The 57,671-nt window shown below is 28.7% G+C and carries 54 protein-coding genes and 1 tRNA gene (2 of these 55 cut by a window edge); 36 read left to right on the top strand and 19 right to left on the bottom strand.

Features of this window, described 5'->3' with window-relative positions; genetic code table 11:
• Together Q0731_RS04075 and Q0731_RS04070 are read left to right on the top strand one after the other, a co-directional pair.
• A protein-coding gene (locus Q0731_RS04075) for a carbohydrate kinase (protein ID WP_299060233.1) crosses the window boundary here: on the top strand, positions 1-882 show its 3' portion. 57 nt of this gene lie to the left of the window's left edge; only the last 882 of its 939 coding nucleotides appear in the window; its start codon lies off the left edge, out of view; it ends in the stop codon at positions 880-882.
• Between the two features lie 18 nt (positions 883-900).
• Positions 901-2,640, top strand: coding sequence for a glycosidase (locus Q0731_RS04070; protein WP_299060231.1), 1,740 nt, complete (start codon positions 901-903; stop codon positions 2,638-2,640).
• 268 nt (positions 2,641-2,908) lie between these two features.
• On the opposite strand, the gene Q0731_RS04065 is transcribed toward Q0731_RS04070, so the two are convergent.
• Complete coding sequence (locus Q0731_RS04065; RefSeq protein ID WP_299060228.1) at positions 2,909-3,118, bottom strand: hypothetical protein; 210 nt, start codon at positions 3,116-3,118, stop codon at positions 2,909-2,911.
• 19 nt (positions 3,119-3,137) lie between these two features.
• Entirely contained in the window at positions 3,138-4,712 is a 1,575-nt protein-coding gene (locus Q0731_RS04060; protein ID WP_299060225.1) for a family 16 glycosylhydrolase, read from the bottom strand.
• A 121-nt stretch (positions 4,713-4,833) separates the two neighbouring features.
• On the opposite strand from Q0731_RS04060, the gene Q0731_RS04055 reads away from it, so the two are divergent.
• The 5 genes from Q0731_RS04055 (at position 4,834) to Q0731_RS04035 (ending at position 8,374) form a co-directional block, all read left to right on the top strand.
• Positions 4,834-5,556 carry a methyltransferase gene (locus Q0731_RS04055; RefSeq protein WP_299060222.1) on the top strand — a complete coding sequence of 241 codons (723 nt, stop codon included), beginning with the start codon at positions 4,834-4,836 and terminating at the stop codon, positions 5,554-5,556.
• A 124-nt stretch (positions 5,557-5,680) separates the two neighbouring features.
• Positions 5,681-6,064 (top strand): DUF423 domain-containing protein, encoded by a 384-nt coding sequence (locus Q0731_RS04050; RefSeq protein WP_299060219.1) that lies wholly within the window; start codon positions 5,681-5,683, stop codon positions 6,062-6,064.
• Positions 6,065-6,074: 10 nt separating this feature from the next.
• A complete protein-coding gene (gene pxpA / locus Q0731_RS04045) occupies positions 6,075-6,806 on the top strand; it encodes a 5-oxoprolinase subunit PxpA (protein ID WP_299060217.1) in 732 nt (243 codons plus the stop codon).
• Complete coding sequence (pxpB, locus tag Q0731_RS04040; protein ID WP_299060215.1) at positions 6,799-7,530, top strand: 5-oxoprolinase subunit PxpB; 732 nt, start codon at positions 6,799-6,801, stop codon at positions 7,528-7,530. Before pxpA ends, pxpB begins: the two co-directional genes overlap by 8 nt.
• Positions 7,523-8,374, top strand: coding sequence for a biotin-dependent carboxyltransferase family protein (locus Q0731_RS04035; protein ID WP_299060212.1), 852 nt, complete (start codon positions 7,523-7,525; stop codon positions 8,372-8,374). Before pxpB ends, Q0731_RS04035 begins: the two co-directional genes overlap by 8 nt.
• 58 nt (positions 8,375-8,432) lie before the next feature.
• Here Q0731_RS04035 and Q0731_RS04030 read toward each other — a convergent pair whose 3' ends face one another.
• From Q0731_RS04030 to Q0731_RS04015, 4 genes are all read right to left on the bottom strand, one after another.
• Entirely contained in the window at positions 8,433-10,799 is a 2,367-nt protein-coding gene (locus tag Q0731_RS04030; protein ID WP_299060209.1) for a sodium-translocating pyrophosphatase, read from the bottom strand.
• A gap of 288 nt (positions 10,800-11,087) precedes the next feature.
• Positions 11,088-11,621 (bottom strand): inorganic diphosphatase, encoded by a 534-nt coding sequence (locus Q0731_RS04025; protein WP_299060206.1) that lies wholly within the window; start codon positions 11,619-11,621, stop codon positions 11,088-11,090.
• A 121-nt stretch (positions 11,622-11,742) separates the two neighbouring features.
• A complete protein-coding gene (locus Q0731_RS04020; protein WP_299060203.1) occupies positions 11,743-14,244 on the bottom strand; it encodes a DUF5686 family protein in 2,502 nt (833 codons plus the stop codon).
• A gap of 69 nt (positions 14,245-14,313) precedes the next feature.
• Entirely contained in the window at positions 14,314-15,294 is a 981-nt protein-coding gene (locus Q0731_RS04015) for a pyruvate dehydrogenase complex E1 component subunit beta (RefSeq protein WP_299060200.1), read from the bottom strand.
• Positions 15,295-15,491: 197 nt separating this feature from the next.
• Here Q0731_RS04015 and Q0731_RS04010 point away from each other — a divergent pair, with 197 nt between their 5' ends.
• The 4 genes from Q0731_RS04010 (at position 15,492) to Q0731_RS03995 (ending at position 19,378) form a co-directional block, all read left to right on the top strand.
• Positions 15,492-16,238, top strand: coding sequence for an electron transfer flavoprotein subunit beta/FixA family protein (locus Q0731_RS04010; protein ID WP_299060198.1), 747 nt, complete (start codon positions 15,492-15,494; stop codon positions 16,236-16,238).
• A 182-nt stretch (positions 16,239-16,420) separates the two neighbouring features.
• Positions 16,421-17,377, top strand: a complete 957-nt coding sequence (locus Q0731_RS04005) for an electron transfer flavoprotein subunit alpha/FixB family protein (protein WP_299060195.1) — start codon at positions 16,421-16,423, stop codon at positions 17,375-17,377.
• A gap of 466 nt (positions 17,378-17,843) precedes the next feature.
• Entirely contained in the window at positions 17,844-18,452 is a 609-nt protein-coding gene (locus Q0731_RS04000; RefSeq protein ID WP_299060188.1) for a bifunctional nuclease family protein, read from the top strand.
• Between the two features lie 101 nt (positions 18,453-18,553).
• Positions 18,554-19,378: a thymidylate synthase gene (locus Q0731_RS03995; protein ID WP_299060186.1), complete on the top strand. Its 825-nt coding sequence runs from the start codon at positions 18,554-18,556 to the stop codon at positions 19,376-19,378.
• Positions 19,379-19,446: 68 nt separating this feature from the next.
• Here the strand turns inward: Q0731_RS03995 and Q0731_RS03990 are convergent, their stop codons facing one another.
• The gene (locus Q0731_RS03990) at positions 19,447-19,743 is read right to left on the bottom strand and encodes an isoamylase early set domain-containing protein (RefSeq protein WP_299060184.1); all 297 of its coding nucleotides are present in this window, start codon (positions 19,741-19,743) and stop codon (positions 19,447-19,449) included.
• Between the two features lie 298 nt (positions 19,744-20,041).
• On the opposite strand from Q0731_RS03990, the gene Q0731_RS03985 reads away from it, so the two are divergent.
• On the top strand, positions 20,042-20,536 hold the full coding sequence (locus Q0731_RS03985) for a dihydrofolate reductase (protein WP_299060182.1): 495 nt from the start codon (positions 20,042-20,044) through the stop codon (positions 20,534-20,536).
• Here the strand turns inward: Q0731_RS03985 and Q0731_RS03980 are convergent.
• Positions 20,529-20,963 (bottom strand): DUF6146 family protein, encoded by a 435-nt coding sequence (locus Q0731_RS03980; RefSeq protein ID WP_299060180.1) that lies wholly within the window; start codon positions 20,961-20,963, stop codon positions 20,529-20,531. The genes Q0731_RS03985 and Q0731_RS03980 overlap by 8 nt on opposite strands.
• A 404-nt stretch (positions 20,964-21,367) precedes the next feature.
• Between Q0731_RS03980 and Q0731_RS03975 the strand changes: the two genes are divergently transcribed.
• The 4 genes from Q0731_RS03975 to Q0731_RS03960 are packed head-to-tail and all read left to right on the top strand — an operon-like array spanning position 21,368 to position 23,622.
• Positions 21,368-21,925, top strand: coding sequence for a DNA-3-methyladenine glycosylase I (locus tag Q0731_RS03975; RefSeq protein WP_299060177.1), 558 nt, complete (start codon positions 21,368-21,370; stop codon positions 21,923-21,925).
• Positions 21,925-22,695, top strand: a complete 771-nt coding sequence (locus tag Q0731_RS03970) for a hypothetical protein (RefSeq protein WP_299060175.1) — start codon at positions 21,925-21,927, stop codon at positions 22,693-22,695. Before Q0731_RS03975 ends, Q0731_RS03970 begins: the two co-directional genes overlap by 1 nt.
• A gap of 10 nt (positions 22,696-22,705) precedes the next feature.
• The gene (locus Q0731_RS03965; RefSeq protein ID WP_299060172.1) at positions 22,706-23,326 is read left to right on the top strand and encodes an ion channel; all 621 of its coding nucleotides are present in this window, start codon (positions 22,706-22,708) and stop codon (positions 23,324-23,326) included.
• Between the two features lie 20 nt (positions 23,327-23,346).
• Entirely contained in the window at positions 23,347-23,622 is a 276-nt protein-coding gene (locus Q0731_RS03960) for a hypothetical protein (protein ID WP_299060169.1), read from the top strand.
• Between the two features lie 4 nt (positions 23,623-23,626).
• On the opposite strand, the gene Q0731_RS03955 is transcribed toward Q0731_RS03960, so the two are convergent.
• Positions 23,627-23,833: a hypothetical protein gene (locus Q0731_RS03955; protein ID WP_299060166.1), complete on the bottom strand. Its 207-nt coding sequence runs from the start codon at positions 23,831-23,833 to the stop codon at positions 23,627-23,629.
• Between the two features lie 190 nt (positions 23,834-24,023).
• Between Q0731_RS03955 and Q0731_RS03950 the strand changes: the two genes are divergently transcribed.
• Positions 24,024-24,410 (top strand): nucleoside triphosphate pyrophosphohydrolase family protein, encoded by a 387-nt coding sequence (locus Q0731_RS03950; RefSeq protein WP_299060165.1) that lies wholly within the window; start codon positions 24,024-24,026, stop codon positions 24,408-24,410.
• 201 nt (positions 24,411-24,611) lie between these two features.
• On the opposite strand, the gene Q0731_RS03945 is transcribed toward Q0731_RS03950, so the two are convergent.
• Positions 24,612-25,094 (bottom strand): ABC transporter ATPase, encoded by a 483-nt coding sequence (locus Q0731_RS03945; protein ID WP_299060163.1) that lies wholly within the window; start codon positions 25,092-25,094, stop codon positions 24,612-24,614.
• A gap of 91 nt (positions 25,095-25,185) precedes the next feature.
• Positions 25,186-25,797 carry a thioredoxin family protein gene (locus Q0731_RS03940; protein WP_299060161.1) on the bottom strand — a complete coding sequence of 204 codons (612 nt, stop codon included), beginning with the start codon at positions 25,795-25,797 and terminating at the stop codon, positions 25,186-25,188.
• A 222-nt stretch (positions 25,798-26,019) separates the two neighbouring features.
• Between Q0731_RS03940 and Q0731_RS03935 the strand changes: the two genes are divergently transcribed.
• A complete protein-coding gene (locus Q0731_RS03935) occupies positions 26,020-26,625 on the top strand; it encodes a hypothetical protein (protein ID WP_299060159.1) in 606 nt (201 codons plus the stop codon).
• A gap of 121 nt (positions 26,626-26,746) precedes the next feature.
• Here the strand turns inward: Q0731_RS03935 and Q0731_RS03930 are convergent, their stop codons facing one another.
• From Q0731_RS03930 to Q0731_RS03910, 5 genes are all read right to left on the bottom strand, one after another.
• On the bottom strand, positions 26,747-27,226 hold the full coding sequence (locus tag Q0731_RS03930) for a regulatory protein RecX (protein ID WP_299060155.1): 480 nt from the start codon (positions 27,224-27,226) through the stop codon (positions 26,747-26,749).
• Between the two features lie 85 nt (positions 27,227-27,311).
• Positions 27,312-30,803, bottom strand: coding sequence for an efflux RND transporter permease subunit (locus Q0731_RS03925; RefSeq protein WP_299060153.1), 3,492 nt, complete (start codon positions 30,801-30,803; stop codon positions 27,312-27,314).
• Between the two features lie 35 nt (positions 30,804-30,838).
• Complete coding sequence (locus Q0731_RS03920) at positions 30,839-32,005, bottom strand: efflux RND transporter periplasmic adaptor subunit (protein WP_299060151.1); 1,167 nt, start codon at positions 32,003-32,005, stop codon at positions 30,839-30,841.
• Between the two features lie 6 nt (positions 32,006-32,011).
• Positions 32,012-33,421 carry a TolC family protein gene (locus Q0731_RS03915; RefSeq protein WP_299060149.1) on the bottom strand — a complete coding sequence of 470 codons (1,410 nt, stop codon included), beginning with the start codon at positions 33,419-33,421 and terminating at the stop codon, positions 32,012-32,014.
• Positions 33,422-33,428: 7 nt separating this feature from the next.
• Entirely contained in the window at positions 33,429-34,028 is a 600-nt protein-coding gene (locus Q0731_RS03910; protein ID WP_299060147.1) for a TetR/AcrR family transcriptional regulator, read from the bottom strand.
• 214 nt (positions 34,029-34,242) lie between these two features.
• On the opposite strand from Q0731_RS03910, the gene Q0731_RS03905 reads away from it, so the two are divergent.
• The 9 genes from Q0731_RS03905 to Q0731_RS03865 all read left to right on the top strand — a co-directional run bounded on the left by Q0731_RS03905 (position 34,243) and on the right by Q0731_RS03865 (position 40,793).
• A complete protein-coding gene (locus Q0731_RS03905; RefSeq protein WP_299060146.1) occupies positions 34,243-35,214 on the top strand; it encodes a polyprenyl synthetase family protein in 972 nt (323 codons plus the stop codon).
• A gap of 61 nt (positions 35,215-35,275) precedes the next feature.
• Positions 35,276-35,349: transfer RNA gene (locus tag Q0731_RS03900), tRNA-Ile, on the top strand.
• Positions 35,350-35,469: 120 nt separating this feature from the next.
• On the top strand, positions 35,470-36,135 hold the full coding sequence (locus Q0731_RS03895) for a hypothetical protein (RefSeq protein WP_299060145.1): 666 nt from the start codon (positions 35,470-35,472) through the stop codon (positions 36,133-36,135).
• Positions 36,136-36,266: 131 nt separating this feature from the next.
• Complete coding sequence (locus tag Q0731_RS03890) at positions 36,267-36,560, top strand: DNA-binding protein (protein WP_299060143.1); 294 nt, start codon at positions 36,267-36,269, stop codon at positions 36,558-36,560.
• A 120-nt stretch (positions 36,561-36,680) separates the two neighbouring features.
• Positions 36,681-37,886, top strand: a complete 1,206-nt coding sequence (locus tag Q0731_RS03885) for a primase-helicase family protein (RefSeq protein ID WP_299060140.1) — start codon at positions 36,681-36,683, stop codon at positions 37,884-37,886.
• Positions 37,887-38,104: 218 nt separating this feature from the next.
• A complete protein-coding gene (locus Q0731_RS03880; protein ID WP_299060134.1) occupies positions 38,105-38,956 on the top strand; it encodes a toprim domain-containing protein in 852 nt (283 codons plus the stop codon).
• Between the two features lie 132 nt (positions 38,957-39,088).
• A complete protein-coding gene (mobC, locus tag Q0731_RS03875) occupies positions 39,089-39,430 on the top strand; it encodes a plasmid mobilization relaxosome protein MobC (RefSeq protein WP_299060131.1) in 342 nt (113 codons plus the stop codon).
• A 9-nt stretch (positions 39,431-39,439) separates the two neighbouring features.
• Positions 39,440-40,054, top strand: coding sequence for a hypothetical protein (locus Q0731_RS03870; protein WP_299060128.1), 615 nt, complete (start codon positions 39,440-39,442; stop codon positions 40,052-40,054).
• The gene (locus tag Q0731_RS03865) at positions 40,044-40,793 is read left to right on the top strand and encodes a relaxase/mobilization nuclease domain-containing protein (RefSeq protein WP_299060126.1); all 750 of its coding nucleotides are present in this window, start codon (positions 40,044-40,046) and stop codon (positions 40,791-40,793) included. Before Q0731_RS03870 ends, Q0731_RS03865 begins: the two co-directional genes overlap by 11 nt.
• A gap of 214 nt (positions 40,794-41,007) precedes the next feature.
• On the opposite strand, the gene Q0731_RS03860 is transcribed toward Q0731_RS03865, so the two are convergent.
• The 3 genes from Q0731_RS03860 to Q0731_RS03850 all read right to left on the bottom strand — a co-directional run bounded on the left by Q0731_RS03860 (position 41,008) and on the right by Q0731_RS03850 (position 44,573).
• Positions 41,008-42,357 (bottom strand): AAA family ATPase, encoded by a 1,350-nt coding sequence (locus Q0731_RS03860; protein WP_299060124.1) that lies wholly within the window; start codon positions 42,355-42,357, stop codon positions 41,008-41,010.
• Between the two features lie 61 nt (positions 42,358-42,418).
• Complete coding sequence (locus tag Q0731_RS03855; RefSeq protein ID WP_299060122.1) at positions 42,419-43,201, bottom strand: hypothetical protein; 783 nt, start codon at positions 43,199-43,201, stop codon at positions 42,419-42,421.
• A gap of 1 nt (position 43,202) precedes the next feature.
• A complete protein-coding gene (locus tag Q0731_RS03850; RefSeq protein WP_299060120.1) occupies positions 43,203-44,573 on the bottom strand; it encodes a reverse transcriptase domain-containing protein in 1,371 nt (456 codons plus the stop codon).
• A 515-nt stretch (positions 44,574-45,088) separates the two neighbouring features.
• On the opposite strand from Q0731_RS03850, the gene Q0731_RS03845 reads away from it, so the two are divergent.
• From Q0731_RS03845 to Q0731_RS03805, 9 genes are all read left to right on the top strand, one after another.
• A complete protein-coding gene (locus tag Q0731_RS03845) occupies positions 45,089-46,114 on the top strand; it encodes a WYL domain-containing protein (RefSeq protein ID WP_299060118.1) in 1,026 nt (341 codons plus the stop codon).
• Between the two features lie 6 nt (positions 46,115-46,120).
• On the top strand, positions 46,121-47,812 hold the full coding sequence (locus tag Q0731_RS03840; RefSeq protein ID WP_299060116.1) for an AAA family ATPase: 1,692 nt from the start codon (positions 46,121-46,123) through the stop codon (positions 47,810-47,812).
• Positions 47,813-47,814: 2 nt separating this feature from the next.
• Entirely contained in the window at positions 47,815-48,789 is a 975-nt protein-coding gene (locus Q0731_RS03835) for a hypothetical protein (protein WP_299060113.1), read from the top strand.
• Between the two features lie 68 nt (positions 48,790-48,857).
• Positions 48,858-50,642, top strand: coding sequence for a class I SAM-dependent DNA methyltransferase (locus tag Q0731_RS03830; protein ID WP_299060110.1), 1,785 nt, complete (start codon positions 48,858-48,860; stop codon positions 50,640-50,642).
• Complete coding sequence (locus Q0731_RS03825; RefSeq protein WP_299060106.1) at positions 50,642-51,940, top strand: restriction endonuclease subunit S; 1,299 nt, start codon at positions 50,642-50,644, stop codon at positions 51,938-51,940. The genes Q0731_RS03830 and Q0731_RS03825 overlap by 1 nt, the downstream gene beginning before the upstream one ends.
• 6 nt (positions 51,941-51,946) lie before the next feature.
• Positions 51,947-52,420 carry a hypothetical protein gene (locus Q0731_RS03820; protein ID WP_299060103.1) on the top strand — a complete coding sequence of 158 codons (474 nt, stop codon included), beginning with the start codon at positions 51,947-51,949 and terminating at the stop codon, positions 52,418-52,420.
• A gap of 27 nt (positions 52,421-52,447) precedes the next feature.
• A complete protein-coding gene (locus tag Q0731_RS03815; protein WP_299060100.1) occupies positions 52,448-55,429 on the top strand; it encodes a type I restriction endonuclease in 2,982 nt (993 codons plus the stop codon).
• A gap of 49 nt (positions 55,430-55,478) precedes the next feature.
• On the top strand, positions 55,479-56,762 hold the full coding sequence (locus Q0731_RS03810) for a hypothetical protein (protein ID WP_299060097.1): 1,284 nt from the start codon (positions 55,479-55,481) through the stop codon (positions 56,760-56,762).
• On the top strand, positions 56,752-57,671 hold the 5' portion of the coding sequence (locus tag Q0731_RS03805) for a DNA-processing protein DprA (RefSeq protein WP_299060094.1). The gene runs 19 nt beyond the window's last position; 920 of the gene's 939 nt are visible here — the first part of the coding sequence; it begins with the start codon at positions 56,752-56,754; the stop codon falls past the right edge of the window. Before Q0731_RS03810 ends, Q0731_RS03805 begins: the two co-directional genes overlap by 11 nt.

Raw genomic sequence — 57,671 nt, 5'->3', positions numbered from 1 at the left:
TTCATTGGCCATCAATCTAATGTCTTAATCAACAATACTAGAGATTATCACAGGTATTTAGGAGGTTCTCCAACAAATGTAGCAATGAATGCTGCTAGATTAGGGTTAAATTCTATGATGGTGGCAACAGTGGGTAATGATGGTTTTGGGGAATATATTTTTGATAGATTAAATACTGTAGGTGTTAATACTAACAATGTTAAGAAATTAGCAGATAAACCAACAAGTGTGATTTTTGTTTCAAGATCTCAAGGAACTCCAGATTTTATACCTTTTAGAGTGGCAGATTCTTTTATATCAGAAGATCAAATATCTACAGAAATATTAAACAAAACTAAAATATTTCACACCACTTGTTTTGCTTTAAGCAAAGGTCCAGCTCAAACAACAATATTAAGCAAAGCAAAAGAAGCTTATGGTTTAGGTTGTAAATTAAGTATCGATATCAACTATGCTAAAAAACTGTGGAAAAGTCAAGAAGAGGCATTAAATGTAATAAAAACTTATTGCAGTTTTAATCCGCTAATCAAGATTAGTGAAGATGATATGTTAAGACTTTTTGAAAAAGAAGTACCACATCAAGAAATTTTTACATTCTTTCATAATTTAGGGGCAGATACCGTTTGCTTAACATTAGGAGAAAAAGGTGTAAAACTATCTCAAATAGACAAAAAAATAATTGAATTACCTGCCATTAAAGTAGAAGAAGTAATGGATACAACTGGTGCAGGAGATGCTTTTTGGTCTGGTTTTTTATTTGCTTTTATTAAAGAAAAACCAATTGAGGAATGTTTGCAAATAGCTTTAAAATTAGCCGCATTAAAACTTCAAAATGTGGGTAGATTACCAGACAATATCAATATTCTATCAAAACTTTTATAAACTATTCTTATAGATATTATGAGCCCGAAAAAATCACAAACTATTGCTAATGGTGTAATGCTAAATACATATCCAGATAGTATTGGTCATAAATTAAGCGATACTATTAAAATGTTGCAATTACCAGAATTTAAAGATGTTTTTTCTTTATTTTATGTGTTGCCTACTTTTTTTAATAGCGATTTAGATAGAGGGTTTTCTATTATTGATTACAACTTGAATGAAGAGCTCGTTTCTAAAAAAGATTTAAAAGCTTTAGAGAATTTAAACATTATGTTGAAATTCGATATTGTTCTGAATCACTTATCAGTAAATTCTCTTCAATTTAAAGATCTATTAGAGAACGGAGAAAATTCTAAGTACAAAGATTTCTTTATCAATTGGAACACTTTTTGGCAAGGCAATGGAACTAGAAATGATGATAACATCTTAATTCCAAAGAAAGAATTTTTAGAGAAGTTATTTATGCGCAAATCAGGACTTCCAATTTTAAAAGTTCCTTTTCCTGATGGCTCTGAAAAACCATATTGGAATACTTTTTATCAAAGTATAACAAATAATAAAATCAAAGTAGATGATTTAATTCGTATTAAAGGATTAAGTAGAGAAAATGCCATTTTAATTTGTGAAAAAGTAAACTTTGCAATCGATAATAATTTAGATTTAAAAACTTTTAGTTTTAATGAATTAGCACAGTATAAAGAAGAAGTTCTTAAAATAGTCTATAGAAAAAGTTCTTTTTTAGGCCAGATGGATGTCAACGCAAAATCTGAACTAGTTTGGGAGTTTTATGAAGAAACTTTAGCTAAAGTTAAAAGCTTTGGATGTAAAATTTTACGTTTAGATGCCTTTGCTTATTTGCATAAAGAAATAGGACAAACCAACTTTTTTAACAAACCTGGTACTTGGCATTATTTAGAAAGAATTAATCAAATTGCAAAAAAAAATGATTTAATTCTATTGCCAGAAATTCACGCAGAATATGGTTTAAACTTACACCACGAAGTTGCAAAAGAAAACTATCAAATATATGATTTTTTCTTACCAGGTTTAATGATTCATACACTTGAAACCAATAATAATAAAGCCCTTTTAACGTGGATAAATGAAATCATAAGCAAAGGTTATAAGACTGTAAATATGCTAGGTTGTCATGATGGTATTCCTGTTTTAGATTTAAAAGGAAAAGAAGTAAATGGTACTTATAATAAAGGTTTATTAGAAGATAGCCAAATAGAATCTATTATGAATACAATTATGAATCGTGGAGGAAGAGTAAAAAACTTATACGATCCATCAGGTAAAAAAATATCTTATTATCAAGTAAATGCTACTTTTTTTAGTGCTTTAGGAGAAAATGAACAAAAGTTATTATTGGCAAGAGCTATACAAATGTTTATGCCTGGTATTCCACAAGTTTGGTATTTAGATATTTTTGCGGGCAAAAACAACTATAAAGCTGCAGATAAAGGTGGTAGTGGAGGTCATAAAGAAATTAATAGAACCACCCTTTCTAAAGAAGATGTTGCCAAAGGATTAAAAAAGGATATTGTTTTAAATCAACTTAAAATAATGCGTTTGAGAAATACCTTAAAAGCATTTTCTGGAGATATAAGTATTAAAAACGTTACTGAGGATAAATTAAGTATTTTATTTACAAACATAGATTCGTATGCACATCTAGAAGCAGACTTAAAAACATTCAATTTCTCTATTTCTTATACGATAAATAATGATGAAAATAAATTAGTTTTTTGATTTTATAAGTTTCAGAAATTAATACATATAGGATAAACTCTTGTGAATTAAGTTAGATGTTAAGAGTTATTTATATATTAAGAAAACATTTTAGATAAGAAGGGTTTAAACTTTGTATTAGTTAACAGTTCTCTGCAATTTTAAAGTTAAGAAATTTAATCTCTGATTTTAAATTTATATCGTAGTTGAATTTAATTTCAGCATATTGACCATTTTTACCTCTTGCAGTTTCATCAATTACTAATTCATCATCAACATAAATCTTTACTTAAATTTCTTCAGTATCAGGATTGTTTCTGTAAACTTCTCCGTTAATATATCTAAAATCGTAATTTTCAAATGTTAAAACAAAAGGTATAGGTTTTCCAGAGGAATCATAAGTGAAATTATGTACAACCACAGGGTAAGTATTTGTGAGATAATCAAAATAACTAACCCTTATTTCATCAAGAGTTAATTGTGTAGTGTTAAATTCCATTTTCACAACTCTATCTTCATTATTTAATTAAGATTTTTTGAGTAGCAACTTTATTATTTGCATAAATTTTCATCAAGTATAATCCTGATTGTAAATTATTAATATTTAAATTTTTTGTAATTTTTTCTTCCTTTAAAACTAACTGCCCTATACAAGAGTAGATTTCAATTTTATCAATAAAATTTTTAGATTTTATTGAAATGAAATTTGATGCCGGATTTGGATAAACTAAAAACTGAGCACTAAAAAAATCATCAGTACTAGCAGTGTTATTTTGATAGACTCTTACATAGTCGATTACCATAGCACTTTCTGTAAAATTAGTGTCAGGTGTACCAGCAAAACCACCCATAGCAACATTTAACAATATAAATTGGTCTAAATCAAAAGGCCAAGTACTAGTGTTTTTTGAAGAAGGATTGTAGGTATAATAACCAACACCATCGATCATAAAGGTTATTTGATTTGGGGACCAATTCATTGAATAAATATGAAAATTTTCTGCTACGTTTGGTAAAGCTTTTGTAGATGTATTTTCTGTATTACCAGAACTTGAAGGTGTGTGTATTGCACTAGAAACTACATTTTTTGTGTGTAAACCATGTTCCATAATATCTATTTCCCCACAAGCAGGCCAATTTGTAGTTCCAAAACCTTTTGTTTGAAAGTATGCGCCAGTTTCGTTTACATTTTTCCCTAAAGTCCATATTGCAGGCCAAGTTCCATTACCTTTAGGTAATTTTGCACGTACATCTACTCTTCCATGAGTAAATGCGTATTTAGAATTTAATCTTGCAGAGGTGTAGTCTAAAGTAATTCCATTTTGATTTTTAGTTTCTTTTTTAGCAACAATAAATAAGTTGCCATTAGTAACAAAAGAATTAGCATTACTGTCTGTATAATGTTGTAGCTCACCATTAAACCATCTACCTGCATTGGGACCAAAAGTTTGATGATGCCATTTGTTAGGGTCAATTTTTGTACCATTAAATTCATCAAACCAAACTAAATTATTATAAATAACATCTAAAGTATTTGGATCTGTGACAGTAGAACCGTCGTTAATATCATCTATATGAAAACTTGCTGGAGGTTTATTAGCTACTCCTTTGTCTATAAAAATTGTTAACCTATTGTAATTTCCAGTTGCATTAATAGTAGCGTTAGAAAAGTTAAATTCAATATTATTTGACCAACTACTAGGGCTTCCAGAAACTGTTGCTGAAACTTCTATATCTGGATTAGAACCACCTTGTTCTAGCTTAACTGTTATTGTATGAGAATCTCCATCATATTTAAAAAAATCTAATGTGATTATTTTATTGGTATCTAGATTTATTGATTTTGACAAATCGATATAAAACCCTTGAGAATCACTAGGGTTATTAGCATCTATAAAAAAACGCCCCACTTTATCAGAATTATCTTGTTCGTTATTAAAAATATCAAATTTGTTAGGTGGATTAACATTTGTATTTTCATTAAATACAGTAAATGAATGAGAATTGTCAGAAAAATCTATAGGCATTTGCTGTGAAAATAGTGATGTTGAATACATTAAAAATGTACAAACTAATGAGTAAATTACTTTCATATATGATTATTAATTGTTGTAGGTCAAATTTAGTTTTTATTGTATAAAACTCTAAAATCATTGCCTATACAAAAACCATACAGAATAATTATTTAACAAAATTTTGAAGTACTTTTGAGGTATGAATAAACCTTTTCAATTCAAAGAATTTAATATCCAACAAGATAAAACTGCCATGAAAGTTGGTACAGATGGTGTTTTGTTGGGTGCTTGGTGTACTATTGATAATTATCCTGATACTATTTTAGATATTGGTGCTGGCACAGGTTTAATTTCATTAATGCTGGCACAACGTTCTGATGCAATGACAATTGATGCTGTTGAGGTTGATGAAAACGCCTATGAACAAACTGTAGAAAATTTTGAACAGTCTGATTGGGCAGATAGATTGTATTGTTATAATGCTAGTTTTAATGAATTTGCTGATGAAATTGCAGAAGAGGAAGAAACTTATGATTTAGTAGTTTCGAATCCGCCATTTTATAATGATGAATTTGAAACTGAAAATAAAAGTAGAAACAAAGCACGTTTTACGTCTGCACTTTCTTTTGAAGATTTGCTAAATGGTATTTCTAGAATTTTATCTAAAACTGGAATTTTCTCTGTAATTATTCCGCATAAAGAAGAAAAGAGTTTTATCAATTTAGCAAAGGCTAACAATTTGTTTTTAAATAAACTTTGTAGAGTTCAAGGAAATGAAACTACAGAAGTTAAAAGAAGTTTATTAGAATTTTCTTTTGATGAAACTAAAGTTGAAGAGGAAAGTTTAATTATAGAAACTGAGCGACATAAATACACGCAAGATTATATCAATTTAACGAAAGATTTTTATTTGAAGATGTAGATTGTTTTTGTCATAGCTAGGTACGAAGTAATCTGTTTATTATAAATATTTCTGTCTTACCTTGTAATAACAAATTTTCACTAATTTAAAAGAATAAACTACTTTTGCTTTAAATCATCTTATAATGATAAAAAATTTAGCAATTACGTGTTTTTTAGGCTTATTAACCATTGTTTTAGGTGCTTTTGGTGCTCATGGTTTAAAAGATGTTTTGTCAGTTACAGAAATCTCTAGCTTTAATACAGGAGTTCGTTATCAAATGTATCACGTAATTGTATTGTTATTTGTCAATATATATGATGGATTTACAAACTCTCAAAAAAACAAAATTTCTTATTTATTCTTTTTAGGTATTTTACTTTTTTCAGGTTCTATTTATGCAATTCATTTAACTACAATTACAGCTAAATCTATTTGGTTTGTAACTCCTTTGGGAGGATTGATTTTAATAATTGGTTGGTTTTTAATGACGTTGATCTTCATCAAAAAGTATAAAGAGAAAAAATAATTTTATACAAATGAAGATTGATCTTAATTGTGATGTTGGAGAAGGAATGATAAATGAACATTTGCTATTGCCATATATATCTTCTTGTAACATTGCTTGTGGTGGTCATTTTGGGGATGAAAAATCGATAGACAAAACAATTCAATTAGCGATTAAAAATAATGTTTTAATAGGAGCCCATCCTTCTTTTCCTGATCCAATAAATTTTGGTAGAAAGATAATGGATGTCACTAAAGAAGAATTGCATAAAAGTATTCAAAGTCAGTTAGATTTATTTTTAGAGAGAATGTCTAAATTCAATCAAAAACTACATCACATAAAACCTCATGGAGCATTGTATAATTTAATAGCTGTTGATGAAAATGCTGCTATTAATTTTATAAAATCTATTAAAAAATATACAAAAGATGTTTTTTTATATGTGCCTTATGCTTCTGCTGTTGAAAGAATTGCTGTTCAAAATGATATCAATATAAAGTATGAAGCTTTTGCAGATAGAAATTATAATAATGATGTAACATTGGTTGCTAGAAGTAATGAAAATGCTATAATTGCTGATGCAGAAGAGGTTTTAAATCATATTTGTAGCATTGTTTTTAATAAAACAGTAAAAACTATTTTTAAGGTTGATAAAAAAATTAAAGCAGATACTTTTTGCATTCATGGAGACCATGATAATACTCTAAAAATTCTTAAGTTTTTATCTAAACAACTTTCTAAAAAAGGAATTGAAATTGGGTAAAGAAATTACATACAAACCTTTTGGAAAGCAAGCTATTTTGATAGAATGGAATGCTGTAATTAGTGAAGTTGTTTTAAATGATATTTTAAGTTTTAAATATAAAATTGAAAATCAAAAAAAGCAAAGTTATACTGATTTAATAGTTGGTTACCATTCTTTAACAATAAAATTTAAAGATGAAATTATTGACTTTAAAGCAACTGTAAAAGAGTTGAAATCAATTTATTTAAGTGTAAATTTTACTATCAAAAAAGATAATTTCATTTGGGAAATTCCTGTTTGTTATCATCCTCAATTTGGAATTGATTTACAAGAAATTGCTAAAAAATCTGAACTTTCTATTGATGAAATTATTGAATTACATTCTAAAACAACCTATACAGTCTACTTTATTGGCTTTTTGCCTGGGTTTTTATATTTAGGAGGATTGGAAGCCCAACTATTTTTCGATAGAAAACCAAATCCGCGTTTACAAGTATCAAAAGGATCAGTTGCAATAGGAGGGAAGCAAACAGGTATATATCCATCAAATTCAGCTGGAGGTTGGAATATTATTGGGAAAACACCTATTAATTTTTTTGATGTACGAAATGAAAATCCTTGTTTTGCAAAATCTGGAGATAAAATAAAGTTTACACCCGTATCTTTAGGTGAATTTTATCAATTAGAACAAGAGATAGAAAAAAAGAACTATTCAATTTCTAAAACTTTACGAAATGATTAAAGTTTTAAAAGCAGGTTTTTATGCTTCTATTCAAGATAATGGAAGAGTTGGTTTTGCTTCAAAAGGAATCCCTATTTCTGGAGTTATGGATTCATATTCAGCAAATATTGCAAATAGTATTGTTGATAATTCTTTAGAAGAAGCTGTTTTAGAAATTACTTTTGGAGGTGTTAAATTACAATTTTTAGCAGATACTTTTATCTGTATTTCTGGGGGTAATTTTTCTCCAAAAATAAATAATCTTCCAGTTTTAATGAATTCAAGAATTAGAATTTTAAAAAATGATATTTTAACTTTTGGGAAGATACATTTTGGAGTAAGATGTTATTTAGCAGTTAAGGATGGTTTTCAGTCAGAAAAAATTTTAAAAAGTAGAAGTTTTTATCAAAATATAACGGATACTTCTGTGATTCAAAAGAATAGTTTTTTATCAATAAATAAAATAGATGCTACTTTAAAATCGACTAATACTTATATTAAAGTATTAAAATCTCATTTTGAAACAAACCAAATAAGATGTTATAAAGGTCCTGAGTTTGAGTTATTAAATAAAAATCATCAGCAACAACTTTTTGAAAAATTATTTACCATTTCAAATGACAACAATAGAATGGGGTATCGTTTAAATGAAGCTATTGAAAATAATTTGCCATCCATTTTAACATCGGCAGTTTTGCCAGGAACTGTGCAATTGACATCTTCAGGTAAATTGATTGTTTTAATGAGGGATTGCCAAGTTACAGGAGGTTATCCTAGAATTTTACAACTTTCAGAGAATGCAATAAACCAACTTTCTCAAAAAACAACCAACTCAGATTTTAAATTTGTTTTAGAAAGTTTGTAAAATGAAAAAAGCACCCAAAAATTTTGGATGCTTTTTATTTTCATTGAAAAAATGATTATTACTTTTCTTCAAGTTCTTTGTTAGTCTCTAAATGAGTTGTCTTATTTTTACTTTCAATATTTTTAATAGCTAGTTTAACATTGTCATGAGTTCCCTCAATAATATCTTTATAGACTACTTCTTTACCGTTTATTATTTCTGGAGTTATAATTTTAGACATTGCTAATTCTCCAGTAGTTTTTACCATTTCAATTTTTACTTCGTTCTTAGTGTTATTGTAATCAGAAACAGCAGCACTATTCATAGCAATACTTGGTGCAATTACCAAAGCCACAACAGACATTAATTTTAAAAGAATATTTAAAGAAGGTCCAGAAGTATCTTTAAAAGGATCTCCAACAGTATCACCTACAACAGCAGCTTTGTGTTCTTCAGTTCCTTTTCTGCCTTGCTCTTCAATAGTTTTCTTTGCGTTATCCCAAGCTCCACCAGCGTTAGATTGAAAGATAGCCATTAAAACTCCACAAGTAGTAACACCTGCTAAAACGCCACCTAACATTTCTGCACCACCAATAAAACCAACAGCAACAGGTACAGCAATAGCTAATAAGCCTGGGAAAACCATTTCTTTAATAGATGCTTTAGTAGAAATATCAACACATTTGTCATATTCAGCAACACCATCAGCAGCATCAAAAATAGCTCTTTGTGCTGTAGTTGCTTTTGTCATATCAGAATCTACAGCTCTCATCACTTCAAGCGCAGCTTTTAACTGAGGAATATCTCTAAATTGTCTACGAACTTCTTCAATCATAGCCATTGCTGCTCTTCCAACAGCATTCATTGATAGTGCAGAAAATACAAATGGTAACATACCACCAATGAGTAAACCAGCCATAATTTTAGGTTGAGAAACATCAATTGCAGTAACACCTGCTGTTTTCATAAAAGCAGCAAATAAAGCCAATGCTGTTAATGCAGCAGAAGCAATTGCAAAACCTTTACCAACAGCTGCAGTTGTGTTACCAACAGCATCTAATTTATCGGTACGCTCTCTAACTTCACTTGGTAATTCTGCCATTTCAGCAATTCCTCCAGCGTTATCACAAATTGGTCCATAAGCATCAACTGCTAATTGAATTCCTGTATTTGCTAACATACCTACAGCTGCAATTGCAATACCATATAAGCCAGCAAAATGATGAGATACTATAATTGCTGCTGCAATTAAAAGAATAGGAATAGCAGTAGACATCATACCAACACCTAAACCAGCAATAATATTTGTAGCTGCTCCTGTTTTAGATTGTTCAACAATAGACATTACAGGTTTTTTACCTGTGGCAGTATAATATTCAGTTACTTTACCAACTGCTAAACCAGCAATTAAACCAGCAATAGTTGCCCAGAATACTCCCATAGCACCAAAAGGTAAACCTACTACAGATTCTGGTATTAAAGCATTGATAATAAAATAAGAAGCAACCACCATTAAACCAGCAGAACCAAATTCACCAATATTTAATGCAGTTTGTGGGTTTCCTCCATCTTTTACTTTTACAAAAAATGTACCTAAAATAGACATTAAAATTCCAACTGCACCAAGTACTAAAGGCAAGTAAACTGCTCCTAAACCACCAACAATACCATCTGTAAAAATGAATGCACCAAGTACCATTGTACCAATAATAGAGCCAACATAAGATTCAAACAAATCTGCTCCCATACCAGCAACATCACCAACATTATCACCAACATTATCTGCAATTGTTGCAGGATTTAAAGGATGGTCTTCTGGGATACCAGCTTCTACTTTACCCACTAAATCTGCACCAACATCTGCTGCTTTTGTATAAATACCTCCACCAACTCTTGCAAATAATGCAATTGATGAAGCACCTAAAGAAAAACCAGAAAGTACGTTTAACACTAGAGTTAAGTTTTCTGCACCAGACCATATATTTTGATAGACCATAAATAAAGTGCTAAGTCCTAAAATACCCAAACCTACTACTCCTAGTCCCATTACTGCTCCACCAGCAAAAGCAACTTCTAATGCTCTACCTAAAGATGTTCTCGCAGCTTCTGTAGTTCTAACATTTGCTTTTGTGGCAACTTTCATTCCAATAAATCCTGCTAAAGCAGAACAAATTGCACCGATAATAAAAGAGATGGCTACCATACCACTAGATCCTGCTTCTGCAGATCCTTTAAAATATAGTAAGATTGCTACAGCAACCACAAAAATTGCTAAGACTTTATATTCAGCTTTTAAAAACGACATTGCACCTTCAGCAATATTCTTGGCAATACGAGCCATTTTTTCATTACCGACTTCTTGTTTAGATACCCATCCGCTTTTTAGAAAAACGAAAATTAAAGCTAAGACCCCAAAAAGAGGTAAAAATTTCACGATTAATTCCATAATTTAGTTAGTTGATTTTAAATTAATTAATTTTTAACGATGCTAAATGTAGTAAAATTAAATTGATAAAAAAAGCATACCTAAATTAAAGATAATGTATTTTAAGCACCTTTAATTTATGTTTTCTATACTATGATTTTTGTCAGTTTTTTTTGAATTATCAATTAACTTTTGATATTGTAAACAGTATTTTTATAATTATAACTTATTTAAAAAGTAAAAACAATACTTAATAGGCAAAAAAAAACACCTTAAAAGTAAGGCGTTTTTCTATTTATGGTTATTTACTTATATGGTAAATGTTCTTTTTTTCTTATGTTCACTATCATCATAACGTTTTACGCATTCGTGATAGATTTTTATAGCTTCTGCTGCATTTCCCCAACCTCCAGTATCTACTTTTTTCTTTTCTAAATCTTTATATACTTGAAAAAAGTGTTCTATTTCTTTTAATCTATGAGGATTTAAATCTGCAATATCTGATTTATTACTCCATATTGGATCAGAAACAGGTACACAAATTATTTTTTCATCAGGTCCTTTTTCATCTGTCATATAAAAAACCCCAATAGGTCTAACTTCCATAACAACCATTGGGTAAGTAGGTTGATGTCCTAAAACAAGAACATCTAAAGGATCTGAATCTAAAGCTAAAGTTTCTGGTATAAAACCATAATCTCCTGGGTACATCATAGAAGAAAATAACATTCTATCAAAACGTATTTTATGTAATGTAAAATCGTATTCATATTTGTTTCTACTTCCTTTAGGAATCTCTATTAAAACGTCAAAAGTTAATGTATCTTTTATTTCTTTACTCATGTTCTCTTTTATGTTTGATTTATAAACAAAAATAGTGATTAATTAAGTTTTATTCTAGGTTTTACTTATAATTTACGCAATGCTTTTCGAATCAAAAGAGTAGCATATTTTTTCTATTTATTTACAAATCTAGTTTAATACCTACTCTTACTGCAAATTTTGGAGTTGTTAAATAACTAAAATTTTGATGGACTGATCGCCATATAAAATCTACACGAAGTGGATGAATATTTCCAATACCAATATTTTCTACTCCAAACCCATATTCATAGTAAAGATTATCAGTAGGAGCAACGTATATTATGTTTGATCTATTAATAGCTCTATTTGCATCAGAAATAGTACCATAGACAGTTTTAAAGTTGATGAGGCCTCTTAAATTTAGTTTTTTTATTAATGGAATTTTATTAAAAATCAAACCATTAAAATGATGCTCAAAATGTCCTGAAATATAAGTATCTGAAACAAAATCATAATAATTAATTAGAGAAAAAGTTCCATTTGTAATCCAGAATGTTTGGTTGGCTGGTATTGGATTTAGTAAAGAAATTGGCACATTTCCAAATGTTTTACCTCCGTCTAAAGTAGTTATTAAAAGTCCTAATTTTCCTAATAAAATAGGGTGGTTGTAATTAATTTGAAGTTTATCATAATTATGAGTCCCATTTAAGATACCTTTATATCCTCTTCTATAATTGATAATAAAAGCAGGAAATAAATTTTTTCCCATTCTTTGCTCAATTCCATAACCATATTCAAATCTTCCAGGAGTATAAATAACATAAAGATCAGAACTTACATCGGTAACATTCGTATTTATATTACCCTCTTTATTTAAGTAGTTAATTGTAAAATCTTTAGGTGAAGCACTTCTAATTTTATTGTGTGCAACAGAAAGCCCCACATTTAGATTCTTTTTTAATTCGATATTAAATTTTATGGCTGTTTTTTTTACTGCTGATAAAAAGAAATTATCTCCTCTAGCAAATAATGCATTGGCATCAAATATATTAGCATTTAACCCATTTGTGTTTAGTAGTTTTGCTCCTAATTGTTCTGTATCATCAAGATAAGCTGCTGCAACTCCTATTCTTGGTTTGTAAGAAAGTAAGTATTTTGCTTCTGTGCCAAATTTGTACTTTTTATCTCTAGTTCCATAAGCTAAAAAGCCAGTTAAACGAAATCGATCATCTACAGTTTTAAAAGTTCTAAAGCCTGCTTTTAACTTTATGCCTTCAACACTATTTCGTGTTATTGTGTTCCAATATTGCCCTATTTGAAAACTTGGTGTAACGTTTATATAACCAGAAGATAATGTATTTAAAACACCAGTAAGTTTCTTTATTTTTTTATTGTTACGAACACTTTTAATTAAGGCAGAAGTTTTTTTAATGTCTTTGTTTTTTCGTTGAAATTTCCAATAATCATCATCTTTTTTAAATTGATCTGGTCTAAATTTCACAATTTTAGTTGTGTAGAAATCATCCGTTTTTGGAAGATTAAATTTGTAATCAGAAAAGTTATTTATTTTAGTAATTGATAAACCTTTGTTTTCATCACCTTTACCAGAAAAAGTTAAATCTGCCTTGTAAATATCTTTTATTGGTAGATATGTGCTATCATTTTTAATTAAATATTCTTTTTCAAAGGATAATTTTCTTACAAAATTAAGATTGATATCTTTTCGAACTCTCATCTTAACTTTAGTAATACAGAAGTTTTTGTCTGCAATCCAAACACTACCCTCAAAAGCTAAATCTGCATCTCTTCTTGGAAAAAAGTAGATAGAATATGTTTTTTTATTATTTACGATTACACTGTCTTGTAAAACATAATCATAGGTTTCAAAACCTGTAGTTGAAATAGGGCTTACAAAAGACTTTCTAAAAATAGTGATGTTGTTTTTATATACATCTATTTCATTAAAAGCATCTGTTATTTTTTGAAAAGCAAATCCGTTTTGTTGAACACCACTTGTCTTTTCAGCTTCAATATCTTGTCTTTCTGTATTGGTTTTGTTGTTTCCATATACATTTGTGATGACTTCTTTTAAGTAAATGGGGATATAAGAATTGACTCCATCTTGACTAACGGGGAATTTTTTCTTGTAAAAATTGTAGTTTTCTTTAAAGACTCTTTTTAAAGAAACAGAGTCTAAGTTATTTAAACCTATTTCAGTTGAAAATGATTTTTTGTACTCGTAGCTATCAAAAATGTTTAAACCGTTTTTCTTTTTATGCTTCCAAACCTCTTTTAAAATTCTGTATGCAGGATTTTCTTTTTTACGAAGCCTTTTTTTAGGTCTGCTAACAATAATAACTTCATTTAGTTGGGAGGTTTCCTCTTTTAAAATTATTTTTAAGAACCCTGTTTTCTTTGTAACTTTTTCTATTTTTGATCCAAAGCCTAATAAAGAAAATTCTATTTTACCATTATTTTTTTTTAATGTAATTGAAAATTTACCCTCAAAATCAGTAGTTGTTCCTAAAGTTGTTTTTTTTACAATTATATTTACAAAAGGTAGTGGTTCGTTTTTTTCATCAAAAACCTTTCCTTTTATGGTTAGCTGTGCATTTACAATAGTTGCAAATAATAGTAAAAATAAGGTTAAAAGCGCCTTCATATTTCAAAGCAAAATCCTTTTTCTACAGATGTAAAAAAAGGATTTTTATTTTTTTTTTAAAGCTACGTATTATTTTTTATACATTACTTCTTTAACAGCATCAATTACATTCTGAGCATTTGGAATCCATTTTTCAAAAAGAACAGGAGAGTAAGGTGCAGGAGTGTCTGAAGTTGTAATTCTTTTAATTGGTGCATCTAAATAATCAAATGCTTCATCTTGTATTCTGTAAGTTATTTCTGAAGAAACACTTGCAAATGGCCAAGCTTCTTCTAGAATAACCAATCTATTTGTTTTTTTAACCGATGTAATAATGGCATCATGATCCATTGGACGAACAGTCCTTAAATCAACAATTTCAACAGAAATTCCTTCTTTAGCCAATTCATCAGCAGCTTTGTAAGCTTCTTTGATAATTTTTCCAAAAGAAACAACAGTTACATCAGTTCCTTCTCTTTTAATATCTGCAACACCAATAGGTATAATGTATTCTCCTTCAGGAACTTCCATTTTATCACCATACATTTGTTCAGATTCCATAAAAATTACTGGATCATCATCTCTTATGGCAGCTTTTAATAAACCTTTTGCATCATAAGGGTTTGAAGGTACAATTACCTTTAAACCAGGTGTATTTGCAAACCAGTTTTCAAAAGCCTGTGAGTGTGTTGCCCCTAATTGACCTGCAGAAGCTGTTGGCCCTCTGAAAACAATAGGACAATTAAACTGACCACCAGACATTTGTCTGATTTTTGCAGCATTGTTTATAATTTGATCAATTCCTACTAAAGAGAAGTTGAATGTCATATATTCAACAATTGGTCTTAGACCATTCATTGCAGATCCAACTGCAACACCAGCAAAGCCAAGCTCAGCAATAGGTGTATCAATTACACGCTTTTCACCAAACTCATCTAACATACCTTTAGATGCTTTGTAAGCACCATTATATTCTGCAACTTCTTCACCCATTAAGTAAATGCTTTCATCTCTTCGCATTTCTTCAGTCATGGCTTCACAAATTGCTTCTCTAAATTGAATTGTTTTCATCTAGTTTAAATTATTATTGATATTACTGCTACAAAAGTAAGGAATTAATTGTCAATTTTTAATTACAATTGTACAAACTAATCGTTTTTTTATCTTTTTTTTAATAATTGTTAAATAAATTAAAAAATACTATGCATGCATAGTATTTTTTAAAAAAAAGACGTAATTTCGCAAAGCACAAAATTAAAATAAATTTTATGAAAATATTAGTTTGTATTAGTCACGTTCCTGATACCACATCTAAAATTAATTTCACAGAAAGCGATACAAAGTTCGATACAAATGGGGTACAATTTGTAATAAACCCTTATGATGAGTTTTGTTTAACAAGAGCAATGTGGTTTAAAGAAAAGCAAGGAGCTACAGTTACTATTGTAAATGTTGGAGGAGCAGAAACAGAACCTACATTACGTAAAGCATTGGCAATTGGTGCAGATAATGCAATTCGTGTAAATGCAAGTCCTACAGATGGATTACAAGTGGCAAAAGAATTGGCAGCAGTTGTTAAAACTGGCGAATATGATTTGGTATTAGCAGGTAAGGAGTCTGCAGATTATAATGGTCAAATGGTTCCTGGAATGTTGGCAGCTTTGACCGATTTTAATTTTATAAACGGTTGTGTTGGTATTGAAGTTGATGGAACAACGGTTTCTGCAACCAGAGAAATAGATGGTGGTAATGAAACTTTATCATCGAGTTTACCAATAGTTATTGGTGGTCAAAAAGGTATTGTTGAAGAGAAAGATTTACGTATTCCAAACATGCGTGGCATTATGATGGCTCGTAAAAAACCTTTAAATGTTATTGAACCTGTTGCAGCAGAGATAGCAACAAATATAGAGTCTTTTCAAAAACCAGCACCAAAAGGAGCTGTAAAATTAGTAGCTGCTGATAATATTGATGAGCTAATTAGCTTATTACATAATGAGGCCAAAGTAATATAAATATTTTGTATTGGTTTATGTGTCATTTTTAAGTAACTGTAAAAACAATTACTTAAAATTGTCACAGTTTTACAATGAAACGATTAAACAATTACACTTTTACACAATTAAACAAAATAAAAAATAATTTTGTTAGTACAGTCCACTAAAAACAACTTACTAACAACTAAAAACTATATAATATGTCTGTTTTAGTTTTTGCCGATTCATCGGAAGGAAAATTTAAGAAAACTGCTTTAGAAGTAGTTTCTTATGGAAAAAAAGTTGCAGAACAATTAGGTACTAATGTTGTAGCACTTACAGTAAACGCTGCTGATTCATCAGAATTGTATACTTATGGAGCAGAAAAAGTCATCGCAGTTTCTAACGATGCTTTTAATACTTTTAATGCAAAACAATACGGAGCAATTGTTACAGAAGTAGCAAAAAAAGAAAACGCTACTGTTGTAGTTGTAGATTCTAGTATTGATGGTTTTTATTTAGCACCAATGATTGCTGTTCATTTAGAAGCTGGTTTTGCAACCAATGTTGTAGATGCTCCATCTAATACAAACCCTTTTACTGTAAAAAGAAAAGCCTTTTCTAACAAAGCATTTTCAAATACAGTAATTTCTACTGAAAACAAAGTAATTGGTTTGGCAAAGAATTCTTTCGGAATTCATGAAAACCCTGTTTCAGGAACTACAGAAAATTTCGAAGCTAGTATTATAGATTCAGGTGTAACATCAGAAAACATAGAAAAAGTTACAGGTAAAGTAACCATTGCAGATGCAGATGTTGTTGTTTCTGCTGGAAGAGGTTTAAAAGGTCCAGAAAACTGGGGTTTAATTGAAGATTTAGCAGACGTTTTAGGGGCTGCAACTGCTTGTTCTAAACCTGTTTCAGATTTAGGATGGCGTCCTCATGGTGAACATGTTGGGCAAACTGGTAAGCCTGTTGCCTCTAATTTATATATTGCTATTGGTATTTCTGGTGCAATTCAGCATTTGGCAGGTATCAATGCATCTAAAGTAAAAGTGGTCATCAATACAGATGCAGAAGCACCTTTTTTTAAAGCAGCAGATTATGGAATTGTAGGAGATGCTTTTGAAGTTGTGCCTAAATTAATCGAAAAATTGAAAGCATTTAAGGCTGCTTAGTAAAAAAACAATTTTTAAAGAATAAAATCTTTTTTTTGGGCATGCTCAAATTATTTTAAGTTTAGTTATTTTAATAAACCTATCAGAAGTATAACTTTTGATAGGTTTTTTTAAAAATTTTAGGCAACTTTAAATAATTTCGTTAGGCATTTAGCAATTGCTTTCCGCTAAAAATTGTGAGAGCTCTAATAAAAGCTTGTCTTGAGCTTGTAGAAAGGCTTTAATTCTTCAAGTAAGCAGAACTATAACAAATCTTCATATTTTAAAGAAATATTATTTACGAAGCTATTATTTTCATTAAATTGTGCCCTCAAAAGAATCTATCTTAAAAATTTACAATAAACCTGGTATCTTTAAGTCTAGTGCAAAGGTTTTGAGTTTTAAATGAATGATTTAGTTCTATATTTTGTTAGAACTAACATTGATTTACTTTTTAAATAGCATATTTTTTTACATAAATAAATTTATGAGTTTAATACAATTAACAATCAAAGGTATTTCATACAGTCAAACTCAAAGTGGTGCTTATGCATTGGTGTTGAGTGAAATGGAAGGCACAAGAACGCTACCTATAATTATTGGAGCTTTTGAAGCACAATCAATAGCCATTGCTTTAGAAAAAGAAATTAGACCTCCAAGACCACTTACACACGATTTATTTAAAACTTTTTCAGACCGCTTTTTAATCAAAGTAAAAGAAGTTTTAATACATAAATTAGTAGATGGTGTTTTCTTTTCTAGTTTGGTTTGTGAAAGAGAAGGCGTTGAAGAAGTAATAGATGCAAGAACATCTGATGCTATTGCAATTGCAGTGCGTTACCAAGCACCAATTTATACCTATGAAAATATTTTAGAAAAAGCAGGTGTTTTTCTTAAAATTGAAGAAGAATTTGGCATAGAAAATACGTCAAAAACAGAAGAAGTTTCATCAGAATTAGAAGCCTTAATTACCGATAATAAAAGTACTTTTTCTAATGTGTCTTTAAAAGAATTGCACGATCAATTAAATAACGCTGTTGCTGATGAAAATTATGAGTTGGCTGCAAAAATTAGAGATGAAATTAGCAAGCGTTAATTAAACGCTAAAAAAATAAAGAAATACAGATTGTGTTTTTTTATTAAAATAAAACATAAATTTTATTCAGTTTATTATCAATTAAACGATTACATACCAGAATGAAACAATACCATGATTTAGTAAAACACGTTTTAGAAAACGGAAACGAAAAAGGAGATAGAACAGGCACAGGTACAAAAAGTGTTTTTGGGCATCAAATGCGTTTTGATTTAAGTGAAGGTTTTCCAATGGTTACTACCAAAAAACTACACCTAAAATCTATTATTTATGAACTACTTTGGTTTATAAAAGGAGATACTAATATTAAATATTTACAAGAAAACGGCGTTAAAATTTGGAATTCTTGGGCAGATGAAAAAGGCGATTTAGGACCAGTTTATGGACATCAATGGCGTAACTGGAACAGTGATGAAGTAGATCAATTAAAAGAAGTAATTCACTCTTTAAAAACCAACCCAAATTCTAGACGAATGCTAGTTTCTGCTTGGAACCCTTCTGTATTGCCAGATACTTCAATTTCATTTTCAGAAAATGTTGCCAATGGTAAAGCAGCATTACCTCCTTGTCATGCTTTTTTTCAGTTTTATGTTGCAGATGGTAAATTATCTTGTCAGTTATACCAAAGAAGTGCAGATATATTTTTAGGAGTGCCTTTTAATATTGCTTCTTATGCACTATTTACAATGATGATTGCACAAGTTTGTGGTTATAAAGCAGGAGAGTTTATACATACTTTTGGCGATGCACATATTTATAATAATCACCAAGAACAATTAGAGTTACAATTGTCTAGAGAGATTAGACCGTTACCAAAAATGAAGATAAATCCATCTGTAAAAGATATCGAAAATTTTACTTTTGAAGATTTTGAGTTGTTAGATTACAATCCTCATCCAAATATTAAGGGTAAAGTTGCAGTTTAAAACTAATTTTATTCTCTTTAAAAAAAAAGAGCTTTTAATTTAATTAAAAGCTCTTTTTTATTTTAATATTATATATTTAATACGCTGTTTTCTGCACCTGCAAAATCATTCCAAACAAGTTCATCTGCCTGTTCTTCATTGATGTAAGCTCCATCAACTAAGTATCTAAATTCGTGAGATTTTCCAGATTCTAAATTAACAGTACCTTTAAAAGAACCATTTTTTAATTTCTTTAAAGGTGTTGCTTGTTCGTTCCATTCGTTAAAGCTTCCTACAACTGTTACTTTTTTAGCTTCTTCAGCAGCAACTGTAAAAGTTACTTTACAAACTGGTTTGCTTTTTAAAAATTGTTTTTTGATAGCCATAATTATTTTATTAAAAGTTTAAGTAAAAGTATGTAAGAACTAACATTGTACAAAGATTATTGTTTAATATTATTAAAGAATTATCAGTTTTGTAAAATGCCTTTACAAAATATTGGTAATCAAAAATAAAAGGGAAACAAAATTGTGTTTTATTTAAAATAGACAATCTCTTTTTGATTGATTTTCAGGCTTTTCACAAAAAAAATGTACTTATACGTCTAAAAAAACGACTTAAATTACGCTTAAAACGTCAAATCTTCAGAGAATTACTTTAATTTTGTTTAAAATATTAAATTTTATGATTACAATTATTGCCGCAATTGCAAAGAACAATGCTTTAGGAAAAGACAATGATTTAATTTGGCATTTGCCTGCAGATTTAAAGAGATTTAAAAATGTAACTACTGGTCATCCCATTTTAATGGGCAGAAATACTTTTGAATCTATTGGTAAACCATTGCCAAATAGAACAACCATTATAATTACTAGAAATAAAGAGTATTTTAAAGATGGTTGCTTAATAGCAAACAGTCTTGAAGAAGCTATTAAACTAGCAGAAAATAATGAAGATATTTTTATAATTGGTGGTGCACAAATTTATAAGGAAGCTATTGAAAAAGACTTAGTAGAGCAGTTAGATATTACACAGGTTCATAAAGAGTTTGAAGCTGATGTTTTTTTTCCTGAAATAGATTTAAATATTTGGAAAGAAACCAATAGAGAAGACTTTAAAGCAGATGAAAAAAATAAATTTGATTATAGTTTTGTGAGTTTTCAAAAGATAGCTAATTAGTTCTATTGGTTCTAAAACCACCACCTAAACTCATTTTATATTTTTTTTGTGCAAATAAAAAGTAGTTGAATAATTTATAATTTACTTCGTAACCATAATCTATATTGGGTTGATAATCAATGATATTTTCATAAATATTGGTGTTAAATTGATTTGGACTATTTGCTCTAATATTCCAAGAAATTACCCAAGCATTATTTCTAGCCTCTAAATAGTTTTGAGAATAAAAACCTTTGGGTTGTGCTACAGAATTTAAAAATTGATTAAAACCAATATCAAAAATAATAATTTGATATTCTAAACTATCATTTGCAATTACAACAGGTTGTTCTTTTATATTTGTATTGTTTTTAATTTTTGATGAACTACAAGACCAAAAAATAAGTGCGACAGAAAACAATAAGAGTATTTGTTTAAATATTTTCATAATAGTTAAAAGTATTAAAATTATATAAGATTTACAGGTTGATGCTGAATACTACCTATTTGACTTTATAAAGTTGATTCATAATTAAAAATATAGATTTCTTCCCGAGCTTGTCAAAGGATGTTTAAAGATTCACGCAAAAGTATTCAACAAGCTCAGGCTTATAAAACGTTAATTGAATTGTGATAGGTTAAAAATAATATTTTATCGGCTTTAAATAATTAAATTGGTATACTTTATCAATTTCTCGTTGTTCAAAAGTAGTTTTGTTGACTCATTTAAAAAAACGAGAATGAGTGAAAGTAAGTTTCTAAAGAGTAAACGTATTTTTTGAGTTCAAAATTTTTATAATATTGATTGCTATGAATGCTTTAAACACTACTTTTCAATTTTAAAATAAAAGAATGAAACATCGATGTTTTTGGGTAACAGATAGTGAAATTTATAAAGACTATCATGACAAAGAATGGGGAACACCTGTTTTTGATGATACAACGTTATTTGAGTTTTTAATTTTAGAAACCTTTCAGGCTGGTTTAAGTTGGATTACTATTTTAAATAAAAGAGAAAATTTTAGAAACGCTTTTGATCATTTTGATTACAAAAAAGTAGCCCTGTATGCAGAAAATAAAATCCAATCATTACTCCAAGATAAAGGCATTATAAGAAATAAACTAAAAATAAGAAGTGCTATTACAAATGCACAGTTATTTATAGAAGTTCAAAAAGAATTTGGCTCTTTTTCTAAATTTATTTGGAGTTATGTAAATAACCAACCAATTATAAATGTTTTTCATTCTAAAGAAGATGTACCTGCAACTACAGAATTATCTGATAAAATTTCTAAAGATTTAAAAAAACGTGGTTTTAAGTTTGTAGGATCTACAGTAATGTATGCATATATGCAAGCAATAGGAATGGTAAATGACCACACAACCAACTGCTTTAAATACCCTAATTAATGAATATTTTTGAAATACCTAAAGAAGATTTTAATAAAATAATAGCTGTTTTTAATAGAGAGATTGGTCGTTTTATTTTCTTTGTATTTGTGTTGTTTTTTGATAGTATTTATTTTGCTGAAAACGTTACAAATTCGCAAATATTAATCAATATTTTAATGTTAGCAGGTTTTTTTAAAATGTATTTTAGATCTACTCCAAGAGTAAAAGAACTCATGATTTATGCTGTTATTTTAGGTTTTGGAGGTGAATATTTATTTTCTAGAATTTTAGGAATGTATACTTATCGATTACAAAATGTACCTTTATATGTGCCAATTGGGCATGCAGCTTTATATGGCAGAATTTTTATGTTTAGCAAAGCTTCTGTAGTAAGAAAATACAACAAAGCTGTAGAACAATTATTTGCTATTTTTATTGCTGTTTTTGCCACTATTTATTTAGTGTTTTTTACAGATGTTTTTGGTTTTGTAATGACTCTTTGTGTGTTTTTATTGCTTTGGAAAAGACCAAAAGACAGACTCTTTTTCTATGCAATGTATATTTTAGTTGCTGTTTTAGAGATAGGAGGCACTGCTTTTGGATGTTGGAAATGGCCAAATATAGGCTTTGCAGTTTTTGAATTTTTACCAAGTAATAATCCTCCAAGTGGCATTAGTTTGTTTTACTTTTTATTAGATGTTAGTTGCTTTTTTATATACACACAAAAACATAAAATTGCTTGGTCTCGATTACAGGTCCTTAAAACAAGACAACGCATAAAAAGCTAAAAGATACAACATGGCAAAAAAAGTAAAAGATCCTGGTTTTGGATATAAATCTAGCAAAAATGCCCAAGATATTATTAATGATGATGGGAGCAGTAATGTTAATCATATCAACAGAAAAAAGAACATTGGCGATTTATATGCCTATTTTATAGACATTTCTTGGATTCACTTTTTTTTATTGATAATTTTTGCCTACACACTTTTAAATATTGTTTTTGGGTTGTTTTATGTTGGTATTGGTATTGAACAAATAACAAAACCTAAGGGAAGTTTTTTAGAAGATTTTTTAAACGGATTTTTCTTTAGTGCACAAACACTTACAACAGTTGGTTATGGAGGTATAGCACCCAAAGGAATCTCTGCAAATTTTATTGCAGCTTTTGAGGCAATGATTGGTTTGCTTAGTTTTTCATTTATAACAGGTTTGTTATATGGTCGTTTTTCTAAGCCAAAGGCAAGTATTAAATTTAGTAAAAATATTATTTTAAGAGATTTTAAAAATCAGCGAGCAATTATGTTTCGCTTAATGAATAGTAGAAAAACAGTAATGATAGAGCCAGAAATTAAGGTAACACTATCTATTACAAATAAGGATGAAAATGGCGTTTTTAAAAGAATTTTTTTACTTTAAATTTAGAAAGAAACAAAATAATGTATTTACCAACAATTTGGACAGTTGTACATGTTATTGATGAAAAAAGTCCTTTGTATAGATACACTAATAAAGAAATAAAAAATTTAGATGCTTTTTTATATCTTCTTTTAAATTATCACGAAGAATCTTTTGCTCAAAAAGTGTATCAAATTTATTCGTATGATTTTGATAACTTAGAATTAGATGTAAAATACGTGCCTTCAGCTAGTTTTGATGAAGAAGGTTTTACCATTTTAGACCATGATAAATTAAGTGAGGTAGAAAAAATGTAGTTTGCTAATTCCCAAACAAAAAACGAATTGCCACAAAAATTGCAATAATTAATCCACCATAAATAATTACTTTTTTTCCAGCACCTTTATAATAACGATCGTGGTTTTTAATATCTTTTCTGTAGCTATAAATCATTAAAGCTATAAAAGCAAAGATAAAAAAAATCATAAAAACAATTCTTCCTGTTGTAAAATAAGCACCTAAAAACATAGTTTGTGTTTTTTTAAAGTTGTTTGTGAATAGCAAAAGAGAAGCCTTTATTTTATCAATAAGTTTCTATATATTGTCTACCTAAAATCATCAAAATTTTGATTTTGTAAAATTACAAATTAAATAAAGAAAGGTATCGTTTTTATAATAACTTCTTGTATCATTATATCAGTCATAAAATTATTAATAAATGAAAAACAAAATAGCAGCAGTAACCGAATTTCATACTGCATTTAAATTAAATATGCATCAAAAACCAATTGTAAATATTGGAGAAGATAGAAAAAACCTTCGTTTTGAGCTGATGAAAGAAGAAAATGAAGAGTATTTAGAAGCAGCACAAAACAATGATTTGGTTGAGGTTGCAGATGCTTTAGGTGATATGTTGTATATTTTATGTGGCACAATTATAGAACATGGAATGCAAGATAAAATTGAAGAGGTTTTTAATGAAATTCAGCGAAGTAATATGAGTAAATTAGGCGAAGATGGCAAACCTATATACAGAGAAGATGGTAAAGTGTTAAAAGGGCCTAATTATTTTAAACCTAATATTGCTAGTATTTTAGAGAAGTAAAAGATATAATAGTTTATATAGTTGATGTGGAGAAAAACTATTTTTTGTTGTTTAATATTTCACAATTACACTAAGATTTTGTCAATCTGAGCTTGTTGAAGACTTTTTTTGTGAATACTTAAAATATCTTTCTACAAGCTCAGCAAGACAGTATTGTTTTTAAAATAGATTCAAGATAATAATCTTAAAATGTTTTTTAGCTTACAAATATCTATTATACCAGCTTTCCTCAAGAGGAATTTCCCAGTTATTATCAAAATCAATTTTAGAGGTAATTAGGTTGTCAAAAATGATGCTTTTTCCAGTAAGAGCTCTATTTTTTAGTAGTTTTTTAAAGTCTTTTAACTCTTTGTATTGTATATGTTCTCCTTGTTTAAAACAAGCATTCATTTTATCTAACAATTCTACTTTATATTCTTGCTGTAGTGCTAAAATAAATGAAACAGAACAATCAATGTCTGAGTTTGTTAAAGCTGTGTTTTCAGTATCGGCAAACAAAATAATAAAACGGTTGTATAGAAATTTGTATGAGGCTTTAAAGTTTTCATCATCCGTTTTCCAACTTTCAATAAAAGCTTTTACTTTGTTTTCAATACCTTCAATTTCATTCGGATAAAATTTTCTACTAGAAGGGTAAATCCAAACTTTTGCATCATCAGTAATTAAAGAATAATCTACAAGCATTTTTATATAATTTTTCGGTGTAAAGATACAGAAAAGAAAAACTGCAAATCCATTTATGAACTTGCAGTTTTAATTTTTATAATTTAAATAATTATGCTTCTTTTAATGCTGCTTTTTTTACTAATTCTACAAAATCATCTTGTACACTTTGTCCTTTATTTTTATTGTACCAAACTTGTAAATCTTGTTTAAAATTAGCATCTAAGGCACCATGTTTAGCTTTGTAATCAGCAACCATTTTTGTAGCAACTGTAGGTCTTGGTCCCCAAGTGTCTATTACATTGTTATCTGTGTCTAAAGCAATTAATTTTGGAATTGATTTCCCTCCATTTGTTAAAAATAAGTTCATCAAATCTTCATTATCATCACGTAAAACCAATTTTAGATGAATATTATTATTGGTTTCTGCAATTTTGTTAATTACAGGTAAGTTTTGAGCAGCATCACCACACCAACCTTCTGTAATTACTAACCAAGTTTGTGGTTCATTTACTTTTTTTATTTGAGTAACTGTTTCTTCAGAAATTTTAATCGTTTTATCTAAACGTTTCATTCTTTTATCATTTAACAAACTATAATTTGTTAAAGCATCAGATTGCTCATTACCTGTAGCTTTACCCTCTGCTAATAAATTGCTCACTAAATCTCTATATTCTTGATATTGATATGTGTTTTCTAAACTTTTTTCTATAATTTTTTTCATCACTTATTATTTTAGGTAAAGGTATAGCTATCGTTTTTTTTTAATAGTAACCTTTGTTACAAATAGCTCTTATTTTTGTTTTTTAAGTAGACGAAATAAAACAGAAACCTTACAAAGTTTATTTTGATTGATAATTTAAATATTATTGATTGTTACAATTTATATAAATTAAGATTTTGATGCTGCTAAAATGTGTATTTTTGTAATTAAGAATTATATGAAGTGAAACAAATAACCATCTTACTTTTAGCAATACTCATCTTTTCTTGTAAAAGTAATAAGAAAGAAATTGTAGAAACAATTCAAGAAATTCCTGAGAAAAGTACCGCAAAAAAACACGCTTCTGCTATAGATGTAAATGCTGATTTTGAAGATGTAATAGCAGATTGGAAAGAGTTAAACACTGTAAAACACTTTTTAAAGAAATTTGAAAAAGTATCACCAAATGAAGCTTTAAGTAATGCTTTAGAATTAAGAGATTTAGTAAAGAGTTTAAAAGACAGTATAAAACCTGCAATTTTTGATATTCCGTCTTTTAAAGCAAGAGTAAATGTTTTAGAAAATGAAACTTTACGTTTGGCAGATTTAACTTTAATACCTGCAATTACCCCAACTGAAATTAATAGTCAAGTAAATAAAACGATTGGTGCTTTTTCTGCTGTAAACTCTAAAATAAATAGTATACTTTCTAAAAAACGTTTTGAAGACGAAATCGATATTAAAGTAGATTTTATTGGTATAGATTCTACGATGATTGATAGTACTACTAGAAAATCTATCAATCTTAAAAATAAAGAGGAATTAGAAAAAAAGAAAAATAAGCAGTAGTATTAGAAGCTATTTCCTGCTTTCCACTATATCTTTTTGCAGAAAAAGCAAAAAGGATGCCGTTTCAATCAGGGCTAAGCTTGTTTGCCAATTCATAGATTTATTTTTATTACTTTTAAATCTAAGAAACAACCTCACCAACAACTTTAAAAATCAACTCATTTTCAAACCCCTTTCTCATTAAAAAATCAGTAAGCTTTTTCTTTCTTTTATAAATATTTGGTTCAGAAATTACGTTATTTCTGTTTTCTGTAATTCTGTAAATAGTTTTTATGTATTCAGTTTCATCAATTTCTTTTAAAGCTGTTTTAATGTTGTAAGCAGAAATATCTCTAAATTTTAATTCTCTAACAATACGTGGTTTTCCCCAACTTTTAATTCTGAATTTTCCACGAGCATAACTTTTAGCAAAACGTTCTTCGTTTAAAAAGTTATCTTTCATCAGGCTTAAAAGAATCATTTCTTTTGCTTCTGGTATCAACTGATAATCCCACATTTTTTCTTCTATTTCTTTGTGACATCTATCTTGGTAAACACAGTAGTTTTCTAACTTTCGTTTAATTTCATCAACCGTAAAAGATTTTTTTTCTTTTTTTAACATGTTCTCGAAATTACAAAAAAGAGGTTAAAATCAAATTGATTTTAACCTCTTTTTTTAAGTATGATGATATAAAGTATAATAATGATTAACCTATTTGGTCAATTTGATTTTCTAATTTTAATTGTCCTTTAATTCTCATTTTAAACTTTGTAATTAAAAAGAATAAAATAGGCACAACTACCAATGTTAAAAAAGTAGCAATTAGTAAACCATAAATAACAGTCCAAGCTAAAGGTCCCCAGAAAACAACATTATCTCCACCCATATAAATATTAGCGTCAAACTCGCCAAATAAAGTAAAAAAGTTAATATTTAAGCCAATTGCTAAAGGAATCAATCCTAAAATAGTAGTAATTGCAGTTAACAATACAGGTCTTAAACGTGCTTTACCTGCTTTTACTACACTTAAAAACAATTCATCAATTGGTAGAAAATCTTTTTCATCAATATTTAAATCCTCTTTTCTTCTATCAATTAAAAGTTGTGCGTAATCTAGTAGAACAACTCCGTTGTTTACTACAATTCCTGCGAGTGAAATAATTCCCATCATTGTCATCATAATTACAAAAGAACTTCCTGTAAGTACAATACCACCAAAAACCCCAATAAAACTTAAAAAGATGGCAATCATAATAATTGCTGGCTTAGAAACCGAATTAAATTGAAAAATTAAGATAAAGAAAATTAAAGCCAAACCTTTAAAAAACGCACCACCTAAAAAGGCTTGTTGCTTATTTTGCTCTTCAATTTGCCCAGTATAATCGATTCTAATATTATTAGAAATACCATTATAACTTTTCATTTCTTCTTTAATTTGATTAACAACAGCACCAGCATCTACATAACCAGGTGCTAATTGAGAATATACAGTAACTACACGTTTTGTATCTCTGTGTTTTATAGCACTAAAACCAGAAGTATTACTTTGTGTAGCCACAGCAGAAACAGGTATCGATTTTATCTGGCCAGTATTGTCTCTAAATGTAATTTTTTGATTAAAAAGTGCACTTTTATTGTATCTGATATCTTTGTTAAAACGCACATTGATATCATAATCATCTCCATCTTCTTTATAGATACCTGCTTTTGCACCAAAAATAGCGTTACGTAATTGTTGGCCAACTTGCCCAGTTGAAACGCCTAACTCTCCTGCTTTTTCTCTATCTACAAGTACCTTCATAGAAGGCTTGTCTTTGTTTACATCAATTTTTAACTCATCTACACCTGGTACGTTTCTAGAATTTACAAAAACCCTCATTTTTTCTGCTGCAGCAATTAATTCTTCATAATCATCACCTTCTAGTTCTATGTTAATTGGTGCGCCAGTTGGTGGTCCATTTGCATCTTTTTCTACAGAAATTAAAACTCCAGGATAAATACCTGTTAAGGCTTCTTGTACTTTTTGTCTTAAAACCTCACTGTCTTGTCCGCGTCTGTATTTGTACTGACGCATAGAAGCTGTAATTTTACCTTTATGAGGCATTTCTGCTGCAGACCCTCCATCTGTTTGGGGGTTTCCAGCACCTTCACCCACTTGAGAAACAGCACTTTCTACCATAAAATTGTAGCCATTATCCATGTAGATATTTTCATTTAAAATACTAGCTACTTTTTGCTCAATTTCTTTGGTAATTGTATTGGTTCTTTCTATATCTGTACCTTGAGGATATTCAATATAAACCACAACTTGATTTGGTTTATTATCAGGAAAAAATTCAATTTTAGTTCTTTGAGTTCCTACAGACCATCCAAAACCAGCAAAAGCGATAAATAATAGAACAAAAGTACCAATAGTAATTGCATAAGGTTTCCAATTAGAAAGAGCACTTTTTAAAGTTTTTTCATAAAAATTCTCTAAAGAAACTAAGGTGTTTTTCTGAAAATAATTAGCAGCTTTTCTTAAGAATAATCTGTACACCCACAACATAATTGCTGTAAATATCATTACAGAACCTAAGCCTCTATATTCGCCACCAAAAATTAAAATTAGCAAACCAATTAGACCAACAATTAAAGAGATCGTAATTAATTTTTTAACAGGCATGTCTTTGTCTTCTGTTGTCATAAACTGAGAAACTAAAACAGAATTAAAGAAAATAGCAACAAATAAAGACGATCCTAAAACAACAGAAAGTGTTATTGGGAAGTAAATCATAAACTGACCAAAAAGTCCAGGCCACAAACCTAAAGGAACAAATGCAGCTACTGTTGTTATAGTAGAAATAATAATAGGAAATGCAATTTCTCCAATCCCTTTTTTAGCAGCTTCCACTCTAGAGAGGCCTTCCTCATCCATTAAACGATATACGTTTTCTACAACCACAATACCATTATCTACCAACATACCTAGTCCCATAATTAATCCAAAAAGAATCATGGTATTTAGTGTGTAACCCATTGCACCTAGTATCATTAAAGACATAAACATAGACATTGGTATGGCAAAACCTACAAATAAGGCATTTTTAAAGCCTAAAAAGAACATTAAAACAGTTACAACTAATATAATTCCAAAAATAATGTTGTTAACCAAATCATCTACTTGACCAATGGTTTTGTCTGATAAATCGTTGGTAATTGTTACATTTAAATTAGAAGGGAAAAATTCTGCTTTTGCTTTTTCTACAATTATTTTTACTTGATCTGCAGCAGCAACCATATTTTTTCCTGCACGTTTTTTAACATCTAACATTACTACTTGTTTGCCATCTTTTCTGGCATAGGTAGTTTTGTCTTTTTCTCTAAAACGAACAGTTGCTACGTCTTTAAGGTAAATAGGACTTCCTTTTTCTGATTTGATTACAAAATTGTTTAAGTCTGTTGGTGTATCTATTTCTCCTAAAATTCTAACGGTTCTTCTTTGGCCACTTGCAATTAAATTTCCAGCAGAAGAGGTTACGTTACCTCTTTGTATAGCAGCAGTAATATCATCAAAACTAACTTGCATTGCCATCATTTTGTATATGTCTACAGCAATTTCTACTTCTCTGTCTTGTACACCTCTAATGTCTGCCTGTTTAACTTCTGTTAAATCTTCAATATCATCTTGTAAATATTCTGCAAATTCTTTTAATTTTTGAAGTGGAAAATCACCAGAAATATTGATATTTAAAAAAGGTACTTCTTCAGAAATATTTAAATCAAAAGCATTTGGATCTACTTTTGCACCATTAAAAGTAGGCCAATCTTCAGACGCTTTTTCGGTATCTAACTTGTCTTTGACACGTTGTTTGGCAACTTCAACATCCATATCGTCATCAAATTCTACTATAATCATAGAATAATCTTCTTGAGATGTTGAGGTAATTTCTACAATACCACTAATTCCTTTTAATTGGTCCTCTAAAGGATCTGTAATTAGTTTTTCTATATCTTCAGCAGTATTTCCAGGATATAAGGTACTGATGTAAATTTTAGTTTCTTTAATTTCTGGAAAATCTTCTCTTGGCATATTGAAATATGCAGACATCCCTAAGCCTAAGATTAGAATTATTAAAACATACATGGTAGTTTTGTTAGAAATTGCCCACGATGAAAGTTTAAATTCTTTATCTGTTTTTTTCTTATTTTTAGTCATTAGTTGTTCGTTTTTAGACGTTCGTAAATTGTAGTCTATTCACTAATTTTAATTTCTTGTCCGTCTTTTACAGTTCTTGCACCAGCTTGTATCAAAATATCTCCTTCAGCAACACCTTTTAAAACTTCTATAATATCTCCTTGGGTTTTACCAGTTGTAACAACCACTTGTTTTGCGGTTCCTATATTATTGTTGATATTTTTAATTACATATACATATTGTTGTCCTTCCGCATTTTCTGATAAAATACTTTGTGGAATTAAGATAGCTTCTGTGTTTGTATAGTCGTTAATTTTTAGTTTAGCAGTAAGATTTGGTTTTATACTTCTATCTTTATTTGGTACTGCAATTTCTACTTTAAAGGTTCTGTTAGCAGGGTCTATAAAATTACCAGTTTGCCTAATTTTTGTGTTTAAAGAGCTTCCTAAAACAGGAAACATAATTTCTACAGCCTTACCAGTTCTAATATCAGAAATATAATTTTCTGGAACTGAAGCCTCAATATACATATTATTAAGGTTTACAATTCTAAAAACTTCAGAACCCATGCCAGGAGCAACAATAGTACCTTGGTTTTTAATAACATCATCAATAATACCAGAAAAAGGAGCTCTAATTGTAGCTTTTTCTAACTGTTTTTTTAGTTGAGCTAAAGTGTTTTTTTGAGCAGTAAATTGTGTTTCTGTTTGTAGGAATTGAATTTCTGATCCTATTTTTTGATCCCAAAGTCTTTTTTGACGTTCAAAAGTAGTTTTAGCCAATGCTGTTGTAGCCTCTAATTGTGCTACTTGTTGTGCCATTCCTCCATCATCAATTTTTGCTAAAATTTGTCCTTTAGAAACTTTTTGACCTTCTTTTACAAAAACACGCTCTAAAGTACCTGGCATTTCAGGATATATTAGAACATTTTGTTTGGTTTGTACATTTCCTTGCAATTCTAAATAATGGTTAAAAACTTGTTTTTTTAACTGAATGGCAGTAACTAAAGGTACTCTCTTTAAGGTGTCTAATGTTTCTATTTCTGTTATTAATTGTTTAATTTTTGCAGAAATTTCTTGTACCTGTTTGTCTAATTCAGATTTTTTAGTTCTAATTTGTTTGATGTCTTTTGTAGCAATAACTTCTGCAATGGTTTGTTCTTTTTTTTCTCCACAAGAAACAATTAGAACAGAAATTGCAAGTAATAAATATATTTTTTTCATGGTTTTTTATTTTTTGATTGGTAAGTTTAATGCGTTTTCTAAAGTTGCTTTTTTAGCAATAACATCTAACATAGATTGTATATAGGTTTGTTGCTGTGTGTATAATTGGTTTTGAGCTTGTAATAAATCAAAACTAGAAGAAATTCCTTCAAAAAATTTAACACGTTGTTTTTTTTCTATTCGTTCTGCCAAACCAACATTTCTTTTGTTTGTTTGGTAGTTTTCTATACTTAATTGATACTCGCTTTTTGCTTTTTTAGCTAATAAATTTAAGCGTTGTTTAGTTTCTTCTAATCTTAAGTCAGCGTTTTCTAGAGCTATTTTAGCTTGTGCTGTTTTGGATTTTCTACCAAAACTGCTAAAAATTGGTACATTTAGGCTAACACCTACTAAAGATTGTTGAAACCATTGTTGGTTTCTATCTAAAAAACTAAAAGATTCTGAGAATGCTTGAGTACCATAATTTACAAAAGCAGACAAACTTGGTAGTGCTTTACTTTGCTCTAACTTCATCATTAATCTTTTTGTTTCTTTATCGTTTTCAGAAATTCTAAAATCTATGTGATTGTTTACATTAAAATTTTCAGTAATCAATGCTAGGCTAATGTTATCTTCTGCCAAACCATCTAAAGTATCTGTTAAAGTAAGTTTTGTTTCAATAGCATTTCCTAAAGAAAGATTTAGCATTTGATATGCAATTGCCTTCATTCTTATGACACTATTTAGTTGATTTTTAAGGTTTCCTAAGGTAATTTCTAATTGTTCAACATCTTCTTCCTCATTCAATCCGTTTTCATAAATCTTTTTAGCATCATTGTAATTTTTATCTAAAATTTTGATGTTTTTTTTAATGATAGCAATGCTTTTTTCTGTTATTAAAACATTTCCATAAGCATTTATAATTGCTTCTCTAGTTAGCATTTCTGTTTTTTCTTCTGCTTGTTCAGATATTTTTAAAAATGTTTTAGAGGCTTGTAAAGCTACTAAATACGAGCCATCAAATAATAATTGTGTTAAAGTAACAGAAGCGTTTACATTTTGTGGAGTCCCAAAAACTACAGGTATAAAACCATCTGGCGAGTTTGGGCTACTTTCTCTATTAAGGTCAAAAAAATCTTCTACGGTTTGTACAACAGATTCTCTATTATCAAAAGCAGCTGCAGGCAATAATGAAACAGGTTGTTTTAGAAATTTTTGATAATCAATAGCAGCATTAATTTGTGGTAAACCAACAGCTGTAGTTTCCCAAACTTTTTCATTGGCAGCATTGATATCATTTCTAGCTGTTTTTGTGTTGTAACTATTCTCTAATCCATAAATAATTGCTTCTTTTAGAGATAATTTCATGTTTTTCTCTTGAGCACTTAGGCTACTCAAAAAAAGAAAAGAAATGGTTACGAATACTATTTTTTTCATTCTGTATTTATTTCTGTGTTAGTTGTTTCTTTAATTCTATTACACCTTTTTCTGTTGCAATACCCCTTAAATGGTATTCTAAATAATTCAACATTAATTCATTCATAGAAAAATTAGTTAGTGGAAAAACCTCTTGATCTTTAATACCATTCATTCCATAAAAATAAATTCTAGCAATAAAATCTACATTAATATCTTTTCTAAATAAATTTAGGGCAATACCTCTATTTAAATTCTCCTTAATAGTGTCTTGCATTACTTGAAATTGCTTTTGTTTTAAAGAGATGTAAATTTTAGGGTAATATTTTTGAAGTTGATATTGAGGCGAAGATTTTTCGTCATTTAAATGTTGCATTACCATTCGTTTAATAGAAAAAATTTCTTCTATTGGGTTTAACTTTTTTTGGCAAATACCTTCTATGCCAAAACAAATAGTATCAAACATAAAATCGGTAACGCCTTTAACAAGCTCTGTTTTGTTCTTAAAAAATTTGTAGATAGTTTTTTTAGAAACACCAAGGTTACTAGCAATTTCATCCATTGTAACGCTTTTAAAGCCAAGGTTTAAAAATAGATCTTTAGATATATCTAAAATTTTTTCTTTCATATTTTTTAAGCTCTAATAAAATAATCACAATGTGATTTGTTTAAGTTCGCCAGTTAAATTAATCCTACTTTTTTACTGAAACTTATTTTAATTTGTTGCAAATATACAATTGGAAACTTTAGAAACAAAAATAGTTTCCAAAGTTTTAATATTTTTTTAACATTGAAGTTTTAGGTTAAAAATTCTTTACGCTATTTTTACAAAAAATAAAGATTTGGATATTTTACATTATCAAAAAGATTTTATTAATTTTTTAGAATCTAAAAAGTGGGTACATGAGCCTAAGAACTTATATGAACCAATAGATTATATTATAAAGTTAGGTGGTAAAAGAATGCGACCAATTTTAACTTTAATGGCTGCAGATATTTTTTCTGGAGGATATGAAAAAGCAATGTCTGCTGCATTGGCTGTTGAGGTTTTTCATAATTTTACCTTAATTCATGATGATATTATGGATGCTGCTCCTTTAAGAAGGGGTAAGGCAACTGTACATGAAAAATGGGATACAAATACAGGCATACTTTCTGGAGATGCAATGTTGATTATGGCCTATCAATATTTTGAAGATTATGATCCTATAATTTTTCAAAATTTAGCGAAATTGTTTAGTAAAACAGCTCTAGAAGTTTGTGATGGGCAGCAATTAGATGTCGATTTTGAAACCAGAAATGATGTTACTATTGATGAATATATCAATATGATACGTTTAAAAACCTCTGTTTTAGTTGCAGCTGCTTTAAAAATGGGAGCAATAGTTGCAGAAACTTCAGATGAAAATGCAAGTTTAATTTATGATTTTGGATTAAATCTAGGACTCGCTTTTCAGTTACAAGATGATTATTTAGATACTTTTGGCGATCCAAAAACTTTTGGAAAACAAATAGGAGGAGACATTATTGAAAACAAGAAAACATATCTATATTTAAAATCTTTAGAGGTTGCAAATAAAGATGATCGTGAAAAATTATTGTCTTTTTACAATCAAAATATACAAGACAATTCAGCTAAAATTATTGAGGTTACAAAGATTTTTGAATTAAATAATATTCCTGATTTGATAAAAGAACAGATTCAAAATTATACAGAAAAAGCTTTTGAAACGTTATCTTCTATGAATATTACTGAACAAAGCAAACAAGGACTAAAGAATTTTGGACTTTGGCTAATGAATAGGTCTGTGTAATTTTTTTATAAAAACTATGTTAATTATTCAAAATAAATAGTACATTTGCAGCCAATTATTTGGTCCCATAGCTCAGTTGGTTAGAGCATCTGACTCATAATCAGAGGGTCCTTGGTTCGAGCCCAAGTGGGACCACCTTTATTTACAAGCCTTACAGAGATGTAAGGCTTTTTTTTTGTTTCATCAGTACAACATATGTATAACCAAAGTTCTTTTTTTTAACTAATTTTGAATGAACCCCAAAAATTAGGTGAAATGGAAAGCAGAACAGTTTTATTAGCTCAAAATATTATTCAGTTAGAGGATGATTACAATAACTACTTAGATAAAAAAGTTTTTATTAATGATAGATCCGTCATAAATTTTTTGACTACTTGCTTATTTTTCTTTGGATCTTTATTGGTTATTTCAAATTTACAGCACCCATTAACTTGGCTTATAAGCTTCTTAATAGGTTATCCGCTTATAGGTTATCTTTCTATGAAATATTTAGAATTTAAAAAAGCATACAAAGGAATCAAAGCAAATAATTTTTTAGGATGCAGAATAAAGTCCTTTAACAAAAAGGGTATTAATTTTGAAACCTTAGGAATGGATGCTGAAAACTCACTAAAATTTAAAAACCTTTTATCAGGAAATATGATACAAGGAAAAGTATATTTTAAAGCGCCAAATAAAAGTAAGCTAGCTGCAAATCACGGAACCTTATTTACGATATTAAATCATGTTGCTTATAATGGAATAAGAAACATTAGTAAAAAAGCATTGTTCGTAATTATTAATGAAAACATTCTTATTGCGGGTAAATCAATAAATCCAGGCAGTTATTCAGTATCTTATTCTCTTTGGATTAACGAAAAAGACGAAAAGAAACTTTATGAAAGAGAAGTATTGCTAAAAAAGATATTTCATAATCATTAAACTTAAATTATTATAGATTAATCAAACGTTAACTGCGTTTAATGTATTGTTTACAGGCTATTTAGTGTCATATGTTTGCATCTCAATGTGGATGGCCATTCACTTATTTTTTAATTCAAAACCATGAAATTATGAATAAGGATAACAGTATGATTGAGATATTACAAGATATTAAAAGTCTATTATCTCACAACAAAAAAGTATTAAACATAGACGATTTAGAAAGCTATACAGGTTTGTCCAAATCTAAACTTTACAAGCTTTCTATGCTCAAATTGATCCCTACAGGTTCTAATAAACACATTCGTCAAAAGTTTTTTAGTAAAGAAGCTATTGACGAATGGTTGTTAGGTAAGCCAAACGTCTCTGACGAGTTTTTAGAGCAACAAATAAATGCTCAGTTACAAAAAAACAGAAAACACTAAATTTTCTGATTCTTTTAGTAAAAAACAAAAAAAAGCGTAAAGTCTTCACTTTTTACGCTCTTAACAAATTTTTTTAACCATAATCTGTATGCAAATATACAGGTTTTAAAACAAATCTATATGAGTAAAATACCATATATAAGGATTGGTACGGCCTATTTTAAATTAGTAAAAAGACCATCCATTAATGGAGAATTTAACGAATGCCTTGTGAAATGGGATGTAAATACCATTATTAGAGATCATGGTAAGAAATATCTATCTCAAATAGAGTGCTTTGATGGTAGTGTTTGTTATCCAGATCATTTTAATTATAATAAAAAGATTTATGGCTTTTACAATACCTATGCAGCTTTAAATCATAAACCTGAAAAAGGAGATGCTAAACAGACACTTTCTTTTTTCAAACATATTTTTGGTGAACAGTTTGAACTAGGATTGGACTATTTTAAATTATTATATGAAAAACCAACGCAATCACTCCCGATACTTTGTTTAGTTTCTGTAGAAAGATCTACAGGTAAATCTACCTTCTTAAAATATTTAAAAGCAGTTTTTGGAGATAACATGAGCTACTTAGATAATCATTCTCTAGGAAGTAATTTTAATGCCGATTGGGGAAATAAATTACTTCTAGGTTCAGATGAAGCTTCAGTACAAAATGAAGAAATACAAGAAAAATTAAAATACCTATCAACCTCCAATAAAAATAAAATTGAAGGGAAAGGTAAAGAACGTATAGAAGTAGACTTTTTCGGAAAATTTGTTATGTGTAGTAATAAAGAAGATTCCTTTATAAAAATTGATGCCACTGAAATTCGTTATTGGGTTTTGAAAATACCCAAATTTGAAAAGGAAGATGTGTTTTATTTATCTAAACTCATTAAAGAAATCCCTCATTTTTTAGATTTTACAATCAATAGACCTTTTGCTACTGAAAGAAAAACAAGAATGTGGTTTACTCCAAAGCAAATAGAAACTTTAGCGCTAAAAAAGTTGATGAACAATAATAGAAATAGAGTTGAAAAAGAGCTACTTAGTTTAATTATTAGCGCAATGGATAGACATGAGTTAGATGAATTGCATTTCGTGCCTTTAGATCTCGTAAACGCTTTAAGTAGAACGAGAATTAAATCTGACCAAACACAAATTCGACAACTTCTTAAAAAAGACTGGAAATTAGTAAATCAAAAAAACTCTTTGAGTTACAGGAAGTTTGTGGTTTTATCTGATGGCGAAATTGCCTTAATAGAGAGCAAAGGACGTTACTTTTCAATAAATAGAAAATTTATTTCAGAAAATTTTGATGAATCGATGACAGACTAACTTATTTATATTTTTTAAGTAGTAATAATAAGGGTTTAGCTCGCTCATCGTTTTGTCATCACTTTGTCATCACTTTTTAAACCGATGAGCCAATTTTAACTAAAAAAAACAATAATGATGAAACGATGACAAAGTGATGACAGCTAATAGTCAATTATATCAAGGGCTATGAGCTGTTCTGCATCATTTCATCAATTTTAACTAAAAAAAAACACACCATGCAACATAAAAGAATAGACTGTAAAATAGCGAATAAATTGGATTTCATTTTAGCTCTAAAAAAGTTGGGCTTTAACCCTGTTAGAGAGAATGAAAGTAGTGCTATGTATTTAAGTCCTTTTAGAGAGGAACGAACAGCATCATTTAAAGTATCTAAACAAAAAAACGTTTGGATAGATTTTGGTGATCGTTCAGGAGGAACAGTCGTAGATTTTATTATGAGGTTAAAATCATTTTCTGTGACGGAAACTCTTGATTTTCTTTCTAATGATTTTTCTTTTTTTTCTTTTCACCCGCAAATTTTAAAAGAAAAAAAAACGAGTGAAAAAATAACCATTATTAAACCAGATTCTATAAAACACCCAGCACTTATAAGTTATTTAAAGTCTAGAAAAATTCCAATAAATATTGCCTTACTATTTTGTAAAGAAGTAAGGTATGAATTTTCAGGAAAATTATATTTTTCAATAGGTTTAAAAAATATTTCTGGAGGATGGGAGTTGAGGAATAAAATTTTTAAAAATTCGTCTTCCCCCAAAAATTATACACACATAAAAAATTCGTCTTCTGTTTTAATTGTTGTAGAGGGAATGTTTGATCTACTTTCTATAATAACACTTAATCCAACTTTTATTAATACTAAAGACTTGTTGATTTTAAATTCAATTTATTTTTTAGAAAGTGCAAAGTTAGTTTTTGAAAATTATGATAAAATTGAACTTTATTTAGATAGGGATGATGCGGGTTTTAATGCTTTAAAAAAGTGTGAGAATAAGAAAAAAAATATAATAGATATGTCTTTTAAATACAAGGGTTTTAAAGATTGGAATGCTTTTTTATTAGCGCAATAGAATATTTATAGTATTGGCTTAGCCAGTCGTGGCTTTAATTCCTGTTTAGTGCCTACTTCGTGCCCTAAAAAGGAATCAAAACCCGCTGGCTTATTCACAGAAAATGTTCATAAGAAAAAAACAAAAGCAAAAATGAAATCAAATTCAAACAATAAAGTGAAAGTCGTTTTTTATCTCAATGCTGAGGATAAAGAAATCATTAAAATTCAATGTGAATCACTACAAATAAAACCTTCTTTTTTTTATAGAAATGCGGTTTTAGAAAAGTTAGGTAAACCAGTATTTACAAAAAAAATTAATGATTTAGATACTAGAAAATATTTGACTTCTTTAATTAGAATTGGGAATAATTTAAACCAAATAGCCAAAAAATTAAATTCAAATGAACAATTTTTAATTGCGGATCAACAAGTTGTTTTGGATGAAATTAAAAACATTAATAATCATATTATAGAAATAAATTCAAAATTATAGAGCACTATTATGGACGAAAACACAAGTAAAGCAATCTTTAATTTAATGCAAAAAGTAGTAGATAAATTAGATGCTATTTCTAAAGAGGTAAATAAAAAAGAACCAACTGAATTAGAAAATATTATAAAAAAAACTAATGTAGCAATAGCTAAATTGGTTCCAGAGATAGTTAAAACTCAATCAAAACTTCTGCTAACAAGTTCAGTTATTAGGGAAGAAATCATTAATTATATAAAGGAAAATAAAATTACCCCTACTGTTAATAATCATACTGAATACAGTTTACTAGGTAATAAATCTCATTTTAAACCATGGGTATTAGGTGTTTTCTTTTTTGGCTTGATAACATTTTGGTGTTCAATAAAATATCTTCCGTCATATTTTATAGAAAAGAGTTTGTTAAGTAAAGAAAGAGAAGAATATCAACTTTTCTATAATTATGTTTACTTAAAACAGTTTAAAAACGACGAACCTAATATTGCAGGTGAAACTCTAAAAAAGGTAAAACAAAAAGACACCTTATTTATGAAAGAGTATCACATACTTTTAAACACTTATCAACGAGAAATAAGAAAGCAAGAATTAAAAGAAGAACTAAACTCACTTGATAATAATGATAACTAAACTTGAATCGATATCATACCTACAAAATGCGCTTGGGTATTGTGAACGTGGTGGAGAATTGATTATTTCAAATAAATGTATTGGAAATAGCTTTCAAATTAATTCTCAAATGGAACAAAATAATGCTCTAAATGATAGATGTATAAAAAACACGTTTCATATAAAAATTAGAATTGCTCCAGAAGATAAAGGAAAGTTAAATACCCAAGATTGGATTGATATTTCTCATGACTATGCTAAAAAAATAGGTTTCCAAAACAATCCTTTTGCAGTCTATATCCATGAAGAAAAAACAGAAAATGAGCATATTCACATTGTCGCTTCACGTATTAAATATAATAACTTAGCGGTTAGTGACAGCTATACACATTATCAGAATATGGACTTCTGTAGAGATATTGAAAAAAAGTATAAACTAAGACAGGTAAAACGTGTTTTAGAAACTGTAAAAAAACAAGAAATATTTACTAAGAATGATAAAAGGATTGCTCCATTGGAAGAAAAAATAGCTTCTGCGATTAATCAATCTGATTCTTTTAAAGATTTTGAGTTTCATTTAAAGAACATGGGAATTAAAACAAAAAAGGGAAGAGGAATTGGCTTTATAGATGAAAAAGGTGTTTATATAAAAGGTTCTGCTATTAATAGAAGATACTCTTTAAAAGGGATTGAAAAGCTATTGTCTTATGAGCAACAGGAAAAACAGATGAACAAAAAGAATAGAGGTTTTAAAATATAAAGCTGTAAGTATATATTTATAACTTTATACTTTTGTTGTTTTATATTCTTATACTTTTATACAAATATATCAGTAGTACGTGACGCCTGCCGCTGAGGCACATTTTAAAAATCAGTTGATTTTTAATGCTTGCTAATTAAGAAAAAATCAACTGATTTTTAAAACGGAAAAAAAACAGACAGAGTTTAAATTACACTCCCATTGAATCTGTTTTTTAATAAAACCTAACATCTTCTTTAGCTCTTGTAATTGCAGTATATTGAAATTTTAATGAAGGCATAAAGTAGGAATTTACCAAAACTCTATCCCATTCACCACCTTGTGCTTTGTTGCATGTAATAGAATGACCATAAGTTGCTCTAATTGCACCAACATATCTATCGTCCCAAGGCATTAAACTTTCTCTAAATACTTTGTTTTTTTGAAACCTTTCATGACGTAAAATGTTTTCTTGTTTTGCATGAATGCCTTGTGGATTATTTAATGAATCTAGAAGTAAATAGTCATCAATAATTTCTAATTTACCTTCCATGTTTTTTGATTCAATTTTTATTGGAACAAAATTTAAACCTGCTACTTTTTCAGTTTTTGATAAGTCGATGTCTTTTACAACAATATGATCACCACTAAATAATTGAAAATCATTTCTTTTCCAAGTTTGGTTGACTAATAATAAATCTTCTTTTTCTACCAACTTTTTATTGAAACCATAAATTTTATTTCTCACATTGTTATTAAACATTTTATTCATATTGTGAGTGCAACCAATCGAAATAATAGCATCTTGACCATTTGCTACATAATCTAAAACATAATCTCGTGAAGCATCTTCTATAGATAGTTTTCTAATACCATTAAGAGGTACGTGTTTTAAATTATTTTCAATGCCCAATCTTAATTTTGTAGCGTTTTTAAGAACATAGCTTCCATCTTCTTGTCTTTTAACTTCCGTTAAAAGTTCTGCTTTTCCAGATAAATTAAAAGCAGTATTTAAATATTCTTTAGAAAGTGCTAAAGATATTTTTTCATTCACAGGCGGTAATTGATTATTATCTCCTAAAAAAATTATTTTGTTAGAAACATTACCAGATTTCACAAATTTTATTAAATCTGATAAAAGTGAGTTTTTAGATTTGAATAGGCTGTCAGAGTCAATAGGAGGTTTTGCTGAAATCATTGAAGCTTCATCTATGATGTAAACATTAAAATCTTTTACATCATTATTTTTCAAACGAAAAACAACTTCTCCTGTTTTACCATCTGAAGATACATTGTAGATTAGAGAATGAATAGTACTATTAATTGTTTTAGATTTTCTTCCTAAAATTCTGGCAGCTCTGCCTGTTGGTGCTGCTATATTGTATGCAATACATTTAGTGTTTAAATAACCAATTAATGCAGTTGTAATTGAAGTTTTACCAGTTCCTGCAGCTCCGCATAAAATAAAGAAATCGTCTTTGTTTTCTTTTTTAACAAAGTCTGACATGCCTAATAAGGCAATTCTTTGTTCTTGAGTTGGGCAGTCAAATTGTAAGTGATCTAAAATTGTAATTGCATTTTTCATAAGCTATCTTTTTAATGATGATACAAATTAAAGATAGATGTGTGCAGTGTTTGCGCAATGATTATAAATTGTCATTAATGTTTGAAGTAAAGCTTTCTAAAAAACCTAAAAAATTGAAATAATACTTATTATGAGATGGAATTATTTCGTCATATACTTTTTGTTGATAATACGTGGGCGCTAAACCTCTATGGTTTCTATTTCGTATTAAATATAAGTTATTTCCTTGATTATATATTTCATCAAAACTTTGGGTATTAAACTTAATTAATTCGTTAAAATAAAAATAATAAAGTACGGCTCTAAATTTATGATTGAAAAACCAATTTTCGTTTAAAATATTAAAATGATTTTCATTTCTAAATTTCATCATTATAAAACGTCCTATTTTAGGGCCTCGAGAATTTCTATAAAATTCCTTAGAACCTGAATTGATTATTGAGGTAAGATAATCATTTGAAGAAGCAATAACTTTCTTATTTAAACGGTGTTTCTCATATAGGTGAATTACGATATTTTCAATTTGTTGAAACATAGCTAAACTAAAATCTTCAAAATTATCTTCTCTTCGGAATTGTTCCATTCTAATGAAATCATGAATTAAAGTTTCTTTAATTTCCTTAATTTTAAAATCTTTATAAAATTTATTAGCTTGATCTGCTATTATTTCTTTGATACAATATTCGTGAATATTTTTAATTAAAGTGCTTTCATTATTTACTATAGAATCATTTTGAAAACGCTTTGATAACTCCTCCTTAAACCACAAATTTTCAGAATCACTACTAATTTCTTCAATCAATTTAAGAAGTTTTTCTAAACTTTCTTTTTTATGTTTTGCCATATTATTTATCGTAAAGTTTCATAGCTTCATCCAAGCCTTTTTCAAAAAGAATAACTAATATTTTATTAATATCATTTTTCCTATTGTATTCTGCTTTATTTTCATTCATAGTATCTTGAAACATTTGATCGTTTTTTCCACTTTTATTTAAATCATAAGAAGAACCTAATTTATTATCCAATGATGTTTTAATTTCGTTTTGTCCAGCCTTTAAAGTAAGTTTATCAAACCTTTCTTTAAGTTTAAGGTAAGTAGAATCACTTTCTCCTTTTACCATTTTTAAATATAACAGCTTTCCTTCAAGCACCATCATCATATTAGGATTCCCTTTTTTAATATATCCTTTTTCTTTTAAGTATCTCTTTAAGAATAACCCATAAGCTTTGTCGTAACCAAACCTCTCCCATAAGTAAAAATTATGTCTTAGACTTTTAATGTAGCTTCGTTTAATGTTTATTTTGTCATTTACAACCAAGCCAGTAACTTCCTGTCTATAACCTCTTTTCTGTAATCTGACTTTTGTTTCTTTTATATGGAAATTTTGATCTTTTATAATACGTCTTAATTCAATATCAAAAGTGGTGTCTTTTTCAAAAATTACTTCTTCTTTCTCTGATGATATTTTGTATGTGTTATGGTTACTGCTAAAAGTAATATCGTCTGCATATCTGCTATAATCCAAATTAAAACGATTGGCAAGACCTGTCAGTTTAATGTCCATTCTTTCACAAATAGCATTGGTAAGCGTTGGTGATGTTGCTGCGCCTTGTGGTAAAACAGAAGCCTCTTTTTTAAACCAGTTTTTTGTGTCAATATCTAGTCTTTCAACTTTCATTGTGTGGCAACATAATGTTTTAATCATATTGGCAATCTGTTTTCTGTTATCAGAAGTACCTAAATTAAAAGGAGCTACAGTTAGTCTTCCCCAAACTCTTGCTGCATCAATACTTGGAAAGAAGTCTTTTAAATCAATATTATAAACATAATTTTTATTTACATGCTTTTTAGCATTGTCGACAATAGATTTATTAGGAATAAAACCAGTTGCAGCTTCGTGAGGTGTATGAAGTATATGAAGTATTATATTTAAAGATTTTTGAAACTCTAATAAACCTTTACAAGGAGCATGAATAGTTCTTTGAGCTCCCGATTTTTTCTTGATTTCAAAAGTGTGATAATATTTCTTATCAGAACTAAATTTCTTACTGTCTTTAGAGATGAAAAAATTTAATTGTGTTATGGTAAATGGAATAGTTTTTTCCTTATAAATAATCTTTTTAGAAAAATTTAAAAGGTGAAGAAAGTCCTCTTTGCTATTCATTTTAGCAAAAAGTTGTTTTATGGTTTTTTCTTGGTCAATAGCTAATTTCATTTTTTTTTGGAATTGATTTATTTTTAAAAATAAAAACCGTAGCATCAATTCTTTCTTTATGAACTGTAATAAATTAATAATTATAAATAATTAAAAAAATAATACTTTAAAAAAAATATAAAAATATATTATTATAGAAAAGACTTAACTTCAATACAATAACAATAATAACATTTAGTTACAGTAAACTGCAACCTTCTGCCGAATACAGCAGAACACCTGCCGAAACAGGTAATCAATTTTTTATACTACGGTTATATTTCAAAGAACAGTGCAAATATTGTTTCATACAATGCAATCTATCTGCACGTTAATAAATCATTAAAACGAATATAAATCAAATATTAGGTATAAACAAGATTCATTCTGTCTTAAAATATGTGCGGAATAGCTGCATTAATGAATTTTAGATTTGCATCAGTAAATAAGAGCGAATTCATAGCTATTTTAAATTGCTTTACAAGTAGTTTTAACTATATTTAAAGTCGCTATAATTATCTATTGAAAAAGAAGAAATGTCTACAAACAAAAATGCTATTTTAAGATATCAAACATTAGATAAATGTTTTAGAAACCCTGGGAAGAGGTACTTTATTAATGACTTAATTGAAGAATGTAATGAAGCATTATTCGATTATGATCCTTCAAATTCTGGAATTCAAAAAAGACAGATTTACGATGATATTCTTTTTATGAAAGATTCAAAAGGCTACAATGCGCCAATTGAGGAAATTAAAGAGGGTAGAAGTGTGTATAGAAGATATAGCGATTTAAATTTCTCTATTAACAATCAGCCAATAAACGAATCTGAGGCAACTCAATTAAAAGAAGCTTTAATGACTTTAAATAGATTTAAAGGAATGCCGCAATTTGAATGGGTAAATGATTTATCAACTCGTTTAGAGTCAAGTTTTGGTTTGTTAACTTCAGATGAACCTGTAATTGGTTTTGAAAACAATCCTTATGTTTCTGGTTTAGAATATATTTCAGTTTTATACCGAGCAATTATTTATAAGACACCTTTAAAAATTATAAGTAAAAGTTTTACGAAAAATACTGAGGAAGAATATGAATTACATCCTTATTATTTAAAACAATATAACAATCGTTGGTTTGTTTTTGGATATAATGTATCAGAAGGGATAGTTTTTAAAAAAGCGCTTGATAGAATTGAAAGTATAAAAGAATTGAAAACTGAATTTATCAATTCAGGAATTAATTTTGAAGAATATTTTGAAGATGCAATTGGTGTAACTGTAAAAGACAATCAAAAACCACAGAAAGTAAAAATAAGAGTAAGTAAAGATTTATGGCCTTATGTGCAAACAAAGCCCATTCACGAATCTCAGTCTTCTGGAAATAAAGAAAATTTAAAAACTTTAGAAAAAGGGTATCTAGACATTACTTTACAAGTAGTTTTAAACTACGAATTAGAATCTAAAATTTTAGAAAGAGGAGAAGGATTCGAAGTTTTAGAACCTTTGGAGTTAAGAAATAAAATCGCAAAGAGAATTGGAGTATTAACCAAAAAATACTCATAAAATATTATGGAAAGAATAAAATTATCAAACTTTAGAAAAATAAAGGATAGCTGGGATTTAGATTTAGCTCCAATAACTTTTTTTACAGGAACTAATAATTCAGGGAAATCTACTGTAATAAAATCTCTATTAGTTTTAGAAGATTATGTAAAATCTAATAATCACTTTGAATTAAATTTCAATGGTCAAAATTTCCATAAACATAAAATAGAAAATTATAAGAACGCGATTAATAGAGTTAATTTCAGAGAATTTAATAAAGACATTCATTTAGAATATCAGAATAATGGTTTTGAAATATCTATTTTATTTCAGCCTGGTGTACATTATTATAATGGTACATTGAAAAAGCTAAAAATGGTAAGGACAGATAAGGCTACTTTAGAAATTGATTTAGTTAGTCTAAATAACTATCAGCTCAAAGTTGATGCACTTCTTTTGAATCAAAATGACAAGGAAAATATTGAGGATAAAAAAGATAAATTAAAAACACTAGCTTTATTACAAACTACTTCAAATCTTATAAATTTTGACAAGAAAGAACTAAAAGAACTCGAAAAAGAAATAGAAAAATATACAGATGAAATTCAATTAATCGATAAGTCAAATTTCCATTTAGAAAACATTAAAAAAGAAAACAGTGATGTCTTTATTAATAAATACAAAAGTCTAATAAGTGAAAATAGAAAAAAAATATTCGAGTTAAATCAAACTATAGCGGATACTGAAAAAAAATTGAAAATACTTCAAAAAAAGAGGAATGAAATTGTTCATCAGAAAAAAGACCATTTAACATACAGTCCAACCTTTTCAGTTGATGATTTTGATATTTCAAATAGAAGAATTGATAAAATTATAAGAACTGTTTTGCCAAAGTATTTAGTTGAGAATAATTTAGGTCAAGATAGAAAAAAGAATAACTTTAAAAATTCAGACCAAAGTCTAGAGCTAGATAAAGCTAACAAACTTGGAGATGAGCTTTTATTAGCTTTGTCCTTTAATGTTACACATTTAAGCCCTCACAGAAGTAACCAAAATAAATTATTCTTACACGAAATTAAAGATGTAGATATTAATTATTTGGTTAAAAATCATTTTGAAAAACAATTGCATTCAGATTTAACTGTTTTAGAGTTTATGAAAAAATGGATGTCTAAAAATTATTTCGATATTGGTGATGATTATAGAATTACAACTTACGAATCTACAGTATCAAAGATTGAAGTTTTTGAAGGTGAATCTTGGATTAATTTGTCAGACAAAGGTTTTGGAGCAGGACAAGTATTTTCAATTCTTTTAGCAATAGCTTCAAGTATCATAGAAAACCATAAAAAAATAAATGAAAAAGGAGCATTGTTCGAGGAAGATTTATCAATAATTCTTATCGAAGAACCAGAGGCAAATTTACATCCAAAACTTCAATCCTTATTAGCAGAATTATTCTTAGAAGCTAATCTAAAATTTGGTATCAATTTCATTCTTGAAACTCATTCAGAATATATGATTAGGATGTCTCAAATTATCGTGAAGCAGATTAATGAAAAAGAGGAAAATACTAAAATTCCATTCGAAGCTTATTATTTCGATAAAGATGCTAAACCATATTCTATGATTTATAGAAAAGATGGTAAGTTTACAAATGAATTTGGTTCTGGTTTCTTTGATGTGAGTTCTAATTTAGCTTTTGATATTTTATAATTATGGATATTTATATAGATAAATCTAACTTAATATCTTTTGTGAAATCGAAAAGTCATGAGTTGTTTGATGATTGCAATAAATTATTAAAAAAGCAGTTAAATGTTTATTTTAACTTTCCTAAAAACGATTTAAAAGAAAGTCCTTTGTTATTAAATTGGATAACTACTTTAAGTCAAGGTATGGGAGAGCATAATGAAATAAAGTTTGATTATAAAGAGCCAGCAAGACCTTTAAAATCTAATAGTTCTAATACTTTTTGTTCTAACAAATTAACTTCCGTGTATTTATTGGAAGATGATGATACTGATAAATTTAAAAATGCAGGTTGTGTTTTAGTTGGTAAAGTAGGTGAAGAAATACAAATTCTTAATAAACTTTTCATTAATCAAAATGATTACGATTTTGAGAGAAAATGGAGAATTAATGGAAACGATTTTAAAACATGGAGTGATTTAAAAGAATATTCATTGCCTTTAACAGATATACTAATTATAGATCCTTATATTTTAAGCAATAAGGATACTGATACAGATACTGTTGATGTAAATTTAATAAATTATTTAGACGTCTTGTGTATAGAATCATTTACGAAAGCAAATGTTATCATAGTAACAGATCCAAGTCGTTCTAATTATACTTTTGATGAAATCAAGAAAAAAATAACTTCTAAATTGTCAAGCCAATTAGGTAAGCGACCAACTTTTACGCTTATTTTTACAAAACGAGAGCATGATAGAGGTGTTTTAACAAACTATAGTAGAATCTATTCAGGAGATACGTTTAGTTTTTGGAATAATAGAGGTCAAAAAATAACGAATGGAAGAGAAATTTCTTATTCAAGCTTGGCTAAAAAAGAAAACCATGATTTGGCAAATAAGTTAATTGAGGATATTCAACATACCATTACATTTTTAAATGAAAACAATCCAGATTATATACAAGGAGATAAAATATCAAATTTCTTGAATTTTTAACCAATGCACTTTCACCGCATACATAAAATATATATTTGTACCATATAGCAACAATAACAAAACAATAAATGAGCACCAATAATAACAAAGTAGACGTAGGTTTTATCTGGAGAATTACAGACGATGTATTAAGAGACGCCTTCAAGAAAAATGAAATAGGAGATGTGTTATTACCATTTGTAGTAATAAGAAGATTAGATTGTATGCTCGAAAATGTAAACGAAAAAGTACGCAAATCTTACACCGATTTTAGAGACAAAGTAAGTGAAGATAAATTAGACCCAATCCTAAAGAAGGCTGCAGGAGGTTTAACGTATTACAACACCTCAAAACACACCTTACATTCTTTAAAAGACGAACCACAATACATAGAAATCAACTTTAATAATTACTTAAATGGTTTTAATGCAGAAGTAAGAGATATTTTAGAAAGCTTTCAGTTCGATAAAGTAATTGCACGTTTGGTAAAAAACCGTTTGTTGTATGAAATGATAGATGCTATTTGCAAAATAGATTTACATCAAGATACGATTGATAACCATTCTATGGGATATGTTTTTGAAGAATTGATTCGTGTTTCTAACGAGCAATCTAATGAAACAGCAGGAGAGCATTTTACGCCAAGAGATGTAATTGCACTAATGAATGCAATTATCTTTACTCCAGAAAAAGAGGAATTATCTAAATCAGGAATCATTAGAACTATTTTTGACCCTGCTTGTGGTACAGGTGGAATGGTAAATTTAGGTAAGAATTTTGTATTAGATGAGGTTTGTAAAGACAACCAAAACAAACCTACTATTTTAACGTTCGGACAAGAATTGAACGAGCAATCTTGTGCCATTGCAAAATCGGAAGCCTTAATATCTGGTGAAAACCCAAGAGATGTAAAACACGGAAACTCATTTACAGACGATCAATTTCAAGGCAAGAAATTCCATTATATGATGGCAAATCCGCCTTATGGAGTTACTTGGAAAAAAGATAAAAATTATATAGAAAACGAAGCATTAAACCCTGCAGGACGTTTTTATGCAGGAACACCAAGAACAAGTGACGGACAATTATTGTTTTTACAACATATGATTTCTAAAATGGACGAGAAAAATGGTTCTCGTATTGGTGTGGTAACCAATGGTTCTCCTTTGTTTACTGGTGATGCAGGAAGTGGCGAAAGCAATATTAGAAAATGGATTATAGAAAACGATTGGTTAGAGTGTATTGTTGCCTTACCAAAAGATTTGTTTTACAACACAGGTATTAACACCTATATCTGGTTTTTAACCAATAAAAAAACCAAAGAACGTAAAGGAAAAGTACAGTTGATAAATGCAAATGCAAGCAAAGTAACAGGTACAAATGCCAAAGGAAAAGAAGAAACCGAGCATATTTTTGCACGTTCTAATAAAAAAAGTTTAGGAAACAAACGAAACGAGTTAACCCAAGAACACATAAATGAATTAACAGATATTTACACCAAATTCGAAGAAAACGATTATTGTAAGATTTATAATAACGACGATTTTGGCTTTTACCAATTAACCATAGAACAACCTTTGTACAAAGAGGGTAAAAAGGTATTAAGTAAAGGAAACCCAAAACCAGACTCTAAAAAAAGAGACAAAGAAAATGTACCGTTAACAGAAGATCTAGAAAGTTATTTTACCAAAGAAGTGTTACCACACGTGCCAGATGCTTGGATAGATTATGACAAAACACGTATTGGTTACGAAATTAATTTTACCAAATATTTTTACGAATACAAAGGTTTACAACCTGCATCTGAAATTAAAGCAGATATTATACAATTAGAAAAAGATATTGCAACACTTTTAAATGATTTGTTGGTATAATGAAGAAATACGAAGTATATAAAGAGAGTGGAATAGAATGGATGAAAGAAATCCCTGATAATTGGTTGAATATTAGATTAAGGTATTTGTGCGACATTACAACAGGTGATAAAGACACAATTAATCAAGTTGTAGACGGTGAGTTTCCATTTTATGTTAGGTCTAAAGACATAAAGAAAATTAATTCTTTTTCTTATGATGGTGAAGCAATATTAACTGCTGGAGATGGAGATATTTGTAAAATATGGCATTACGTAAATGAAAAGTTTGATTTTCATCAAAGAGTTTATATGCTCTATAATTTTAAGTCTGTAAATGGTAAATTTCTATATTACTTTTTGAAAGAAAACTTTATTCACGAGGTTTTAAAATTATCAGCTAAATCTACTGTAGATTCTTTAAGGTTACCAATGTTTTTAAATTTTCCATTGTGTATACCCGAGAATTCCAAAGAACAAACCCAAATAGCGAATTATTTAGACCACAAAACTACTATTATAGATGGGTTAATTGATAAAAAAGAGCAACTTATAAAAAAGTTACAAGCCCAAAGAAAAGCCATTATTAATGAAGCAGTAACCAAAGGTTTAAATAAAAATGCCAAAATGAAAAATTCTGGTATTGAATGGTTAGGAGAAATCCCTGAACATTGGAGTTTTATCAGTATTTCTAAAGTGGCTAAAAGCAATAGATATTCAATCACTGGAGGTCCATTTGGTTCTGACTTAAAGCAGGAAGAGTATACAGAAAAAGGAGTTAGAATAATTCAATTACAAAATATAGGCGTTGGTGAGTTTAAAAATAAATATAAAATTTTTACTACTGAAAAAAAAGCTGATGAATTGTTCAGTTGTAATGTTTTTCCAGGTGATTTAATTATAGCTAAAATGGCTGATCCAGTTGCAAGAGCTTGTATAGTTCCAAATTTTGATGAGAGGTTTATTATGGCATCAGATGGAATAAGATTTGAAGTTGATGAAACTAAATGTTATGTAAAATTTTTAGAATACGCTATAAACTCTAAATATTTGAATTTTCAAGCAGAATTAAAAAGTACAGGTACTACAAGATTGAGAATTGGTTTAACTGAATTTAAAAAATTCAAACTTCTTCTTCCAAATTTAAAGGAACAAGCAAAAATCTTATTTTTCATAGAAAATAAAGGTGGTATAATTATCAAATCTGTGTCGTTATTAAAAAATCAAATCAAAAAACTAAAAGCATATCGTCAAGCTATCATTAGTGAAGCAGTAACAGGTAAAATAGATGTAAGAGATTGGCAAGCACCAAAAAAGTAGAAAACAATGGCAACTTCAAATTATTGGATCGTAAAAAATGAAAATTTCGAGTTTATACAAAAAATTAAGGGATATAATGCCCCTAAAAATATTGTTCATTTAACAAAGCCAATTTATTTGTCTAATGGTGTCAGCGTAAAATATACTGTAGTATATAAAAGAAAGAAAAAAATAAATTGTTCAAGATTAAATTTTATCTATCAAGGGCATATTATCTATAAAAGAGATATTGCACACACATCTTATTATATGGATAAATTTGGGAATTTTGTAGATGATTTAAACAGCATTAGTAATTTATCTAATCAAGAATTAGCAGCGTTACTGCTAAAAGCACAAACCAAAGCTTGGGAAATAATAAAGAAAGAAAGAGAACAAATAGAAAAGTTAATTACAAAATTGAAAAATAAAAATCGTGAAAAAGAGAAAGCACTTGCTGACTTAAATCAGATTATTTCATTAACTAAAAGAGAACTTTAATTTTACGATTAAGAAAAAGAAAAAGTTATGGCATCAGGAACTAAAGAAATTCATTTCGAAGAACATATAGAAAATTATTTAACTAATAGCGTTAAAGAATATACAAGTGTTTCATCTGCTTTGTATGATAAAGATTTGTGTGTAATTCCATCAGAAATTATTGCCTTTATAAAAGACACACAACCAAAGCAATACCAAGCATTAGAAAAACAATATGGTGCTTTAGTAGATGTTAAAATTGTAGAAACCATTGCTAAAAACATCACTAAAAATAAAACGTTAGACGTTTTAAGAAATGGTGTAAAAGATAGAGGACAAAAATTAACGTTGGCGTATTTTAAACCTGCGCATAACAAAACACCAGAACACGAAGAAGCGTATGCAAAAAACCGTTTAAGTTTAGTGCGTCAGTTTCAATATTCTAATCGTAACAAAAACGAGATAGATATTGTGTTGTTTATTAATGGGATTCCCGTAGTTACAATAGAACTTAAAAATGCGTTAACGAGACAAAATCATCACAATGCAATTAAGCAATATATGCAAGATCGTGATCCGAAAGGAGAACCTTTTTTAGAGTTTAAACGTTGTTTGGTTCATTTTGCAGTTGGTACAGAAAAGGTTTTTATGACTACGCAATTAAAGGGAAAATCTACTTTCTTTTTACCATTTAATAAAGGCTTGGTTAATGAAAACCCTAATGGTTTTGCAGTTTCTTATCTATGGGAAGATGTTTTAAGAAAAGACTCTTTATTAAGCTTGGTGCAAAACTTTATAAGTGTACAAGTTGATAAAGAGAAGGTTTATAATCCATCTACAAAAAAGTTAGAAGAAAAGAAATCTACAAAATTATTGTTTCCTCGTTTTCATCAAAGAAGAGCGGTAAACAGAATTTTAGAAGCCTTAAAAGAAGACGGAACAGGGAAAAATTATTTGGTACAACATTCTGCAGGTTCAGGTAAATCGAATACCATTACTTGGTTGGCATATCAATTGGCAAATTTTTATCAAAAGTATACAGACAGTAAAGCATTATTCGATTCTGTAATTGTGGTTACAGATAGGCGGGTTTTAAACAAACAGATTCAAGATAATATCCGTCAGTTAGACAATACACCAGGTGTTGTTGCGTATTTAGATGAAAGAACAACTTCGCAAGATTTAAAAGATGCCATTAATGATAAGAAGAGAATTATTATTACCACAATTCAAAAGTTTCCTGTAATTTCAGACGTTGTAGGTAGCTTTTCTGATAGAAATTATGCTGTTTTAATAGATGAAGCACATAGTTCTCAATCTGGAGAAACATCAAGACATATGCGTAAAGCATTAAGTTTAGAGCAATCTGCAGAAGCAGAAGCGCATATAAAAACAGCAGATGAAATTATTGCTGAAGAAATTGCTAAAAAAGGAAAACAAGAAAATATTTCTCAATTTGCGTTTACGGCAACTCCAAAACCAAAAACGTTAGAGTTGTTTGGTACAAAAATAAATGGTCAATTATCCGCTTTTGATGATTATACCATGGAAGAAGCCATTAAAGAAGGCTTTATAAAAGATGTGTTAAAAAACTATATGTCTTTTAAACGTTATTATAAATTGATAAAACATTCAGAAATTGACGATAAAGAATACGAAAAGAAAAAAACGGTACGTGTTTTAGCTAATTATGTAGATTTACAAGACCACGCAATCGATAAAAAAGCACGAATTATTTTAGAGCATTTTGTAAGTAAAACGCAAAATGAAATTCAAGGACAAGCAAGAGCAATGTTGGTTACAAAATCGAGATTACACGCAGTAAGATTCAAACGTAAGTTCGATGAAATTATGCAAGAATTAAACTTGCCTTACAATGCGTTGGTTGCTTTTTCTGGAACTGTAAAAGATGATGAAACTGGTGGCGAATACACAGAAAGTAATATGAATAATCTGGAAGGTAAAATCAGTATTCCAGAAGCTTTAAAATTACCAAAATTCAGAATTTTAATTGTTGCCAATAAATTTCAAACAGGTTTTGATGAACCTTTGTTACAAACCATGTTTGTAGATAAAAAATTAGGTGGCGCAAACACAGTACAAACACTTTCTCGTTTAAATAGAAACAGAAAAGGGAAAGACGCAACCATGGTTTTAGACTTTGTAAACGACCCAGAATTGGTGCAAAAAGACTTTCAGCATTTCTATGGTAAAAACTATATGGAAGAAGAAAATGAAACAGATCCTAATAGTTTGTATGATGTTTTAAACACAGTAGAAGATTACAAGGTTTTTTACGAAACAGAAGTAAATGCTTTTGCCGAAATATTTTTTAGACAAGGCGATAATTTTGAGTTAATTCAACCAATTTTAGGTTCAATTTCAAATCGTTTTGCAGATGAATTAGAAGAGGAAGACCAATTAGGTTTTAAAGCGGCAGCAAAGTCGTTTATAAAAATTTACCGTTTTTTAAGTCAGATTATTACGTTTACAGACGTAGAATTAGAAAAGAAATATGTTTTCTTAACAGCATTACTTAAAAAATTGCCTTATGTACAAAGTAGTTTGCCTTTAGATGTTGTAAATGATGTTGAGTTAGATAGTTATAAGATTCAGTTTAAGTTTGAAAAAGATTTATCATTAGTAAAAGAAGATGGTGAAGATTACGGAATGGCACCTGAAGGAGCTGGAGGAAGTGTAGATGAAGATGTAGATTATTTATCTAATATTATAAAAGTTTTGAATGACACCTTTGGTTTAGAACTTACGGGAGAGGATAAAATAGATTTTAACCGTGTCAAGAAAAATTTATATGACAATCAAGAATTAATGTCTTATTTCAATAAGCAAAATTCAAAAAATGATATCAAAGACAAATTTGAAGAGGAAGTGGATGATGAATTTTTAAACTTCATAAACACCAAGTTAGATTTCTATAATAAAATGACCGATGACAAAGCGAACAGCATGTTTAAGAATTTGTTATTTCAAGAAATTTATAATCGTGAGGTTCGGGGTTTAGACAAGTAGTTCTAGTAAAGTAATATACTTATATAGGCTCAAAAAAATACAATTAGCTATGATTATATTTTTAGATTTAGATGGTACTCTAACAAATACTACCCATCCTTATTTTAAAAAAATGAAGGATGGTGTTGATGAAACTGATATTTCATTAATAAGAAAATATGTATTTCCAGATGCTCTTGATTTTATAAAAAATCAAATTTTAATTGGCAATAGATTATTTATTGTTTCTGATAGTCACCCAAGGTATGTGAAACCTATTTCAGAACAAATTTTCAATTTACCTTTTTTAAGCTTAGCTGATAAGCCTAATGACAGAAGAACAAGAGACTTTATTGAATCTATACCTGACCTCAAAATAGCATATAAAGAAAAAGATAATTTCATAATTGTTGGAGATAGTTGGTTAGATATAGCTTTAGGTAGATTGTTAAATATAAAGACGGTACTTACTAAATTTTATAAAAGCTATGTAAAAGAGGTGCGAGATGATATTGGGGATGATAGAAGACCTATCAAAGAAGGCCCTACATATTATGCTAAAAATTTTAAAGAACTGTCTAGTATAATTTCTAACCCTTTAAAAAACTTATTAGCTTTAGAAGCCGTTTTTCAAGGCAAAGAAACAGCAAATGCAGTAAAGTTTACATTTCAGAAACACGTAAATGGTTTTACAGCATTCCGTTGTTTAGCCAGGCAAGAAGATGGGGTATGTGATAAGTATGCAAGAGCGGATAAATATTTTCAAATTGGTCACCCAAATAGATCTATTGATTTTCTTGAAAAATTATCACTATCTGTTTCTAATTATTTAAAAAAAGTTGAATCTTCAAAAAAAGTCAATTGGGATTATTTATCTTATGTGTCAGATAAAAGAACAACAATTCCTTCAAATAAAATGAAGCAGATATTTGATTTGGTTGAAAGCAATATTTCAAAAGTTAAACTTTTTGAATGGGATAACAATGTAGTAGGTAGTTTAAGAAATCAACCTGATTACGCATCGCGTAGAACGTTTATTTCTAAATATCTTTCAACTAATAAAATATATGATTTAAGCGAAAAAAGTATTATCGTTATAGATGACCAATTCACTTCCTCAGCAACAGCTTATGAGATTGCTACTCAATTGAGAAAAAGAGGAGCTAAAAACATTCTATTCATAGCGCTATTTTATTTAATTTTACCACTATCAAATAAATTATGCCCAAGGTGTAATAAGGACATGAAGATAAAAATAAACCGTAATAATGGCAACAAGTTTTATTCGTGTACACCACCAAAATATAAAGGTAATGGCTGTGGTTATTTAATAAATATTTACAATGAACAATAGAATACTACATATTCTAGCACTTTCCTTGATTAAAGGTGTTGGAAGCGCATTTGTAAAAAGGCGTATAAATGAGATTGAAACATATATAGATGATCTTGACTTATTAGGTAACATGCTTGGAGGAAAAGTTACAATTGATGTCATAAATGAAAACTTACCGTTAGCACAGAAAATAATTGAAGAATGTATTGAGAACAACATTATAATGACTTCTATTATTTGTGATGATTACCCATCATTATTAAAAGAGATTAAAAATCCACCTTCAATTCTTTACTTAAAAGGTAATGTTGCTAATTTAGAAAAATGCATAGCTCTAATTGGGTCTAGAAAATCAGATGAATTAGGAAATGCCATTGCTTCTAAAATTGGCAATTATTTTTCTAAGAATTGGTCAATATGTAATGGCTTAGTAGACGGCATAGATAAAAATGCTATTTTAAATAATGAATCCGTTTTTCCAAACATAACAGGCGTCATATCTGGCGGATTAAATTACCATAAAACGTCTTCGAAAATAACGATAGAACTAGCTGATAAAGTATTAAATAATAATGGGTTGCTAATTTCTGAAAACCCTCCAAATAAGCGTGAAGATCAATTTTCAGGAAGCAAGGCAAGTAGAATACAAGCAGGTGTGTCCAAAGGTGTTATATTAATTCAAAGCAGTAGCTCTGGAGGCTCAAAATATACCATTAAAACATTTTCTGAGCTAGAGAGGTTGTTAGGAGTTGTTAATTTTATGGGAAATGTGAAATTTGAAGAAGAAGAATTGTTCTCTGGAAATAGATTGCTAATAAATAGCGGGATAGAAGGAGTAGCAAAGATGTGTGAAATAAACAAACTAACCACGATTAAGACAAAAAGCATTATTGAAATAAAAAACAAAGATGATTATAATTTTTTCGA

This window comes from uncultured Polaribacter sp., assembly GCF_947497695.1.
In the GTDB taxonomy this organism is placed as follows: Bacteria; Bacteroidota; Bacteroidia; order Flavobacteriales; family Flavobacteriaceae; genus Polaribacter.
The sequence above is the reverse complement of the archived record's forward strand: the minus strand, read 5'-3'. Positions and strand labels throughout refer to the sequence as shown.

Bases quoted from the DNA above. Each gene is read 5' to 3' on its own strand.
- Q0731_RS03870 (WP_299060128.1), top strand. From the start codon at position 39,440: ATGGACGAAAACACAAGTAAAGCAATCTTTAATTTAATGCAAAAAGTA.
- Q0731_RS03835 (WP_299060113.1), top strand. From the start codon at position 47,815: ATGGATATTTATATAGATAAATCTAACTTAATATCTTTTGTGAAATCG.
- Q0731_RS03895 (WP_299060145.1), top strand. From the start codon at position 35,470: ATGGAAAGCAGAACAGTTTTATTAGCTCAAAATATTATTCAGTTAGAG.
- Q0731_RS04010 (WP_299060198.1), top strand. From the start codon at position 15,492: ATGAAAATATTAGTTTGTATTAGTCACGTTCCTGATACCACATCTAAA.
- Q0731_RS03840 (WP_299060116.1), top strand. From the start codon at position 46,121: ATGGAAAGAATAAAATTATCAAACTTTAGAAAAATAAAGGATAGCTGG.
- Q0731_RS03815 (WP_299060100.1), top strand. From the start codon at position 52,448: ATGGCATCAGGAACTAAAGAAATTCATTTCGAAGAACATATAGAAAAT.
- Q0731_RS03955 (WP_299060166.1), bottom strand. From the start codon at position 23,833: ATGTTTTTAGGTGCTTATTTTACAACAGGAAGAATTGTTTTTATGATT.
- Q0731_RS03880 (WP_299060134.1), top strand. From the start codon at position 38,105: ATGCAACATAAAAGAATAGACTGTAAAATAGCGAATAAATTGGATTTC.
- Q0731_RS04070 (WP_299060231.1), top strand. From the start codon at position 901: ATGAGCCCGAAAAAATCACAAACTATTGCTAATGGTGTAATGCTAAAT.
- Q0731_RS03910 (WP_299060147.1), bottom strand. From the start codon at position 34,028: ATGAAAGAAAAAATTTTAGATATATCTAAAGATCTATTTTTAAACCTT.
- Q0731_RS04060 (WP_299060225.1), bottom strand. From the start codon at position 4,712: ATGAAAGTAATTTACTCATTAGTTTGTACATTTTTAATGTATTCAACA.
- Q0731_RS03920 (WP_299060151.1), bottom strand. From the start codon at position 32,005: ATGAAAAAAATATATTTATTACTTGCAATTTCTGTTCTAATTGTTTCT.
- Q0731_RS03980 (WP_299060180.1), bottom strand. From the start codon at position 20,963: ATGAAAATATTTAAACAAATACTCTTATTGTTTTCTGTCGCACTTATT.
- Q0731_RS03995 (WP_299060186.1), top strand. From the start codon at position 18,554: ATGAAACAATACCATGATTTAGTAAAACACGTTTTAGAAAACGGAAAC.
- Q0731_RS04035 (WP_299060212.1), top strand. From the start codon at position 7,523: ATGATTAAAGTTTTAAAAGCAGGTTTTTATGCTTCTATTCAAGATAAT.
- Q0731_RS04015 (WP_299060200.1), bottom strand. From the start codon at position 15,294: ATGAAAACAATTCAATTTAGAGAAGCAATTTGTGAAGCCATGACTGAA.
- Q0731_RS04000 (WP_299060188.1), top strand. From the start codon at position 17,844: ATGAGTTTAATACAATTAACAATCAAAGGTATTTCATACAGTCAAACT.
- Q0731_RS03850 (WP_299060120.1), bottom strand. From the start codon at position 44,573: ATGAAATTAGCTATTGACCAAGAAAAAACCATAAAACAACTTTTTGCT.
- Q0731_RS03825 (WP_299060106.1), top strand. From the start codon at position 50,642: ATGAAGAAATACGAAGTATATAAAGAGAGTGGAATAGAATGGATGAAA.
- Q0731_RS04030 (WP_299060209.1), bottom strand. From the start codon at position 10,799: ATGGAATTAATCGTGAAATTTTTACCTCTTTTTGGGGTCTTAGCTTTA.
- Q0731_RS03975 (WP_299060177.1), top strand. From the start codon at position 21,368: ATGAAACATCGATGTTTTTGGGTAACAGATAGTGAAATTTATAAAGAC.
- Q0731_RS04065 (WP_299060228.1), bottom strand. From the start codon at position 3,118: ATGGAATTTAACACTACACAATTAACTCTTGATGAAATAAGGGTTAGT.
- Q0731_RS03965 (WP_299060172.1), top strand. From the start codon at position 22,706: ATGGCAAAAAAAGTAAAAGATCCTGGTTTTGGATATAAATCTAGCAAA.
- Q0731_RS03855 (WP_299060122.1), bottom strand. From the start codon at position 43,201: ATGGCAAAACATAAAAAAGAAAGTTTAGAAAAACTTCTTAAATTGATT.
- Q0731_RS03820 (WP_299060103.1), top strand. From the start codon at position 51,947: ATGGCAACTTCAAATTATTGGATCGTAAAAAATGAAAATTTCGAGTTT.
- Q0731_RS03915 (WP_299060149.1), bottom strand. From the start codon at position 33,421: ATGAAAAAAATAGTATTCGTAACCATTTCTTTTCTTTTTTTGAGTAGC.
- Q0731_RS03950 (WP_299060165.1), top strand. From the start codon at position 24,024: ATGAAAAACAAAATAGCAGCAGTAACCGAATTTCATACTGCATTTAAA.
- Q0731_RS04055 (WP_299060222.1), top strand. From the start codon at position 4,834: ATGAATAAACCTTTTCAATTCAAAGAATTTAATATCCAACAAGATAAA.
- Q0731_RS03925 (WP_299060153.1), bottom strand. From the start codon at position 30,803: ATGACTAAAAATAAGAAAAAAACAGATAAAGAATTTAAACTTTCATCG.
- Q0731_RS03960 (WP_299060169.1), top strand. From the start codon at position 23,347: ATGTATTTACCAACAATTTGGACAGTTGTACATGTTATTGATGAAAAA.
- pxpA (WP_299060217.1), top strand. From the start codon at position 6,075: ATGAAGATTGATCTTAATTGTGATGTTGGAGAAGGAATGATAAATGAA.
- Q0731_RS04050 (WP_299060219.1), top strand. From the start codon at position 5,681: ATGATAAAAAATTTAGCAATTACGTGTTTTTTAGGCTTATTAACCATT.
- Q0731_RS03810 (WP_299060097.1), top strand. From the start codon at position 55,479: ATGATTATATTTTTAGATTTAGATGGTACTCTAACAAATACTACCCAT.
- Q0731_RS03940 (WP_299060161.1), bottom strand. From the start codon at position 25,797: ATGAAAAAAATTATAGAAAAAAGTTTAGAAAACACATATCAATATCAA.
- Q0731_RS03845 (WP_299060118.1), top strand. From the start codon at position 45,089: ATGTCTACAAACAAAAATGCTATTTTAAGATATCAAACATTAGATAAA.
- Q0731_RS03930 (WP_299060155.1), bottom strand. From the start codon at position 27,226: ATGTTAAAAAAAGAAAAAAAATCTTTTACGGTTGATGAAATTAAACGA.
- Q0731_RS03830 (WP_299060110.1), top strand. From the start codon at position 48,858: ATGAGCACCAATAATAACAAAGTAGACGTAGGTTTTATCTGGAGAATT.
- Q0731_RS03970 (WP_299060175.1), top strand. From the start codon at position 21,925: ATGAATATTTTTGAAATACCTAAAGAAGATTTTAATAAAATAATAGCT.
- mobC (WP_299060131.1), top strand. From the start codon at position 39,089: ATGAAATCAAATTCAAACAATAAAGTGAAAGTCGTTTTTTATCTCAAT.
- Q0731_RS04005 (WP_299060195.1), top strand. From the start codon at position 16,421: ATGTCTGTTTTAGTTTTTGCCGATTCATCGGAAGGAAAATTTAAGAAA.
- Q0731_RS04020 (WP_299060203.1), bottom strand. From the start codon at position 14,244: ATGAAGGCGCTTTTAACCTTATTTTTACTATTATTTGCAACTATTGTA.
- Q0731_RS03890 (WP_299060143.1), top strand. From the start codon at position 36,267: ATGAATAAGGATAACAGTATGATTGAGATATTACAAGATATTAAAAGT.
- Q0731_RS03945 (WP_299060163.1), bottom strand. From the start codon at position 25,094: ATGCTTGTAGATTATTCTTTAATTACTGATGATGCAAAAGTTTGGATT.
- Q0731_RS03985 (WP_299060182.1), top strand. From the start codon at position 20,042: ATGATTACAATTATTGCCGCAATTGCAAAGAACAATGCTTTAGGAAAA.
- Q0731_RS03885 (WP_299060140.1), top strand. From the start codon at position 36,681: ATGAGTAAAATACCATATATAAGGATTGGTACGGCCTATTTTAAATTA.
- Q0731_RS03990 (WP_299060184.1), bottom strand. From the start codon at position 19,743: ATGGCTATCAAAAAACAATTTTTAAAAAGCAAACCAGTTTGTAAAGTA.
- Q0731_RS03860 (WP_299060124.1), bottom strand. From the start codon at position 42,357: ATGAAAAATGCAATTACAATTTTAGATCACTTACAATTTGACTGCCCA.
- Q0731_RS04025 (WP_299060206.1), bottom strand. From the start codon at position 11,621: ATGAGTAAAGAAATAAAAGATACATTAACTTTTGACGTTTTAATAGAG.
- Q0731_RS03865 (WP_299060126.1), top strand. From the start codon at position 40,044: ATGATAACTAAACTTGAATCGATATCATACCTACAAAATGCGCTTGGG.